Source organism: Segniliparus sp. (assembly GCF_051660745.1).
Taxonomy (GTDB): Bacteria; Actinomycetota; Actinomycetes; order Mycobacteriales; family Mycobacteriaceae; genus Segniliparus.
Window position 1 is genome coordinate 1 of the sequence record NZ_JBOFQF010000041.1, and the last position, 48,326, is coordinate 48,326.

46 protein-coding genes, 1 tRNA gene and 1 other RNA gene are annotated in these 48,326 nt (G+C 69.8%); 21 read left to right on the forward strand and 27 right to left on the reverse strand.

Annotated features, from left to right (window positions below):
* Positions 1-31: 31 nt before the first annotated feature.
* Positions 32-1,174 (reverse strand): acyl-CoA dehydrogenase family protein, encoded by a 1,143-nt coding sequence (locus tag ACRC20_RS14050; RefSeq protein WP_438687010.1) that lies wholly within the window; start codon positions 1,172-1,174, stop codon positions 32-34.
* 169 nt (positions 1,175-1,343) lie between these two features.
* Here ACRC20_RS14050 and ACRC20_RS14055 point away from each other — a divergent pair, with 169 nt between their 5' ends.
* Positions 1,344-3,656 carry a molybdopterin-dependent oxidoreductase gene (locus ACRC20_RS14055; protein ID WP_438687011.1) on the forward strand — a complete coding sequence of 771 codons (2,313 nt, stop codon included), beginning with the start codon at positions 1,344-1,346 and terminating at the stop codon, positions 3,654-3,656.
* Here the strand turns inward: ACRC20_RS14055 and ACRC20_RS14060 are convergent.
* From ACRC20_RS14060 to miaA, 4 genes are all read right to left on the reverse strand, one after another.
* Complete coding sequence (locus ACRC20_RS14060) at positions 3,631-4,773, reverse strand: acyl-CoA dehydrogenase family protein (protein WP_438687012.1); 1,143 nt, start codon at positions 4,771-4,773, stop codon at positions 3,631-3,633. The two genes, ACRC20_RS14055 and ACRC20_RS14060, sit on opposite strands and share 26 nt — an antisense overlap.
* Before the next feature lie 52 nt (positions 4,774-4,825).
* A complete protein-coding gene (hflX, locus tag ACRC20_RS14065; RefSeq protein WP_438687013.1) occupies positions 4,826-6,310 on the reverse strand; it encodes a GTPase HflX in 1,485 nt (494 codons plus the stop codon).
* 69 nt (positions 6,311-6,379) lie between these two features.
* On the reverse strand, positions 6,380-7,252 hold the full coding sequence (gene dapF, locus ACRC20_RS14070; protein ID WP_438687050.1) for a diaminopimelate epimerase: 873 nt from the start codon (positions 7,250-7,252) through the stop codon (positions 6,380-6,382).
* 35 nt (positions 7,253-7,287) lie between these two features.
* A complete protein-coding gene (gene miaA, locus ACRC20_RS14075) occupies positions 7,288-8,226 on the reverse strand; it encodes a tRNA (adenosine(37)-N6)-dimethylallyltransferase MiaA (RefSeq protein WP_438687014.1) in 939 nt (312 codons plus the stop codon).
* A 65-nt stretch (positions 8,227-8,291) separates the two neighbouring features.
* Here miaA and ACRC20_RS14080 point away from each other — a divergent pair, with 65 nt between their 5' ends.
* Both ACRC20_RS14080 and ACRC20_RS14085 read left to right on the forward strand, forming a co-directional pair.
* On the forward strand, positions 8,292-9,659 hold the full coding sequence (locus ACRC20_RS14080; protein WP_438687015.1) for a DUF349 domain-containing protein: 1,368 nt from the start codon (positions 8,292-8,294) through the stop codon (positions 9,657-9,659).
* Positions 9,660-9,704: 45 nt separating this feature from the next.
* A complete protein-coding gene (locus ACRC20_RS14085) occupies positions 9,705-10,967 on the forward strand; it encodes an oxygenase MpaB family protein (protein WP_438687016.1) in 1,263 nt (420 codons plus the stop codon).
* A 3-nt stretch (positions 10,968-10,970) separates the two neighbouring features.
* On the opposite strand, the gene ACRC20_RS14090 is transcribed toward ACRC20_RS14085, so the two are convergent.
* The 3 genes from ACRC20_RS14090 to miaB are packed head-to-tail and all read right to left on the reverse strand — an operon-like array spanning position 10,971 to position 13,775.
* Positions 10,971-11,495 (reverse strand): Rv2732c family membrane protein, encoded by a 525-nt coding sequence (locus ACRC20_RS14090; protein WP_438687017.1) that lies wholly within the window; start codon positions 11,493-11,495, stop codon positions 10,971-10,973.
* On the reverse strand, positions 11,492-12,244 hold the full coding sequence (locus ACRC20_RS14095) for a hypothetical protein (protein WP_438687018.1): 753 nt from the start codon (positions 12,242-12,244) through the stop codon (positions 11,492-11,494). The genes ACRC20_RS14090 and ACRC20_RS14095 overlap by 4 nt, the downstream gene beginning before the upstream one ends.
* A gap of 52 nt (positions 12,245-12,296) precedes the next feature.
* Positions 12,297-13,775 carry a tRNA (N6-isopentenyl adenosine(37)-C2)-methylthiotransferase MiaB gene (gene miaB / locus ACRC20_RS14100; RefSeq protein WP_438687051.1) on the reverse strand — a complete coding sequence of 493 codons (1,479 nt, stop codon included), beginning with the start codon at positions 13,773-13,775 and terminating at the stop codon, positions 12,297-12,299.
* Positions 13,776-13,982: 207 nt separating this feature from the next.
* Between miaB and ACRC20_RS14105 the strand changes: the two genes are divergently transcribed.
* The 4 genes from ACRC20_RS14105 to ACRC20_RS14120 are packed head-to-tail and all read left to right on the forward strand — an operon-like array spanning position 13,983 to position 17,225.
* Positions 13,983-14,711, forward strand: coding sequence for an amino acid ABC transporter ATP-binding protein (locus ACRC20_RS14105; RefSeq protein ID WP_438687052.1), 729 nt, complete (start codon positions 13,983-13,985; stop codon positions 14,709-14,711).
* Positions 14,711-16,267, forward strand: a complete 1,557-nt coding sequence (locus ACRC20_RS14110; protein ID WP_438687019.1) for a transporter substrate-binding domain-containing protein — start codon at positions 14,711-14,713, stop codon at positions 16,265-16,267. The genes ACRC20_RS14105 and ACRC20_RS14110 overlap by 1 nt, the downstream gene beginning before the upstream one ends.
* Positions 16,264-16,395, forward strand: a complete 132-nt coding sequence (locus tag ACRC20_RS14115; RefSeq protein WP_438687020.1) for a hypothetical protein — start codon at positions 16,264-16,266, stop codon at positions 16,393-16,395. Before ACRC20_RS14110 ends, ACRC20_RS14115 begins: the two co-directional genes overlap by 4 nt.
* Positions 16,392-17,225, forward strand: a complete 834-nt coding sequence (locus ACRC20_RS14120; RefSeq protein ID WP_438687021.1) for an amino acid ABC transporter permease — start codon at positions 16,392-16,394, stop codon at positions 17,223-17,225. The genes ACRC20_RS14115 and ACRC20_RS14120 overlap by 4 nt, the downstream gene beginning before the upstream one ends.
* A gap of 7 nt (positions 17,226-17,232) precedes the next feature.
* Here ACRC20_RS14120 and ACRC20_RS14125 read toward each other — a convergent pair whose 3' ends face one another.
* Positions 17,233-18,456 carry a family 20 glycosylhydrolase gene (locus ACRC20_RS14125; RefSeq protein WP_438687022.1) on the reverse strand — a complete coding sequence of 408 codons (1,224 nt, stop codon included), beginning with the start codon at positions 18,454-18,456 and terminating at the stop codon, positions 17,233-17,235.
* A gap of 62 nt (positions 18,457-18,518) precedes the next feature.
* Here ACRC20_RS14125 and ACRC20_RS14130 point away from each other — a divergent pair, with 62 nt between their 5' ends.
* Complete coding sequence (locus ACRC20_RS14130) at positions 18,519-19,559, forward strand: Rieske 2Fe-2S domain-containing protein (RefSeq protein WP_438687023.1); 1,041 nt, start codon at positions 18,519-18,521, stop codon at positions 19,557-19,559.
* Here the strand turns inward: ACRC20_RS14130 and ACRC20_RS14135 are convergent.
* From ACRC20_RS14135 to pgsA, 8 genes are all read right to left on the reverse strand, one after another.
* The gene (locus ACRC20_RS14135) at positions 19,496-20,002 is read right to left on the reverse strand and encodes a regulatory protein RecX (protein ID WP_438687024.1); all 507 of its coding nucleotides are present in this window, start codon (positions 20,000-20,002) and stop codon (positions 19,496-19,498) included. The genes ACRC20_RS14130 and ACRC20_RS14135 overlap by 64 nt on opposite strands.
* Positions 19,992-21,032: a recombinase RecA gene (recA, locus tag ACRC20_RS14140; protein WP_438687025.1), complete on the reverse strand. Its 1,041-nt coding sequence runs from the start codon at positions 21,030-21,032 to the stop codon at positions 19,992-19,994. Before recA ends, ACRC20_RS14135 begins: the two co-directional genes overlap by 11 nt.
* A gap of 247 nt (positions 21,033-21,279) precedes the next feature.
* Positions 21,280-21,474 carry a DUF3046 domain-containing protein gene (locus ACRC20_RS14145; protein WP_438687026.1) on the reverse strand — a complete coding sequence of 65 codons (195 nt, stop codon included), beginning with the start codon at positions 21,472-21,474 and terminating at the stop codon, positions 21,280-21,282.
* Positions 21,465-22,631: a glycosyltransferase gene (locus tag ACRC20_RS14150; RefSeq protein ID WP_438687027.1), complete on the reverse strand. Its 1,167-nt coding sequence runs from the start codon at positions 22,629-22,631 to the stop codon at positions 21,465-21,467. The genes ACRC20_RS14145 and ACRC20_RS14150 overlap by 10 nt, the downstream gene beginning before the upstream one ends.
* Positions 22,632-22,641: 10 nt before the next feature.
* Positions 22,642-23,442, reverse strand: coding sequence for a PspA/IM30 family protein (locus ACRC20_RS14155; protein WP_438687028.1), 801 nt, complete (start codon positions 23,440-23,442; stop codon positions 22,642-22,644).
* A 91-nt stretch (positions 23,443-23,533) separates the two neighbouring features.
* Entirely contained in the window at positions 23,534-23,848 is a 315-nt protein-coding gene (locus tag ACRC20_RS14160; RefSeq protein ID WP_438687029.1) for a helix-turn-helix domain-containing protein, read from the reverse strand.
* Between the two features lie 237 nt (positions 23,849-24,085).
* The gene (locus ACRC20_RS14165) at positions 24,086-24,595 is read right to left on the reverse strand and encodes a CinA family protein (protein WP_438687030.1); all 510 of its coding nucleotides are present in this window, start codon (positions 24,593-24,595) and stop codon (positions 24,086-24,088) included.
* Entirely contained in the window at positions 24,592-25,245 is a 654-nt protein-coding gene (gene pgsA / locus ACRC20_RS14170) for a CDP-diacylglycerol--glycerol-3-phosphate 3-phosphatidyltransferase (protein WP_438687031.1), read from the reverse strand. Before pgsA ends, ACRC20_RS14165 begins: the two co-directional genes overlap by 4 nt.
* A 39-nt stretch (positions 25,246-25,284) precedes the next feature.
* Between pgsA and ACRC20_RS14175 the strand changes: the two genes are divergently transcribed.
* A complete protein-coding gene (locus ACRC20_RS14175; RefSeq protein ID WP_438687032.1) occupies positions 25,285-25,794 on the forward strand; it encodes an amino-acid N-acetyltransferase in 510 nt (169 codons plus the stop codon).
* 126 nt (positions 25,795-25,920) lie between these two features.
* Positions 25,921-26,292 carry a cupin domain-containing protein gene (locus tag ACRC20_RS14180; protein ID WP_438687033.1) on the forward strand — a complete coding sequence of 124 codons (372 nt, stop codon included), beginning with the start codon at positions 25,921-25,923 and terminating at the stop codon, positions 26,290-26,292.
* Positions 26,293-26,307: 15 nt separating this feature from the next.
* On the opposite strand, the gene ACRC20_RS14185 is transcribed toward ACRC20_RS14180, so the two are convergent.
* The 3 genes from ACRC20_RS14185 to ACRC20_RS14195 form a co-directional block, all read right to left on the reverse strand.
* A complete protein-coding gene (locus ACRC20_RS14185) occupies positions 26,308-27,258 on the reverse strand; it encodes a TerC/Alx family metal homeostasis membrane protein (protein ID WP_438687034.1) in 951 nt (316 codons plus the stop codon).
* A gap of 379 nt (positions 27,259-27,637) precedes the next feature.
* Positions 27,638-30,310 (reverse strand): DNA translocase FtsK 4TM domain-containing protein, encoded by a 2,673-nt coding sequence (locus ACRC20_RS14190; RefSeq protein ID WP_438687035.1) that lies wholly within the window; start codon positions 30,308-30,310, stop codon positions 27,638-27,640.
* A gap of 170 nt (positions 30,311-30,480) precedes the next feature.
* Positions 30,481-30,566: transfer RNA gene (locus ACRC20_RS14195), tRNA-Ser, on the reverse strand.
* Between the two features lie 171 nt (positions 30,567-30,737).
* On the opposite strand from ACRC20_RS14195, the gene ffs reads away from it, so the two are divergent.
* The 8 genes from ffs to ACRC20_RS14235 all read left to right on the forward strand — a co-directional run bounded on the left by ffs (position 30,738) and on the right by ACRC20_RS14235 (position 40,264).
* Positions 30,738-30,834: signal recognition particle sRNA small type (gene ffs, locus ACRC20_RS14200), an RNA gene on the forward strand.
* A gap of 39 nt (positions 30,835-30,873) precedes the next feature.
* On the forward strand, positions 30,874-32,169 hold the full coding sequence (locus ACRC20_RS14205) for an aminotransferase class I/II-fold pyridoxal phosphate-dependent enzyme (RefSeq protein WP_438687053.1): 1,296 nt from the start codon (positions 30,874-30,876) through the stop codon (positions 32,167-32,169).
* 58 nt (positions 32,170-32,227) lie between these two features.
* The gene (locus tag ACRC20_RS14210) at positions 32,228-33,508 is read left to right on the forward strand and encodes a glycosyltransferase 87 family protein (RefSeq protein WP_438687036.1); all 1,281 of its coding nucleotides are present in this window, start codon (positions 32,228-32,230) and stop codon (positions 33,506-33,508) included.
* Positions 33,495-34,955: a glycosyltransferase 87 family protein gene (locus ACRC20_RS14215; RefSeq protein WP_438687054.1), complete on the forward strand. Its 1,461-nt coding sequence runs from the start codon at positions 33,495-33,497 to the stop codon at positions 34,953-34,955. The genes ACRC20_RS14210 and ACRC20_RS14215 overlap by 14 nt, the downstream gene beginning before the upstream one ends.
* Before the next feature lie 5 nt (positions 34,956-34,960).
* A complete protein-coding gene (locus ACRC20_RS14220; RefSeq protein ID WP_438687037.1) occupies positions 34,961-36,214 on the forward strand; it encodes a glycosyltransferase 87 family protein in 1,254 nt (417 codons plus the stop codon).
* Positions 36,211-37,593 (forward strand): glycosyltransferase 87 family protein, encoded by a 1,383-nt coding sequence (locus ACRC20_RS14225; protein ID WP_438687038.1) that lies wholly within the window; start codon positions 36,211-36,213, stop codon positions 37,591-37,593. The genes ACRC20_RS14220 and ACRC20_RS14225 overlap by 4 nt, the downstream gene beginning before the upstream one ends.
* A complete protein-coding gene (locus tag ACRC20_RS14230; RefSeq protein WP_438687039.1) occupies positions 37,518-39,506 on the forward strand; it encodes a DNA polymerase III subunit gamma and tau in 1,989 nt (662 codons plus the stop codon). The genes ACRC20_RS14225 and ACRC20_RS14230 overlap by 76 nt, the downstream gene beginning before the upstream one ends.
* A 62-nt stretch (positions 39,507-39,568) precedes the next feature.
* Positions 39,569-40,264 carry an AAA family ATPase gene (locus ACRC20_RS14235; RefSeq protein ID WP_438687040.1) on the forward strand — a complete coding sequence of 232 codons (696 nt, stop codon included), beginning with the start codon at positions 39,569-39,571 and terminating at the stop codon, positions 40,262-40,264.
* A gap of 140 nt (positions 40,265-40,404) precedes the next feature.
* On the opposite strand, the gene ACRC20_RS14240 is transcribed toward ACRC20_RS14235, so the two are convergent.
* From ACRC20_RS14240 to ACRC20_RS14255, 4 genes are all read right to left on the reverse strand, one after another.
* Positions 40,405-40,878: a DUF350 domain-containing protein gene (locus ACRC20_RS14240; protein ID WP_438687041.1), complete on the reverse strand. Its 474-nt coding sequence runs from the start codon at positions 40,876-40,878 to the stop codon at positions 40,405-40,407.
* Between the two features lie 82 nt (positions 40,879-40,960).
* A complete protein-coding gene (locus tag ACRC20_RS14245) occupies positions 40,961-42,124 on the reverse strand; it encodes a glutathionylspermidine synthase family protein (RefSeq protein WP_438687042.1) in 1,164 nt (387 codons plus the stop codon).
* 2 nt (positions 42,125-42,126) lie between these two features.
* Complete coding sequence (locus tag ACRC20_RS14250; RefSeq protein WP_438687043.1) at positions 42,127-43,017, reverse strand: tat pathway signal sequence; 891 nt, start codon at positions 43,015-43,017, stop codon at positions 42,127-42,129.
* An 11-nt stretch (positions 43,018-43,028) separates the two neighbouring features.
* Positions 43,029-43,451, reverse strand: a complete 423-nt coding sequence (locus ACRC20_RS14255; protein WP_438687044.1) for an OsmC family protein — start codon at positions 43,449-43,451, stop codon at positions 43,029-43,031.
* Positions 43,452-43,660: 209 nt separating this feature from the next.
* Between ACRC20_RS14255 and ACRC20_RS14260 the strand changes: the two genes are divergently transcribed.
* The 3 genes from ACRC20_RS14260 to ACRC20_RS14270 are packed head-to-tail and all read left to right on the forward strand — an operon-like array spanning position 43,661 to position 46,300.
* Positions 43,661-44,470, forward strand: a complete 810-nt coding sequence (locus ACRC20_RS14260) for an ABC transporter permease (RefSeq protein ID WP_438687045.1) — start codon at positions 43,661-43,663, stop codon at positions 44,468-44,470.
* The gene (locus tag ACRC20_RS14265) at positions 44,467-45,501 is read left to right on the forward strand and encodes a taurine ABC transporter substrate-binding protein (protein ID WP_438687046.1); all 1,035 of its coding nucleotides are present in this window, start codon (positions 44,467-44,469) and stop codon (positions 45,499-45,501) included. Before ACRC20_RS14260 ends, ACRC20_RS14265 begins: the two co-directional genes overlap by 4 nt.
* Positions 45,485-46,300 carry an ABC transporter ATP-binding protein gene (locus ACRC20_RS14270; protein ID WP_438687055.1) on the forward strand — a complete coding sequence of 272 codons (816 nt, stop codon included), beginning with the start codon at positions 45,485-45,487 and terminating at the stop codon, positions 46,298-46,300. The genes ACRC20_RS14265 and ACRC20_RS14270 overlap by 17 nt, the downstream gene beginning before the upstream one ends.
* Positions 46,301-46,449: 149 nt before the next feature.
* Here the strand turns inward: ACRC20_RS14270 and ACRC20_RS14275 are convergent, their stop codons facing one another.
* The 3 genes from ACRC20_RS14275 to ACRC20_RS14285 form a co-directional block, all read right to left on the reverse strand.
* Entirely contained in the window at positions 46,450-46,728 is a 279-nt protein-coding gene (locus tag ACRC20_RS14275; protein ID WP_438687047.1) for a hypothetical protein, read from the reverse strand.
* 51 nt (positions 46,729-46,779) lie between these two features.
* Positions 46,780-47,460 carry a response regulator gene (locus tag ACRC20_RS14280; protein WP_438687048.1) on the reverse strand — a complete coding sequence of 227 codons (681 nt, stop codon included), beginning with the start codon at positions 47,458-47,460 and terminating at the stop codon, positions 46,780-46,782.
* Positions 47,457-48,326: sensor histidine kinase (locus ACRC20_RS14285; protein ID WP_438687049.1), on the reverse strand; the 870-nt coding region annotated here is incomplete at its 5' end. The genes ACRC20_RS14280 and ACRC20_RS14285, both read right to left, overlap by 4 nt.

Below are 48,326 nucleotides of genomic sequence, written 5' to 3' on the forward strand. Positions count from 1 at the left end.
GGCGGGGCCCCCACAGCTCTTCACGCGGCGATCAGAGCCCGAGGGACCGGCCGATGATCTCTTTCATGATCTCCGACGTCCCGCCGTAGATGGTCTGGATCCGAGAGTCGACGTACGCCTGGGCGATCGGGTACTCCAGCATGTAGCCGTAGCCGCCGTGCAGCTGCAGGCAGCGGTCCACCACGTGCAGCTGTTTCTCGGTGGCGTAGAGCTTCGCGATCGCGGCGTCCGGGATCGACAGCTCGCCCCGCACGTGGAACTCGATGCTGCGGTCGACCAGGGCCCGCACGGCGGCGGACTCCGCCGAGAGCTCGGCGAGCTGGAACCGGGTGTTCTGGAACTTCCCGATCGGCTTGCCGAACGCCTTGCGGTTCTGCACGTAGTCGAGCGTCGTCTTGATGGCGAACTCGATCACCGAGGCCGCCCCCGCCGCGATGCTCAGCCGCTCCTGCGCAAGGTTCTGCATGAGGTAGGTGAAGCCCTTGCCGATCTCGCCGAGCACGTTCTCCTTGGGCACCACGACGTTCTCGAAGAACAGCTCGGCGGTGTCCTGGCCGCGCAGACCGATCTTCTCCAGCTTGCGGCCCCGTTCGAAGCCAGGCATCCCGCGCTCGACCACGAACAGGCTCAGCCCCTTCGCGCCGGAGCCCGGCTCCGTCTGCGCGACCACGATCACCAGGTCGGCGTTGATGCCCGACGAGATGAAGGTCTTGGCCCCGTTGATCACCCACTCGTCGCCTTTTTGGACCGCAGCGGTCTGGATGCCCTGCAGGTCGCTGCCGGTGCCCGGCTCGGTCATCGCGATGGCGAGGATCGTCTCCCCCGAGCAGGCGCCGGGGAGCCAGCGCTGCTTCTGCTCCTCGTTCGCGGTCTCCAGGAGGTAGGGCAGGACGATGTCGTTGTGCAGCGCGATGGTGAGCGAGGAGATCTGCGCGGCGACCAGCTCCTCGGTGAGGATCACGTTGAACCGGAAGTCGTCCACGTCGCCGCCGCCGTATTCGGCGGGGACCGCCATCCCGAGGAAGCCGCCCTTGCCCGCTTCGAGCCAGGTCTCACGGTCCACGAGGCCCTTCTCGAGCCACTCCTCCCGCTTCGGGATGGCGTGCTGGCGCAAAAAGCTCCGGAACGACTCCCGGAACAGCTCGTGTTCTTCCTCGAAAAGAGTTCGCTTCATTGTGTCTCCAGTCGGCTTCGAGACCGTGTAACCGGCCTCACGCATTAGTTTCCAGCTGCTCAAATCCACGAAATCCCTGCGTTATGTGAATCGTGGTTAGCATGCTGCAGGCAGAAGTGTACTCCTGCGCCGAGGTGGGGTGCGTCGCGCCCGCACTAGGATGTGAGCTGTGCGCCGCCAACACCTCTCGCATTGGGGAACGTTCCAAGTCGAGACGGACGGGCGCGACGTCTCGCGCGTGCATCCCTACCCGCTCGACCCCGACCCTTCTCCCCTGCTCGGCAATATCCCCGGCTCGATCACGCACCGGTCCAGAATCCGGGGGCCCGCCGTCCGGCGCGGCTGGCTCGAACACGGCCCGGGGCCGAGCGACCGGCGCGGAGCCGACGAGTTCGTGTCTGTCACCTGGGACGAGGCGACCGAGCTGTTGGCCGCGGAGGTGCGCAGAGTCATCGACGCGCATGGCAACGGGGCGATCTACGGCGGCTCCTACGGATGGGCCAGCGCGGGCCGCTTCCACCACGCCCAGAGCCAAGTCCACCGTTTCCTGAACTGCGCGGGCGGATACACCGCGTCGCGCAACACCTATTCGACCGGCGCGGCGGAGGTGATCATGCCGCACGTCCTCGGCTTGGACGACGAGGTGTACCGGGAGGCCACGAGCTGGAGCGTCATCGCCGAGCACACCGAGCTCCTCGTCGCGTTCGGCGGGATCGCCCTCAAGAACTCCAGCGTCAACCCCGGCGGCTCCTCCGTGCACCCGGCCCGGCAGTCCGCAGGCAGGCTGGTCGACCGGGGAGGGCAGATCGTCTCGGCGAGCCCGCTGCGCGCAGATCTGCCCGACTCGCGCGCGCGGTGGCTCTCCCTCCTCCCCGGCTCCGATGTCGCGGTGATGCTCGCGCTCGCGTATGCGCTGGCCGAGGAGGGGCTGCACGACACGTCCTTCTTGGAGCGCTATTGCGTCGGCTGGCCGGAATTCGAGCGCTACCTCCTCGGCGAGACGGACGGGAGGCCGAAGACTCCGGGCTGGGCCGAGACGATCAGCGGCGTCCCCTCCGGCGAGATCGCCCTGCTCGCCAGGGAGATGGCGCGCAAGCGCACCCTGGTCGCGGTCAGCTGGTCGCTCCAGCGGACCAAGCACGGCGAGCAGGCGCCCTGGGCCGGGATGGCCCTCGCCGCCATGCTGGGCCAGGTGGGCCTGCCTGGCGGGGGTTTTGTCCACGGGCTCGGCGCGACGAACGGCATCGGCGTCCCGAAAGCCCCCTTCGCCATGCCGAGGTTCCCCCAGGGCCGAAACCCGGTGCGGTCCTTCATCCCCGTCGCCGCCGTCGCCGAGCTGCTGCTGCGCCCCGGCGAAGAGCTGGACTACGACGGGTCGCGCCTGCGCCTGCCGGATGTCAAGCTCGTCTGGTGGGCGGGCGGCAACCCCTTCCACCACCAGCAGAACCTGCCCCGCCTGCGCCGGGCCTTCCGCCGCCCGGACACCATCGTGGTGAACGACCCGTACTGGACGGCGACGGCCAAGCACGCGGACATCGTGCTCGCCTCGACGACCTCGTACGAGCGAGACGACATCTCCGGGGCGAACAACGAGCCGCTGCTCGTGGCGATGCAGCAGGCGGCGGAGCCGTTCGCCGACTCCCGCGACGACTACGAGACGTTCGCCGCGCTCGCCGGGGCGCTCGGGTTCGGCGGGGCCTTCACCGAGGGGCGCACGGCGCGGCAGTGGCTGGTCCACATGTACGAGACGTGGCGCGCCGAGCGGGTCCTGGACACGGTCGCGCTCAGCGGGCTGCCGGACTTCGAGGAGTTCTGGGCTCGCGGACACATCGAGCTGCCTCTCCCGGACGGGCAGACCTTCCTCTCGGCGTTCCGGGCGGACCCCGGCGGCCGCCCCTTGCCCACGCCCTCGGGGCGGATCGAGATCTTCTCGAAGACCGTCGACTCCTTCGGCTACCCCGACTGCGTCGGGCACCCGGCCTGGTACGAGCCCACGGAGTGGCTCCGGGGGGCAAGGGCGGACCGGTTCCCGCTGCACCTGATCGCCAATCAGCCCCGAACCAGGCTGCACAGCCAGCTCGACCACGGCGCGACGAGCCAGGAGTCCAAAATCCAAGGACGCGAGCCGATCCGGATCCACCCGGCGGACGCCGCCGAGCGAGGCCTCCGGACGGGCGACGTCGCACGGGTCTTCAACGACCGGGGATCCTTGCTCGCGGGCGTCGTCGTCGACGACGGGCTGCGCGAACGCGTGGCGCAGCTGTCGACCGGTGCCTGGTTCGACCCGGTGGACCCCGCCGACCCGGACTCCCCGTGCGGGCATGGCAATCCGAACGTCCTGACGAGCGACGAGCTCAGCTCCTCGCTGGCGCAGGGCTGCACCGGCCAGCATGTGCTCGTCCAGATCGAGCGCTATGACGGGGAGCTGCCCCCCATCCGCGCCTACGACCCGCCAGTCATAACTGCAAGGAACGGGCGATGATCTCTTTCATGATCTCCGAGGCACCGCCATATATGGTCTGCACCCTGGCGTCCAGGTAGAGCTGGGCGACCGGGCACTCGCGCAAGGAGCCCTCCCCGCCGTGCAGCCGCAGGCACCGGTCCACGACATACAGCTGCTTCTCGGTCGCGTAGAGCTTCGCGGCCGAGGCCTCGGCGGCGGTCAGCCCGCCGCCGAGGTGGACCTCCACGCAACGGTCCACCAGCGCTCGCACGGCCGCCTGCTCGGCCACGAGGTCCGCGAGGACGAACCTGGTGCTCTGGGACTTCCCGACCGGCTTGCCGAGCGCCGTGCGGCCACGCACGTGGTCGATGGTCGTCTCGACCGCGAGATCGATGGCCGCAGCCGCCGCGACCGCGATGGCGAGCCGCTCTTGGGGCAGGTTCTGCATGAGGTAGGCGAAGCCCTTGCCCACCTCGCCGATCACGTTCTCCTTGGGCACCAGGACGTCTTCGAAGAAGAGCTCGGCGGTGTCCTGCGCGCGCAGGCCGACCTTCTCCAGCTTGCGCCCGCGCTCGAACCCCGGCATGCCGCGCTCCAGCGCGAAAAGGGTGATCCCCTTGGCCCCCGAGCCCGGCTCCGTCTGCGCCGTGACGACGACGAGGTCCGCGTTCATGCCGTTCGAGATGAAGATCTTCGACCCGTTGACCAGCCAGTCGTCGCCTTCGCGCGCCGCGCTCGTCGTGATGCCCTGCAAATCGCTGCCCGCGCCGGGCTCGGTCATCGCGACCGCGAGGATCCGCTCCCCCGACGCCACCCCCGGCAGCCAGCGCCGCTTCTGCTCCTCGGTGCCGAGCGAGAGCAGGTAGGGCAGGGTCATGTCCTCTTGGTAGGTGACTCCTGCCCCGCTCACCCGCGCCCGGACGATCTCCTCGACAAGGACGGCGTTGAACCGGAAGTCGTCCAAGCCGCCCCCGCCGAGCTCGACGGGGATCGCCGTGCCGAGAAAACCGCGCTCGCCCATCGCCAGCCAGAAGTCCCGGTCCACGGCGCCCCGTTCGAGCCAGGCTTCCCGGTTCGGGACGGCGCGGCGGCGCAGGAACGACCGGAACGACTCGCGGAACAGGTCGTGCTCTTCCCGGAAAAGTGTGCGGCGCATCACATTATCAGCCTACGCGCCCCGGCCTGCGGCGCAGACCGCCGGAGCCTGGCTACGGAGCCGCTTCGGCGAGGAGCTGGTCGGCGAGCTCCTGCGGCACCACGGCGCGCACGAAGGTCCCGCCATCGCTCTCGCGCGATTCGAGCACCTGGCCTGCGGCGCAGATCTGGGCGAGGAGCTCGGGGCGGCCCTCGGGGACGACGCCCGAGGCCTCGACCCGCGCCTGTTCCCCCGACCTGGCGGCGAGTATCTCCCCGATCTTGCCCTTGAGCTCCGCGATGCCGGTCCCGGTTCGGGCGGAGACCAGGATCGCGGCGGGGAAAGCGTTGCGCAGCGCGGCGAGTTCGACCGCGTCGACGAGGTCGGCCTTGTTGAGCACCACGATCTCCGGCGGCCACGGAGCCTCCGCCTTCGCGAAGACGTCGCCCAGAATCTCCCGCACGACTCGGACCTGGTCCGACGGCCGTGCGTCCGAGGCGTCCACGACATGCACGAGCACGTCCGCGTCGGTCGCCTCCTCCAGGGTGGAGGCGAACGCCTCCACCAGCTGCGTCGGGAGGTGGCGGACGAAGCCGACGGTGTCGGTGATGGTGAACGAGCCGCTGGTCTCGCCCCAGCTCTTCCGGGTGGTCGGGTCCAGCGTGGCGAAGAGCTCGTCGCGGATGATGACCGAAGCCCCGGTGAGCGCGCCGAGCAGGCTCGACTTCCCTGCGTTGGTGTAGCCGACGATGACCACAGACGGGATCTGGTTGCGCTCGCGCAGCGAGCGCTTCGTCCCCCGGACCTTGCGCATCCCCTTCAGCTCGCCGCGCAAGCGGGAGATCCGCTCGCGGATCCTGCGGCGGTCGGTCTCGATCTTCGTCTCGCCGGGACCGCGAAGGCCGACGCCGCCGTTCGCGCTGCCCGCGCGACCGCCCGCCTGTCGGGACAGCGTCTGGCCCCAGCCCCGCAGCCTGGGCAGGAGGTACTGCAGCTGCGCCAGCTGCACCTGCGCCTTGCCCTCTTTGGACGTGGCGTGCTGGGCGAAGATATCGAGGATGAGCGCGGTCCGGTCGATGACCTTCACCCCGACCTGCTGCTCCAAGGTCCGCAGCTGCGCGGGGGTGAGCTCGCCGTCGCAGATGACCGTGTCCGCCCCCGTCTCGGCGACCACCGCCTTGAGCGAGGCGACTTTGCCCGAGCCGATGTAGGTGGCGGCGTCGGGTTTGTCCCGACGCTGCACGATGCCTTCGAGCACCTCCGAACCAGCCGTTCGAGCGAGGGCGGCGAGCTCTCGGATGCTCGCGTCCGCCTCGGCCGATTCCCGTTTCGGCCACACGCCGACCAGGACGACCCGCTCCAGGCGCAGCTGGCGGTACTCGACCTCGGTGACGTCGGAGAGCTCCGTGGACAGGCCAGGCACCCGGCGCATCGAGTCGCGCTCTTCCCAGAGCCACTCCGCTTCCTCTTGGACCGTCTCCCAGCCGGACGTGGACGCAGACGCGGACCAGCCGGAGGGGGACTCGGCGCGGCGGGGTTTGGATTCAGGGTGCGACATAGCAGGTTTCATCTTGCCCGAGGAACATCGCGCCGCGCATCCCCTTATTGCGAGCCAGCGCCGTTCCGATCAACACCGTTTCCACTGCCTCTGATCGAATTCGCCGCGCGCGACGAGGACGGATGGGCCGCGCAGCACTGCGGAGCCGTCCGAACCGACCCGCACGTTGACCTCGCCCCCCGGGGAGGCGACGACGGCTTCGCCGGTCCCCGACCCGAGCTCGGCGAGCAGCACGGCGGCGACGGCGACCGACCCGGTCCCGCACGCCTTGGTCTCCCCAACCCCGCGCTCGTGCACGCGCAACGTGGCCTTCTCGGGCGAGTGCGGGACGACGAACTCGATGTTCACCCCTTCCGGGAACACGTTCGTGTCGTACTCGGGCTGGCGGGCGAGGTCGAGCTCGGCCAGCCCGGCGAGCCCGAGATCGGGTGCGAGGCACACCAGATGCGGGTTCCCGACATCCACAGCGGTCCCCGAGAACACCTCGCCGGACGGCAAGGCCGCGGCGGAGGCTCCGCCGAGGCGCACCCGGCCCATCTCCACCGAGACTTCGGCGCTGCCTTCGTCGAAAGCGACCAGCCGGACCCGCTTCGCGCCCGCCCGCGTCCCGATCACATGCTCGTCGCGCAGGTCGAGGCCGCTCGCGCGGAGGAAATGGGCGAAGACCCTCGCCCCGTTGCCGCACATCTGGACCGCGCCGCCGTCGGCGTTGCGGTAGTCCATGAACCAGTCCTCTTCGCCGATCCCCTCGGGCAGCTCCGCGATCTCTCCCGCGGCCAGCAGCGCGCCCGCCCGAGCCGCCCGCAGCAGGCCGTCGCCGCCGATCCCCGCACGGCGGTCGCAGATGCGCGCGACGCGCTCGGCGCTCAAGCTCAGCTCCGCGTCGGGGTCGGCGAGCAGCACGAAGTCGTTCTGCGTGCCGTGGCCCTTGGCGAACGGCACCGCCGCGTCGAACGAGATCGCGAGAGCGGAGACCATCAGCCCAGTCTACTCTCGCCGCCCTGCTCGTCGAGCACGGCGAGCGTCTGGCCGACAAGGTCGTCCGCCCCCGCGTCGAGCCACCGGACGCGGCTGTCCCGCCGGAACCACGAGCGCTGGCGGCGCACGTGGCGGCGGGTCCGCATGGTCGTGTCCGCGACAGCCTCGGCCTCGCTCGTCCGACCGTCGAGGACCGCGAGGACCTGGGCGTAGCCGATCAGCTTCGGCGCGGTGACCCCCTCGCGCAAACCCCGTGCCACCAGCTCCTCCACCTCGGCCACGAGCCCGGCCTCGAACATCGCCTCGGTGCGCAGCGCGATCCGCCCGTCCAGCTCCTCGGTCTCCCGGTCCAGCCCGATGATCCGCGCGCCCCACCGCGCCGGGCCGCCGCGCTGGGGCATCGTGGCCGCGTAGGGCTCGCCGGTGAGCGTCACGACCTCCAGCGCCCGGACCACTCTGCGCTCGTCGTTCGGCTCGATCGCCGAGGCGGCCGCCGGGTCGAGCGCCGCGAGGCGCCGGTGCAGCGCCTGCGCGCCGACCTCGCCGAGCTCCTGCTCCAGCCGGGCGCGCAGCTGCGGGTCGGTGGCCGGGATCCGCCATTGGTCGAAGAGGGCTTGCACGTACATCATCGAGCCGCCCACCACGACCGGGACGCGGCCTCGTCCGATGATCGCCGCCACGTCTGCCGAGGCCGCCTCCTGGTATCGCGCGACAGTGGCCGTCTCCACGACGTCGAGCACGTCGATCTGGTGGTGCGGCACGCCCCGGCGCTCCTCGGCGGAGGGTTTCGCGGTCCCGATGTCCATCCCCCGGTACTGGGCGGCCGAGTCGATGTTCACCACTTCGCCGCCGAGTCGCAGGGCGAGCTCAACGCCGAGCTGAGACTTGCCCGTCGCGGTCGGCCCGATCACCGCTATCGGAGCAAGATTCCCAGTCACAAGCAGTACCCTATGCCAGAGTTGTAGAAACCTGGTTGAATAGGCTCAACGAGAGAACCGGTCGCGTGCGATCCGAACACGGCCGGGAGGAGAACGAAGGACTGATGAACGCCGAAGCCCCGACCCAAACTGCCCCGAAACCCAGCCCGGCGGCGATTGGGAGGCCACGCCCCGCGCCGAGGCCCGGCTCGCCCGCAGCGGCGAAGACCGGCGGGACGGTGCGCTCGAACCCCGCACGTTACGGACGAATCGACGAGGACGGCGCGGTCTGGCTCACCACGCCGGACGGCGAGCGCCAGATCGGCGTGTGGGAGGCGGGCACCACCGAAGAGGGCCTCGCGCATTTCGGCCGCCGGTTCGAAGACCTCGCGACCGAGGCCGAGCTCTTGCGCTCCCGGCTGGAGAAGGGCGGCGACGCGCGCAAGACGAAAGCAGCCGCGGAAGAGCTGCTGCGCGGTCTGCCGGACGCCGCCGCGCTCGGCGACTTCGCCGCGCTGCACGAACAACTCGCCGCGCTCGTGGCACGAGCCGAGGAGGCGCAGGCCGGAGACCGGGAGCGCCGAGCCGCCCACAAGCAGGAGGCCGCCGCCGAGCGGGAACGGCTCGCCCAGGAGGCCGAGCAGATCGCGCGCAGCTCCACCGATTGGAAAGCGGCAGGCCAACGGCTGCGCGACATCCTGGAGCAGTGGAAGACCATCAAGGGCCTCGACCGTGACACGGACGAGGCCCTGTGGGCCAGGTACAAAGCGGCCAGAGAGCAGTTCAACAACCGCCGCCAGACCCATTTCGCCGAGCTCGACCGAACCCGCGCCCAGGCCAAGCAGCGCAAGGAGGAGCTCGTCGCGAAAGCCGAGGAGCTCGCCAAGACCGTCGACGGCGAGTCCTCCCCGGCAGGCTTCCGGGAGATCCGCGCGGCGTGGAAGAAGCTCGGGCCCGCCTCGCGCGAGGACGAGAACCAGCTCTGGGCGCGGCTCAACGCCGCGCAAGACGCGTTCTCCGCCGCGCAGGACGAGAAGGAGACGGAGCATCTCGCCGAGTACGAGGCGAACGCCACCGCGAAAGAGGCGCTGATCGCCCGGCTCGAACGCATCGACCCGAAGGACAAGCTCGCCGAGGCGCGCAGCGTGCTGCGCGAAGTCCGCGACCGGTGGGAGAAGATCGGCCAGGTCCCCAAGGACCGCGTGAAAGAGCTCTCCCGACGGCTGCAGGAGGCCGCCGCGCGGGTCGAAGAGGCCGATCGGCGCAGCTGGACGAAATCCGACCCGGAGCTCAAGGCCCGCGCGCAGCAATTCGTCGAGCGCGCCGAGCAGTTCGAGGCGCAGGCCGCGAAAGCCAAGGCCAAAGGCAAGCTCAAAGACGAGCAGAAGCTGCTCGAGCAGGCGCAGCAATGGCGCCAGTGGGCCGAGCAGGCACAGACCGCCGTCGACAACTGATCTCTGCCGAGCGCAGGCAGGGTGAGAGTCTTGCTACACTCGGGCATGCCTGATGTGACTGGAAGCACTGCTCCCCCGACCGCGTTCCGCTGGCCGGAGCGACGCGACCATGGAGTCCGGTCCCGTGTGCGCGGCGCCGTGAAACGGCTCACGGGGTTCGACCTCTACCCCGACGAGGAGACCGCGCGCCGGTTCGGCGAGCTGCTGCGCGCGGGCGATCCGACAGCGGAGCGTTTCGTCGCCGAGACCTACCACGGCGAGCTCGGCCCGACCCGCTCGCGCGAGCTGCTCGAACGCGCCCTCGCGCTGGGCGTCGACCACGTGCCCGAGGCCCCCGAGTCCATGCGGGCGCTCTTCGAGGAGTTCGAGCGCGTCCCCGACTGGGTGGACCCCGGACTGGTCGAGCGCGGCGCGGCGGTGTGGCGGCGGTGGGGATACGCGATGGGGGCCATGGCCAACGCCGCGACCATGGACACCTACACCGAGGGCTCCCTGGCCATCCCCCTGTCGCTTTCCGGCGGATACGCGGGCGAGCGGGCGCTCAACCGCTATCTGGAGACCAGCCGCTGGTGGGTGGAAGTCTGCCGTCCCGGCGCCGTCCTCACGCCGGGCTCGCCCGGCCGGAGCATCTCGCTCAAAGTCCGGGTCATGCACGTCTCCGTCCGCCAAAGGGTGGCCGAGCACCCGGAGTGGGACGAGGCGCGCTGGGGGCTGCCGATCAGCCAAGTGGAGATGATGCTCACCCTGATCGGCGGCACGGTCGCCCCTGGGATCGGGCTCACCGCGCTCGGCTATCTCACCTCGAAATCGGAGATCGAGGCGGCGCTGCACTTCAACCGCTATCTCGGACACCTCGTGGGGCTGCGCTGCGACGACATCTTCCCCCGCACTGTCGGCGAAGGCCTGCGTCTGCTCTACCTCTTCGACAACGCCCGGTCCTACGACTCCGGCGAGCACGGGCGCGAGCTCGTCGAGTCGTTCGTGCCCGCCTTCGCGCCGGGCCCGCAGCACCGCGGCCTCACCCGGCTTCGCAGGCTCTTGCACCTGAACATCATGGCGGCGCACGCCCGGTTGTTCATGATGCCGTGGAACCACCGCCGCTACCGGCTGCCCGCGCCGTGGCTCGGACTCACGATCCTGTTCGGGCGAGCGCCGTTCGTCGTTGTCGCGGAACTGGCCAGACGGCTGCATCCGGCGGTCGACCGCTTCTGGCAGCGCCAGTCGTTCCGGTCCTGGGAGCGCTGGCTGCGCTGGCAGTCCGAAGGCTCGGCCGAGGCGTTCGAGGCGGCCCGCACGCTCAGGCGGTGACCATCACTGCGCGCCGAGGCGGGCCGTCGTCAACCGCACCCAGTTGAACGCGATCACGACGATCAGCACGACCGCGAGGTACAGGCCCGTCGCCGCCCCCGCGTGCGTGCCATGGCCCGCCAGGCTGGTCTGGCTGTGCCACACCGCGAGGACCCCGAGCGCCGACGACACGCACGAAGCCGCCGCCGCGAGGAACGCCGCGCCCCAACGGCGCAGCACGAGCGCGAGCACCGAGACCACGAGGTCCGCCACGACGAAGAAGACGAAAAGCCGCGCGATCTTCGAGACCTGGCCGATCTGCTGCGGCCAGCCTCCGGCGACGAGCTCGCGGCCGAGCGCGTGCGCTCCGTTCGCCCCGACGAACGGGACGACGAGCAAATCCGCGACCAGGAGGAACACGGCCACGGCCACGACGAACAGCCGAGCCGACGGCTCGATCTCGGCGAGGATCCGGCGCTCGCTGGCCCGCAGCTCCGACTCGAGCTCGGCGAGCGCGTCGGGCACGGGCTCTTTGCCGTCGGTGCTCATTGGGCCGCGATCAGGAGCGAGACGACCGGGATGACGCAGGCGAGGAGCATGACCACCGCGAGAAGCACGACCGTGAGGACCAGGCCCGGAGCCTTTTGCGGCGCATGGCCGATCGCGCCCTTGAGCCAGGCAATCGTCGGAGCCTGGTAGAAGACGGGCACGGTTTGGCCGGGCTGCACGAACACCGGCAGGCTCGCCCGCCCCATCGGCCACAAATACCGGGTGTGGATCTCCACGAGATGCTGGCCTGGAGCGACGGGCAGCAGTTGTTTGCCCCACTTGCGGACCAGTTCGACGCCGTCGACGCTCGCCGAAGGCCCGGTGAGGAAAAGCACCAGCGCGAGCCAGAAAAAGCCCGTGTCCAACGCGATGGCGCCGGAGCCTTCGGGCGAGCCTGCGGCATACAGATCTGGAGCCTGCTGCCCGTAGGGGCTGGGCGCTTGGGGCGCGAAACCCTGCGGCGCGTAAGGGTTCGGGGACGCGTACGGGTTCGGAGCAGGAGCCTGCGGCGCATACGGGCTCGGAGCCTGCGACGGGGGCGGAAAACCCTGCTGCGCGTAGGGGTTCGGGGCAGGAGCCTGCGCGAAACCCTGCGGCTGCGGGGGGAAGGTTTGCGGCGGGGTCGCGGCGGGCGAACCGTACAGGCCCTGCCCGCCGTCCTCGTCCTCCCGGTCGGGCCGGGGCGCGGGGCGAATCCTCATCTTCTCGAACGGGTCGTCGCTGCCAGGGCCGATTGACGGTGTGGACACGATGCTGTTTTCCTTCCTCAGCGCTCAGTTCTCATCGCTCGGCCCTCATCGGTCACCGAACGGGCATCAACGGCAGCCCGAGCGAAACCCCTGCCTCTTTGCCCGGCGACGCCCCCTCGACCGCCTGCGGGGCAGCGTACCTGTCGCCTGCCTTCGTCGGCCGATGCGTCCCCGGCACTGCTGTCCCGATGAGATGGTGCGGGGCAGCGTGGGAGATCTGGGCGCGGACGAAGTCCCCCGGCCGCAGCTCGACACCGTCGAGCCGCGAGAAGTGCACGAGCCTGCCGTCGCGGGCCCGCCCCGAGATCCTCGCGGTCTGCGCGTTCTTCTTGCCCTCGTGCGGCGCCGCCACGAGCAGCTCGACCTCGCGGCCCAGCTGCTTCTCGTTCTCCTCCAGGCAGATCTTCTCCTGCAAGTCCACGAGGCGCTGGTAGCGCTCCGTGACGACTTCTTTGGCCACTTGGTCGGGCAGCTCCGCCGCAGGAGTCCCCGGACGCTTGGAGTATTGGAAGGTGTAGGCGCTCGCGAACCTCGCCTCGGCGACCACGTCGAGGGTCGCCTGGAAGTCCTCTTCGGTCTCGCCGGGGAACCCGACGATGATGTCTGTGGTGATCGCCGCGTCGGGCAGCATCTCGCGGACCCGGCGCACGATCGAGAGGTACTTGGCGGACCGGTACGAGCGGCGCATCGCCTTGAGGACCTGGTCGGAGCCGGACTGCAACGGCATGTGCAGGTGCGGGCAGACATTCGGGGTCTCCGCCATCGCGAGCACGACGTCCTCGGTGAACTCGGCCGGGTGCGGCGAGGTGAAACGCACTCGTTCGAGGCCGTCGACCTCGCCCATCGAGCGCAAGAGCTTCGCGAACGCGCCCCGGTCCCTCGCCAGCGCCGGGTCGGCGAAGGAGGACCCGTACGCGTTCACGTTCTGGCCGAGAAGCGTCACTTCGAGCACGCCCTCGGCGACCAGGGCGCGCACCTCGGCGACGATCTCTTCCGGCGCGCGGTCGAGCTGCTTGCCGCGCAGCGACGGGACGATGCAGAACGTGCAGGTGTTGTTGCAGCCGACGGCGATGGAGACCCAGCCCGCGTGCAGCGAGTCCCGTTTGCTCGGCAACGCGGACGGGAAGGCCTGGAGCGAGTCGACGATCTCGACCTGCGCGGCCTTGTTATGCGCCGCGCGGCGCAAAAGCGCGGGCAAGGAGCCGATGTTGTGGGTCCCGAACACCACGTCCACCCACGGCGCCTTGCGCAGCACCGTGTCCCCGTCTTTCTGCGCGAGGCAGCCGCCGACGGCGATCTGCATCCCCGGATTCGCGTCTTTGACCGGCCGCAGATGCCCGAGCGTCCCGTACAGGCGGTCGTCGGCGTTCTCCCGCACCGCGCAGGTGTTGAACACGACAACATCGGCTGTCTGGCCCGCCTCGGCCTTGACGTGCCCGTCCTCCTCCAAGAGCCCCGCGAGGCGCTCCGAGTCGTGCACGTTCATCTGGCAGCCGAACGTGCGCAACTCGTATGTGCGGGACGAAGCCATGCGTTCACCGACAACGGGCGGGGCGGAGTCGTCAGGCACGCGACAAGGTTACTCCCGGTCGGACCTTTCGGCCAAAAAGACGGTAGAGTGCGGCCATGAACACGACGGGGCCTCCCATGATCGAGATCACCGGGGTCAACACAAGCAGTTCAGCGGCGAGCACCACGCGCGCAGACAGGACACAGCATGCCTGACGCCTCCCCTCCCATGATCGAGATCACCGGGGTCAACAAGTATTTCGGTGAGCACCACGCGCTCAAAGACGTGGACCTCGCCGTGCCATCGGGCCAAGTGGTCGTCGTGCTCGGCCCGTCCGGGTCGGGGAAGTCCACCCTGTGCCGGACCATCAACCGGCTCGAACCGATCAACTCCGGGTCCATCTCCATCGACGGGGTCCCGCTGCCCGAGGAGGGCAAGGCGCTCACCAAGCTGCGCGCGGAAGTCGGCATGGTCTTCCAGTCGTTCAACCTCTTCGCGCACCTGACCATCCTGGAGAACGTCATGCTGGCCCCGGTCAAGGTGCGGGGCCTCGCCAAATCCGCCGCGAAGGAGCTCGCCGAGAAGCTGCTCAACCGGGTCGGCATCGGCGAGCAGGCGAACAAGCACCCCGCGCAGCTCTCCGGCGGGCAGCAGCAGCGCGTCGCGATCGCCCGCGCCCTCGCGATGAGCCCGAAGGTGATGCTCTTCGACGAGCCGACTTCGGCGCTCGACCCGGAGATGGTGGGGGAAGTCCTCGATGTGATGACCTCGCTCGCCAAAGACGGCATGACCATGGTGGTGGTGACCCACGAGATGGGCTTCGCGCGCAAAGCCGCCGACCGGGTCGTCTTCATGGCCGACGGCAGAATTGTCGAAGACTCCGATCCGCAGTCCTTCTTCACCGCGCCGAAATCGGACCGCGCGAAAGATTTCCTGAGCAAGATCCTTCCCCACTGATGAACCGGCCCCCTTGGCGAAACCGCGCCGCGCTCGCCGTCCTCGCCGCAGCGCTGGCGCTGGTGGGCGCTGGCTGCGGATCGGGCGGCGGGACCCGCGATGTGCTGGCCGACGCGAAAGCGGGCCATCTGGTCATCGGGGTGAAATTCGACCAGCCGGGCGTCGGGGAGCGCAGGCCGGACGGCTCCATGCACGGGCTCGACATCGATGTCGCCACCTACGTCGCGGGCGAGCTCGGCGTGCCGAAGGACCGCATCTCCTGGCGCGAGGCCCCGTCCCCGAACCGCGAGAACCTTTTGCGCAACGGCGAGGTGGACTTCATCGTCGCCTCGTATTCCATCAGCGGGGCCCGGCTCAACGTCGTGGACTTCGCGGGCCCGTACTTCCACGCCGGGCAGTCCCTCCTCGTGCGCGCGGACGAGGACTCCATCGCCGACGTGGCCTCGCTGAACTCCGGCAAGAGGCTCTGCTCGGTGACGGGCTCGACCCCGGCGCAGAACATCCAGAAGAACTACCCGGGGGTGCAGCTGCAGCAGTACGACAGCTACTCGGCCTGCGTCGAGGCGCTGCACCGGCACAAGATCGACGCCCTGACCACCGACGACGTGATCCTCGCCGGGTACGCGGCGCAGTCCCCCGGCGAGTTCAAGCTGGTCGGGCAGCCGTTCACCGACGAGCTGTACGGCATCGGGCTCGCACGGGGCCAGACTCCGGCCAAAGCCAGGATCAACGCCGCGCTGCAGAAGATGTTCGACTCCGCCGCCTGGGACGCGGCGGTGCTCAAGGCGCTCGGCCCCTCGGGGATGCAAGCGCCCGCGCGCCCGGCCATCGGCGGCCTCAGCTCCGTCAAACCGGTCAAGCCCGCCGCGCCGGAAGGGCTGTGGCACAAATACGGCAAGCGGCTCGAGCAAGCCTTCGCGACCACGGCCGAGCTGACCGCGGCTGCGGCGGCCATCGCCCTCGGCTGGGGCGTGCTGCTCGTCGCCGCGCAGCTGTGCCCGGTGCCGATCCTGCGCAGGGCGTCCTCGGCATTCGTCGATGTGCTGCGAAACTCCCCGCTCACCCTGGTGATCGTCTTCTGCTCCACCGGCCTGTACCAGAACCTCGGGCTCACGCTCGCCGCCGAGAGCTCGCGGACCTTCATCGCCGACAACAACTTCTGGCTCGCGGTGCTCGGCCTCGCCGCCTACACGTCGGCGTTCGTCGCGGACTCGCTGCGCTCCGGGGTGAACACCGTGCCGATCGGCCAGGTGGAAGCGGCCCGCTCGCTCGGCTTCGGCTTCCTGAAAGTCCTTCGCCTTGTCGTCTTGCCCCAGGCGTTCCGCGCCGTCATCCGGCCGCTCGGGAGCCAATTCATCGCACTGGCCCGCAACACCACCGTCGCGTCGGCGATCGGCGTCGCCGAGGCGGCGCTGCTGATGAAGGCGATGATCGAGAACGAGTCGGACCGGCTCTTCGAGGTCTTCGGGATCTTCGCCCTCGTCTTCGGCGCGTTCAGCGTCGCGTTCGGGTTCTTGTTCAATGTGTTGGGCCGGAAGCTGGAGGTGCGGCGATGAGCGACCACAGACCCAGCGCGCGCAGGTCCGGGGCGCATGACGCGGGCCCGCCGCCCCAGGCGAGAGGACCGGAGCGCGCCGACCAGCACCGCAACGTGTTGGGCCGGAAGCTGGAGGTGCGGCGATGAGCACAGGACAAGCCGGGCTCCTCTACGACGTGCCAGGGCCGAGGGCCAGGGCGCGCATCGCGATTCTCACCTGGGCCGCCGTCCTGGCGCTCTTGGGCGCGGGTTTCTGGGTCTGGCGGGCGCTCACGGCCAACGGGCAGTTCGAGGCGGGCAAGTGGACCCCGTTCCTCGACCACCGGCTGTGGACCACCTACCTGCTCCCCGGCCTCTTCGGCACCCTGCTGTCCGCCGCGATCTCCATCGTCATCTCGCTCGTCCTCGGCACAGCCCTCGCCGTCGGCATGATTTCGGACCGACGGCCCGTCCGGGCGGGCTCCACGGTGGTGGTCGAGGCGTTCCGCTCGGTCCCCGTGCTCATCCTCATGATCTTCGCCTACCAGCTCTTCGCGAAGTACACGGTCTTCCCCTCGGCACAGGTGCCGCTCGCCGCCGTGGTGTTCGGGCTGTCCGTGTACAACGGCGCGCTCATCGGAGAGATCCTGCGGGCGGGCCTGGCCGCGCTGCCGAAAGGCCAGTCCGAGGCGGCGCTCGCGCTCGGCCTCGCCAAGGGCCAGACCGTGCGGCTCGTCCTCCTGCCGCAGGCGGTCGCCGCGATGCTCCCCGCGCTCATCTCCCAGATGGTCGTGGTCCTCAAAGACGCGGCGCTCGGCTACCAGATCGGGTACATCGAGCTCATCCGCTCCGGACAACAGGCCGCGTCGTTCTACCGGAACTTCTTCGCGTCCCTCGTGGTGGTCGGCGTCATCATGATCGCCATCAACATGGCGCTCACCCGCGTCGCGACGTGGGCGGAGCGCCGGTTGCGCGAGCGCGGGGGACGACGGCCGTGAGCGCCCCTCAGCCCGAGCCTGCCTGGGCGGCGATCTCCCGCACGCGCCCCGCCGTCGGCTTCGCGCCGGGGTTCCAGGACTGCAACGCGAACGCCGCGAGCGGCTCTTTCACCGAGGCGAAGATCTGGTCCTCGCCCTCCCGCTCGGGATAGTCCGCCCAGATCGAGAACGCGGCCCCCTCGATGGCCGCGCCGGGGCCGACGACCTGGAACTGCGGGTCTGGGAACAGCCCCTGCACCGAAGCCCCTCCCTCGGCGATCTGTCCGATCCGCCCCGGGGCGATCCCAAGGCTCGGGCTGAACACTTCTGGCCGCCATCTGCCGAGCACGTTCTCGACTGTCGGATGCGCGTACCACGGGGCGAGCGCGTAGTAGAGGAAGTAGTCGTTGTAGTTCATAACCGAGTAGCCTGCGGCGAGGATGTCCGCGACTGGCCGGTAGCCGTCGTTCCACCGAGTCCAGTAGTTGACCGTCACCTGCTGGTCCAACCTCGTCACGGCGCCTTTGAGCAGCGTGTCGTTCCAGACTCCGACGCGAAAGCCTCGGTCCGCCAGCCGACGCGCGTACCGGTTCGCCGTGTCGGTGACCAGGTCGTGCTCGTTCGCCTCCGGGCCGAACCGGTCGCGCGCGGCGGACGCGAGCCGCGCCGCGCCGTCGCCAGGGGCTTCCGGCCGGAAGATCTCGTCGAAGCCGAGGTTCCAATGCGCGCAGCCCGCGAACAGCTCCGCGTACTCGTCGACCACGTCGTCGAGGAAGCGGAGCGCCGCGTCGCTGGCGATGTCGATCGCGGAGTTCGTGTTCTTGAGCTCGAACTCCGGGCGCTTCGCCAACAGCCATCCCATATGCCCCGGCATGTCCAGCTCCGGCGTGACCGCGACACCGTGCCCGTTCGCGAACGAGACGATGTCCCGAACGGTCTGCTTCGTCCACTGCTGCGCCCCGCTGCCGCCCTGGTCGTACTCCCGATGGCGCTCGCTCGCGATCCCAAGCCGGTTGTTCTCGGCGAAGTGCAGCTGCAGCTCGTTCAGCCCGATCGCGGACATGTAGGCGACGAGCCTCTCCACCCATCCGACGCTGAACGATTTGCGCCCGCAGTCGAGCAAGAGCGCACGTCGCCCCAGCGCCGGGGCTCCGCTCAGCTCCGGCATATCGGCAGAAGCCTCGGGCACGCCGAGCGAGGCGGCAAGAGCCGTCGCGGCAACTGTTTTCACAAAACCGCGCCTGTCGATCACTCGGCCATCCTATCCGGCCATCGAGAAGTGATCCACGTCTCTTCCTCTGCTACAGTGGCGCCATGCTGGCCCGACCTCGTGTCATTCGAGACTCCAAAGCACCAGTCCGCGACCCGAGGGCGGACGAATACCCGATGCCGTTCGTCCCGTTCGGCTGGTACGCCGTGCTGCGCAGCAAGGAGCTCCCCGTCGGGAAACTGGTCAGCCTGTATTACTTCGGGAGGGCGCTCATCGCGTTCCGGGGGCCGGACGGCAATGCCGCCGTCCGCGACGCGTACTGCCCGCATTACGGGGCGCACCTCGGCGGGGGGAAACTCGTCGGCGGAGCCGTCGAATGCCCCTTCCACGGCTGGCGGTTCGACGCCCAGGGCGCATGCGTGCACGCCCCGTTCGCCGAGCGGGTCCCGAAAGTGGCCATCGGCGGGCTGCCGGTCCTCGAGCACAGCGGACTGGTCTTCGTCTACGTCGGGCCCGACGAGCCCTCCTGGGAGCCCGGCCCCATCCCCGAGACCACCTCGCCCCAGTTCGCCGAGCCCATCGACGACCGAGTCCGAGTCCGGGTGCATATCCAAGAGATGCGCGAGAACATCGTGGACGAGTCGCATTTCCACTACATCCACAGGCAGGCCGAGCCGCCCGCGCAGAACCTGCAGACAGACGGAGGGCCGTTCGCCGAGATCAAAGGCCGCATCCGCCGCCGCGTGCTCGGCCGGGACTTGGACAACACCTTCGACTGCTCCATGTCCGGACCGGGAGTGATGGTCGTGCGCACCCACGGCCCCGCGCTGTCTGTCACCGCGATCGCGCTCACCACCCCGGTCGACGACACGACCAGCGAGATCAGGATGCTGTACCTGCTCCGCAAACCCGCCAAAGCGCCATTTCTCGTGCCGTTCTACAAACTCGTCTTCAAACGGCTCGCATTCCCCGAAGTGCGCCACGAAATGCGGATCTGGGACTCGAAAATCCACCAGGCCAGGCCGGTGATGCTGCCGCACGAGCAAGGCATCAAAGCGTTGCGCCGCTGGTACAAGCAGTTCTACCCGGCCGAGAGCACAGCCAGTTCCGACCGCACCACGCGAAGCGCCAGCCCCGAGTCGTAGCCGCGCCGGGCGAGCATGCCGACAAGCCTGCCGACCAATCGCTGGTCCGAAGGATCGACCGAGTCGGAACTACGCCCAAGCTTGCGCTGGACGAGCTCTCGGGCGCGCCCTTCTCGCTGTTCTGGGTCGAGCTGCTCCATCGCCGCTTGCGCGTCTTCCTCCGCCACGCCGTGCGCGCGCAAGCCGTGGGCCAACGCCGCTCCGACTTTCCCGGAGCGGCTGTGCTGCTGGCGCACCCAGTCATGCGCGAACTGCTGGTCGTTGAGCAAACCGACAGCGACGAGCCTGTCCAGCACCTCGGTCCGGACTGCCTCGTCGTAGCCCTTGTCGGCAAGCTTGCGCTCAAGCTCGGCCCGGCTGCGCGCCCGCGCGGCCAGCAGGCGCAGGCACACGTCCCGCGCCTGCGCCACATGGCGGTCCTCGCGGATCAGATCAGAACTCAACGGGGATCGGGGCCAGGTCGTCGTCGCTCACGCTCGCGCCGATCTGCAGCTTGTCCCGCAGCAGCATCTCGATCTCGTCCGCCTTGTCGGGGTTGGAGATCAAGAACTTCCGCGCGTTCTCCTTGCCCTGCCCGAGCTGCTCGTCGCCGTAGGTGTACCAGGCTCCGGACTTGCGGATCAGGCCGTGCTCGACGCCGAGGTCGATGATCGAGCCCTCGCGGCTGATCCCCAGGCCGTAGATGATGTCGAACTCGGCCTGCTTGAACGGCGGTGCCACCTTGTTCTTGACGATCTTGACCCTGGTGCGGTTCGCCACCGCCTCGGTGCCGTCTTTCAGCGTCTCGATCCGGCGCACGTCCAAGCGCACCGACGCGTAGAACTTGAGCGCCTTGCCACCTGTGGTGGTCTCCGTCGGGCCGAACATCACGCCGATCTTCTCGCGCAGCTGGTTGATGAAGATCGCGGTCGTGCCGGAATTGTTCAACGCGCCGGTCATCTTCCGCAGCGCCTGGCTCATGAGACGGGCCTGCAGGCCGACGTGGCTGTCGCCCATCTCGCCCTCGATCTCGGCCTTCGGCACGAGCGCGGCCACCGAGTCGATGACGATGATGTCGAGGGCGCCCGAGCGGATCAGCATATCGGCGATCTCAAGGGCCTGCTCGCCGGTGTCCGGCTGCGACACCAGGAGGTTCTCGGTGTCCACCCCGAGCTTCTTCGCGTACTCCGGGTCAAGGGCGTGCTCCGCGTCGATGAACGCGGCCACGCCGCCAGCGGCCTGCGCGTTGGCGACCGCATGCAGCGCGACCGTCGTCTTGCCGGACGACTCGGGACCGTAGATCTCGATGACCCGGCCCCTCGGCAGGCCGCCGATGCCCAGAGCGACGTCCAGCGCGATCGATCCGGTCGGGATCACCGCGATGGGCTGGATGGCCTGCTCGCCGAGGCGCATCACCGAGCCTTTGCCGAAATTCTTGTCAATCTGGGCCATGGCGAGCTCTAGCGCCTTGTTCCGATCGAATGCCTGGGCCATAGCGTTCCTTTCCTCAACCAGCCGGCTCCCCGGCTCTCTCAGCTGTCCTCGCAACCATACGAAAGGGCACTGACAATTTCCGGGCCCAAGCCTCGCGACTGGGGCGAACCTGTGCAAATCTGTGGACAACTCCTCGGTTGTCCACATCCCGCGAGCCGAGGCTTGTGGGGACGAAAACCAGTCTAACGAAACGAATGTTCGAATGACGGAAGACACGCCGCGCCCATGGACGGACACGACGGAATGCCTACCAACGGACGCGCGGGACGTCGAAGTCCGCGCACAACGCCCGCCACACAAGTTTGGGCTCGGCGCCTTTTTCGATGGCCGCGCGAGCTGTCGCGCCGCCGAACGCGAGCAAGGCGTGGTCGCGGAGCAAAGACTCGCCGAACTGCGGGCCGAACTCTTCGCGAACCCTCGCGTGGAACTCTCTCAGGCGCATGCGGCCGCCTTGCGGCACACCGCGACCGGGTCCGTCGCCAATCGCACCGAGTCCCCCGCCCGGCGCGCGGCTGCGCGGAAACTCGGACCGTCCATGAGCTCCACGACCGCGTCGCGGAGCGCGGCGGCTTCCAGCGGGCGGATCGTTTTGGCGCAGCCGAGGCGTTCGGCCCGTTTGGCGACCTCCCATTGGTCCCCGCCGCCCGGCACCACGACCGCCGGGACCCCGGCCATGAACGCTTTCGCGAGCACGCCGTGCCCTCCGCCGCAGATCACCACCGCAGCCTGGCCGAAGAGCAAGTCTTGCCTGCCGATCCCGGCTGTGGCCCACGCGGGCAACGGCGGGCCCGACCAGCGGAACGTGGAGACGGCGAGACGGACCTCCCTGCCGAGCACGGCGGGGTCGAGCGCCTCGAGCGCCGCCTCGCACAGCCCTGGGACCGCCTGTGCTGCGGTGGAAGGCGCGAGCACCACGAGCGGAGCTTCTCCCGGCGGGATTTCGAGCTCCTCCTCCGAGACCTCGGCGAGGACCGGGCCGACGAGGACCGCCTCGGCGGGCCAGTCGGGACGCGGGACCTCCAACGCGGGAAGGGCGGCGACGAGCCGGGCAGCGGGTTTGCCGCCCTCCGGGGGCAGCCCGATGCCTTCCCGCGCCGCACGGCGCTGCGCGAGCCCGCGCCGCACGGACCGGGCGGAGAGCGCGCGCAGGGCCGCGTCTCGGAGCCTGCCCCGGACGCCGTGCCCTGGGACGAGGCCGCTGCCGATCGGCGGCAGGCCCTTCGACGGCAGGTACAGCGGATGCGGGGAGAGCTCTGCCCATGGCAGGCCCAGAAGTTCGGCGGCGAGCGCGCCGCCCGCCGTCAGCACGTCGGAGACGACAAGGTCCGGAGCGAAATCGGCGACGAGCGGGGCGAGCAGCGCCGCCATCCGCGCCGCGCGCTCGTGGATACGCCTGCCCGCGTCGAGGTCCTGCTCCCCCGGCGCGAGATCCAAGCCCACCAACTCGCGCACGGGCACGCCGCGCCTGCGCGCGAGGTCGAACCAACGCTCGCCGGTGAAAAAAACGACTTCCTCGCCCGAGTCGCGGAGCCGTTCGCCGAGCGCTAGCGCGGGCAGCGCATGGCCCGCGTCCGGGCCTGCGACGACGGCGACACGCACAGCGCCTGGACTACGCCGTCTGCCCGGGCTCGGCCGTGGGGACCGACGGCGCGGCGGGCGCCGCCTCCGCAGATCCTGCGGGCAGGGCGTCGCCTCGGATGGAGGCGCGCAGCTGTTCGAGCCTGCTATGCCCCGCCATCTGGATGGTGGCCTGCTGGACCTCCATCATCTTGCCCTGGACGGAGTTCTGCTGCAGCTCGGTCGCGCCGAGCGCGTTGGCATAGCGCTGCTCGATCTTGTCGCGCACCTCGTTGAGGTTCGGCGTGTTGCCGGGCGCGGCGAGCTCGTTCATCTGGTTGAGCGACGCGGCGACGCGCTCCTGCATCTTCGCCTGCTCAAGCTGGCTGAGCAGCTTGGAGCGCTCGGAGAGGAAGCCCTGCAGGCGCTGGGCGCTCTGCTCGACCGCCTGTTTCGCCTTCCCGGCGGCCTGCAGCGCCTGGTCGTGCATCGCCTTCGTGTTCTCGACGTTCTGCTCGGCGGTGACCAGCTGCGTGGCGATCGCCTCGGCCGCAGAGGTGTACTGCTGCGCGGCGGCCGCGTCGCCCTTCGCCGTGGCCTGGTCCGCCATGACGAGCGCCTGACGTGCCTGGGCCTGGTACTTCTCCACGTCGGCGAGCTGCCGGTTCAGCTGCATCTCAAGCTGGCGCTGGTTGCCGATCACCGCGGCGGCCTGCTGCGCGAGCGCTTGATGGTTGCGCTGCTCGTGCTCCACCGCCTGCTGCAGCTGGATCTTCGGATCCGCTTTCTCGTCGATTTTGGCGTTGAACAGCGCGATGCAGTAATTCCACGCTTTCACGAACGGGTTCGCCATAGCCTGTTTTTGCCTCCGTGTCGAAGTTCCGGGTCCTCGCCCTAAGGGTACTCTAACCGCCCGACATCCCAGTTCGCGCGGGCGCTCGCGCTCATGCGACGGCGAGCGAAGCCTTCCCAGGGGCAGGGATGACCATTTTGATCGCGGGGCCGGACCCGACCGAGTCCGCCGCGAGGGGCCTCATCATGTCCCCGGCGTGGCGCAGCACCTCCGGGATCGGCACCGCGAGCGCGCCGCAAATGGCGGCGAGCAATTCGCTCGAAGCCTCTTTCTGCCCCCGCTCGATCTCCGAGAGGTACCCCAGGCTCATACTCGCCGCGTTCGACACCTCGCGAAGCGTCCGGCGCTGGCCGAGGCGCAGCTGGCGCAGGCTCGCGCCCAGCGCCTCTCGCAACAGCATCGCCATTTGACCTCCTCAACAATGGGCCCAGTTCTATTCTACTGCCGGGTTCTCCTCTTTAACGCACGAACAGCCCCCGCTGTTCCCGAAACGGAACGACAGCTCCGGCAGGCTCGCTCCCCGGGGAACCCGTGTGGATGCATCGCAAGGCGGCAGACGACGACGTGTGCGTGGAACAGCGAGGCACGAGCCCGGTACACGAGGAGCCGACAACGCAGCGCGGCGCCGCGCGGACCTCGGGGATCAGTTCTTGCCGGAGATCCAGGCTAACCGCTGCAACAGGCCGTCGATAGCCGCGTTCACGGAGCCGATCCTGATGTCCCAGCGGTCGCCGGAGAGCTGCGGCGTCAGCACCTCCACCGGCCCCATCACCCCCCTGGTGATCGCGATGTACACGGTCCCCGGCTCCTTGCCCTCCTGCGGCTCCGGGCCCGCCACCCCGGTGATCCCGATCCCCCAGGTGGCCTGGCAGGTCCGGGCGGCGCCGATCGCGAGCTCGGTCGCCGTGCGGACCGACACCGCGCCGAGGTCTTCGAGGACGGCGGGGGTCACGCCCGCGAGCGAGGCCTTCAGGTCGGTCGCGTAGACGACGAGGCCGCCGCGCAGCACCGAGGACGCGCCGGGGATCCCCGCGAGCGTCGCAGACAAGAGCCCCGCGGTGAGCGACTCGGCCGTCGCCACCGTCTGCCCGTGCGCCGCGAGCAAGGAGACCAACTGCCACGCTTTCGTCGACGCGACCAGTGGGTCACTCATCCGCTCGTCTCCTCTTCCTTGGCCGCATCTCTTCCGCGATCTTCCTTGGCCGCATCTCTTCCGCCGCCGTCCGCGCCGTGCCGCTTCCGCGACGTGCCCCGGCCAATGCGCCAAGCGTAGTCGAGGCCGGTCCCGATGGTCGCGGCGACAGCGACCCAGACGAGCGCGATCAAGAACGGGTGGAGCGTCTGCGGCAGCGGGGCGATGAGCGCGCCGATGGCCACTGCTTGCAGCAAAGTCTTGATCTTGCCGCCGATGCTGGCCGCGACAACGCCGTCCTTGAGCGCCCACACGCGCAGCGCCGTCACGCCTGCCTCGCGGAAAATGATCACCCCGGTCGCCCACCACGACAGCTCGCCGAGCAGGGAGAGCCCGACGAGCGCCGACCCGATCAGCGCCTTGTCCGCCACCGGGTCCGCGAACTTCCCGAGCTCGGTGACCATGTCGAGCCTGCGCGCGAGATACCCGTCGAGCTGGTCGGTGACGCAGGCCGCCACGAAGACGCCGAACGCGGCCCACCGCCAAAGCGGGTCGTGCCCCCCGTTCGCGAAGAGCAGGACGAGGAACACCGGCACCGCCGCGAGGCGCAGCCCGGTCAAGGCGTTGGCGAGGTTCAGCGAACTCGGCGGGGCTGCGCGCTCGGATACCACAGGCTCAAGGATAGGCCGTGCCTGCGTTACTGTGCTCAGATGCACCCCCCTGCCCCGACAGTCCGCCGCGCCAGAGTCTCCGACGTGCCCGTGATCAAAGACCTCGTCGACGCGTACGCGGGCCGCATCCTCCTGGAGAAAAACCTCGTCACCCTCTACGAATCGGCGCAGGAGTTCTGGGTCGCGGAGCTCGACCGGGTGGTCGTCGGGTGCGGGGCGCTGCACGTCCTGTGGTCGGATTTGGGCGAGCTGCGCACCGTCGCGGTGCGGCCGGACTGCCACGGGAAGGGGATCGGGCACGCGCTGGTGCGCCGCCTGGTCGAGCACGCGCGCGAGCTCGAGCTCACGAAGCTCTTCGTGCTGACCTTCGAGACGGTGTTCTTCGGCAAGCACGGGTTCGTCCCCATCGAGGGCACGCCCGTCACTCCCGAGGTGTACGAGGAGATGCTCAAGTCCTACGACAAGGGCGTCGCAGAGTTCCTCGACCTCAGCTCGATCAAGCCGAACACGCTGGGCAACACCCGCATGCTCTTGCAGCTAGCCCGCTGACCCGGCGGCGCGCGAGCACCGCCGCCCCAGCAATCGCCCGCACGGCCCGGCCCGAAGCCGGGTAGGCTTCCAACAGGAGGGCCGCTGCCGGGAGCCAGCGGCCAGACCAGCGAGAGGGAGGCCACAGTGGCGGAGAAGAAGCCGATCGATATCGCAGAGCGATTGACCCATGTGCACGAGCTGTGGTCGCCGAAGGTCATCGCCAGGCTCAACGACTACGAGATCAAAGCGGTCAAATTGAGCGGCGAGTTCGTCTGGCACGACCACGCGGAGACGGACGAGCTCTTCCTCGTGTTCAGCGGCAGGCTGCGCATCCAGTTCCGCGACGGGGACGTCACCCTGGGCCCGGGACAGCTCTACGTCGTGCCCCGAGGGGTCGAGCACTGCCCCTTCGCCGAAGGCGAGGTCCACGCCCTGCTCGTCGAGCCTGTCGGCGTGGCCAACACCGGCCAGGCGGGCGGGCCGCTCACCGCGAAACACGACGACTCCCTCGCGTGACGGCCCGGCCCCGCGTCACGTCCGATCGGCGGAGCGGGTCCTGACGAGGCTCGCGGCCACCACGACGACCAGCACCGAGGCGATCACCGCGAGCGAGAGCGGCGTGGAGATCTCCGGCACGTGCAGCCCGCTCTCATGCGCGGCGTGCAGAACGAGCTTCGCCCCGATGAACGCGAGGATCACCGCAAGCCCGTAGGACAGGTACACGAGGCGGTCCAGCAGCCCGCCGATGAGGAAGTACAGCTGCCGCAGGCCCATCAGGGCGAACGCGTTGGCGGTGAGCACGATGTACGCCTGGTCGGTGAGCCCGTAGATGGCGGGGATGGAGTCGAGGGCGAAGAGCACGTCGGTGAGCCCGAGGGTCACCAAGGCCAAGAGGATCGGCGTGACCACCCGTTTGCCGTCCTCCCGCGCCACGAGCGCGCCGCTGTGGAACTGCCGCGTCACCGGCAGCCACCGGGAGAGGAGCTGGGCCATGCGGCTCTCGGTCTCCGGCTCCACGTCGTGGGACTCCTCCTTCTGGAAGGCGAGCCGGAGGGCGACGAACACGAGATACGCCCCGAAAATGTAGAACGTCCAGCTGAACGCGCCGATCACCGCCGCGCCGAGGAAGATGAACACCGCGCGGGCGGCCAGCGCGATGGCGATCCCGAGCAGGAGCACCTTCTGCTGGTGCTCTTTCGGGATGCGGTTGCGGGCCATGATGAGCAGGAAGACGAAGAGGTTGTCCACCGACAGCGATAGCTCGGTCACATAGCCCGCCACGAACTCAGTCGCCCGCCCGCCGTCCCACCAAACGGCCATCGCGGCCCCGAAGAGCAGCGCGAGAGCGAGATATCCGCCGCACCACAGCGCCGCCTCGCGGGGAGACGGCTCGTGGGGTTTGCGGGCCTGCACGAAGAAATCGAACGCGAAGAGCGCGAGGAGCAGGACGACCGTGACGGTCCAGACGAGCGGTGATGGCATAGCGTACCTCCGGTGGCAGGGCCCGCGATCTCAGAAAGGCCGCGGGCACGGTGAAACCACCGGAGGTCTCTTCCGCCGGGCCCAGTCCTTCAAAAGAACCGCGTCCGACCGACAGTCCCGGGTTCGCGAGAACCGTGCTGACGAGACTGTCGCGGGAGGAATACTCCCCTCCGACCGCCCTGCGAGAGCAGGGCTCCTACAGTCTACCGCACGGCTTCGCCCGACCCTCAGTCGAGCGCCTCCGGCGGCAAAGAGCCCAGCTGCGCCAGCAGGTCCTCCAGCTCCTCCGGCTTATAAAGCACCTCCCGGGGCTTGGAGCCCTCCGACGGGCCAACCACGCCGTGGTTCTCCCATCAAGCGCCGCATCAGGCGGCCCGCCTCAGTCGAGCGCCTCCGGCGGCAAAGAGCCCAGCTGCGCCAGCAGGTCCTCCAGCTCCTCCGGCTTGTAGAGCACCTCCCGGGGCTTGGAGCCCTCCGACGGGCCAACCACGCCGTGGTTCTCCATCATGTCCATCAGGCGGCCCGCCTTGGCGAACCCGACCCGGAGCTTGCGCTGGAGCATGGAGGTGGAGCCGAGCTGGCTGCGCACCACGAGGTCCACCGCCTGGAGGAACGGGCCAAGGTCGCCGGACGGCTCCGCGTCCGCCTTGCCTGCGCCCGCAGTGACGCTCTGCGTGGTGGTCACGCCCTCGTTGTAGTCCGGCTCAGCCTGGTCCTTGACCGCCTGGACGGCGGCCGCGATCTCCTCGTCGGAGATGTACGCGCCCTGCAGACGCTGCGGCCGGTTCGCGCCCATCGGCAGGAACAGCCCGTCGCCCATGCCGATGAGCTTCTCGGCCCCCGGCTGGTCGAGGATGACCCTGGAGTCGGTGAGCGAGGAGGTCGCGAACGCGAGCCGGGACGGCACGTTCGTCTTGATCAGGCCGGTGACCACGTCCACCGAGGGGCGCTGCGTGGCGAGCACCAGGTGGATGCCTGCCGCGCGGGCCTTCTGGGTGATCCGCACAATGGCCTCTTCCACGTCCCGGGGCGCGGTCATCATGAGGTCGGCGAGCTCGTCGACGATGGCGAGGATGTACGGGTACGGGCGCATCTCGCGCTCGGAGCCGAGCGGGGTGACGATCCGGCCCTCGCGCACCCCGGCGTTGAAGTCGTCGATGTGGCGGACCTTGTTCATCTGCATGTCCTTGTACCGCTGCTCCATCTCCTCCACGAGCCAGGCCAGCGCGGCGGCGGCCTTCTTCGGCTCGGTGATGATGGGGGTGATCAGGTGCGGCACGCCCTCGTACGGGGTGAGCTCGACCATCTTGGGGTCCACGAGGATCAGGCGCACCTCCTCCGGCCTGGCCCGCATGAGCAGGGACACGAGCATCGAGTTCACGAAGCTGGACTTGCCGGAGCCGGTGGACCCGGCGACGAGCAAGTGCGGCATCTTGGCGAGGTTGGCGGTGACGAACTGGCCGTCGATGTCCTTGCCGAGGCCGATGACCAGCGGGTGGCGCTCCTGGCGCGCGGTCGGCGCGGCGAGCACGTCGCCGAGGCGGACCATCTCGCGGTCGGTGTTGGGCACCTCGATGCCGACGGCGGACTTGCCGGGGATGGGCGCGAGCAGGCGCACGCTGTCCGTTGCGACGGCGTAGGCGATGTTGCGGGTGAGGTTGGTGATCTTCTCGACCTTGACGGCGGGCCCGAGCTCCACCTCGTAGCGGGTGACGGTCGGCCCACGGGTGTACCCGGTGACTTTGGCGTTGACGTTGAACTCGGTGAACACCCCGTCGATCGCCTTGATCATCGCGTCGTTCGCTTCGCTGTGCTTCTTCGGCGGCTCGCCGAGCTTGAGGATGCGCGCGGAGGGCAGGATGTAGTCGCCGGGCGCGGGCTGGGCCTCGGGGAGCTCCAACTGATGGCCCGGCGTCTCGACCGCAGGCGGACGGACGGGTTCGGGAGCGGCCACCACGACAGGGGCAACGGGCTCCGGCGCGACCGGCACATACTCCGGCTCCGGCTCGGACTCCTGGACAGGCTCGGCTTTCGGCGCGGCTGGCTTGCGCTGGCGCACTCTGGGCGCGGGGATCGGCTCTTCCTCCTCCGGCTCCAGATCGGCTGCGGTCGCGCCGAAGAACGGGACGTCGAGGTCGTCCGCCTCGTTCGAACCCCGAACCTTCTGATCCGTAGTCAGCTGCCTCGCGCCTTCGCGCGACACCGCAGGGCTCGGCAGCTGCGACAGCCGCGACTGCGCGGTGGCGGTGAGCTCGCGAATGGTGGCCCCGCTGACGATGAGCGCGCCGAAAGCGCCGACGAGCAGGAGCAAGGCCCCCGCCACCCACGGCGAGAAGCCGTCGGCGAGCGGCCCGGCGAACGCGGAGCCGAGGAAGCCGCCCGCGACCGCCCGGCCCTCCGAGGTTTGCGGCGAGCCCGAGACCAGGTGCCACAGGCCCAAGACCGAAGCGACCAGCAGCGCGGAGCCGAACAGGATCCGCGGGCGGGTTTGCGGGTTGGGCTCGCGGCGCAGCAGCAGGAACGCGAGCACGCCGAGCAAGATCGGCAACAGGTTCGCGGCCGAGCCGACGACCGCGCGGACCCCGGAGGCGACCAACGCGCCAGCCGGGCCCCCGACGTGCGACCACAAACTGCCCGCGAGGATGACAGAGACCCCGAGGAGCGCGAGGGCCGCCCCGTCGCGCCGATGTCCTTCGTGGCGTTGCGGGTGGCGCTCGTCGCCGTACGCGTCGATGTCTCCGTAGCCGTCGTTGTCCCAGCCTGCCTGCTGTTGAGGACCGGAGCCGCCGGCGAACCGCGCCTGGCCCTGTCCCGCCTCGTCACGAGGGCCGATCGAACGGACGGCGGAGCCGAGGCCCCGCGCCAGCAGCGAAAACCCAGCGCCCACTCCCCTGCCCAGCCCGGCGGCGACCTTCGCCCCATTGCCTTGGCCCGCAGGCTTTCGCGCGGCAGCGGCCTTGCGGGTCGCGGGGGCGGCTTTGCGCCGCTGCGCAGTGCCTTTGCGGCTGGCAGCGGGAGCGCCCTTCGTCCGAGAGGTGGTCTTCGTCGTCACTCGACACAGCCTAATCCCAGCAGTCACATGGTGAACTCCAGCAACACACGGCTGTGATGGTTCAGTGACCCGGACGTTGCCGGGACGAGCTAGCTCGGCGGCGGGCCGCGAAGCCGGGGACGAGAAAAAGTTAAGAGCGGCTCCCCTCCGTTCGGAGGGGAGCCGCTCTGCGGAGGATAGGGGATTTGAACCCCTGAGGGCTGTTAACCCAACCCGCGTTCCAGGCGAGCGCCATAGGCCACTAGGCGAATCCTCCGCCGAGGAGTATAGCGGACATTGACAGAGAAGACGAAACGGCTTTTCCGGGGCGGTGAGGCGGAAAAGCCCGGCACGAGCTGGCGGGAGCGTCCGGGCCAGGCGGGGCAAAAGGCAGGCCCGGTCTTGCGAAGCGGTTTTCGCAATCGCGTCCCCATGCGTGTAAACTGCCCGCAGGACCCCGTGTGGCGACCATCCTGTGAACCCCCCCAGGGCCGGAAGGCAGCAAGGGTCAACGGGCTCTGGCGGGTGCACGGGGTCCCCTGCTCCTATATGCCACGGGGACACAAAAGAGGTGTGTGACAACGATGACTCCTGCGCTGCCCTACACCTCCCTCTCCCCCGCCGAGCTCGCCGCCGAGCTCGCGGCGCTCCGCTCGCAGTACGCCGATCTCGTCGCCAAAGGACTGTCGCTCGACATCACCCGTGGCGTGCCGTCCACCGCCCAGCTCGACCTGTCTGGCGACCTTTTGACCCTCCCCGCCGGGGAATACCGGGACGCGGACGGCGTCGACTGCCGCAACTACGGCGGCGTCCTCGGCCTTCGCGAGCTGCGGGAGATCTTCGCCGAGCTGCTCGAAGTCCCCGCCGAGAACCTCGTCGCGGGGAACAACTCCTCGCTCGAGCTCATGCACAACCTCATCGTCGAGTCGCTGCTGCACGCCCCGGTCGACGGGGCAGCGCCGTGGGCCGCCGATCCGAAGCGGAAGTTCCTCTGCCCCGCCCCCGGCTACGACCGCCATTTCGCCGTCGCCGACGACCTCGGCTTCGAGCTGGTCCCGGTGCGGATGCTGGCGGACGGCCCGGACGTCGACCAGGTCGCCGAGCTCATCGCGAACGACCCCTCGGTCAAGGGCATGTGGCTCGTGCCGACCTATTCGAACCCGACCGGCACGGTCGTGAGCGAGCAGACGATCCGCAGGCTCCTCGCCCTGCCCGCAGCCGCGCCCGACTTCCGCCTCGTCCTCGACAACGCGTACGCGCTGCACCCGATCATCGGCGACTCCCCGACCGGACGGCCCTTCCTCGCGTGGGCCGAGGAGGCTGGCCGCCCCAACCGCCCGTTGGTCTTCGCCTCCACCTCCAAGATCACCCTGGCGGGCGCGGGCGTGAGCTTCTTCGCCGCCTCCAAGGCGAACCTCGACTGGCACCTCGCGCACGCGGGGAAGCGCAGCATCGGCCCGGACAAGGTGAACCAGCTGCGCCACGTGCTCTTCTTCCGCGACGCGGAGGGAGTCCGGGCGCACATGCGGCGGCACCGGGCGCTGCTCGCGCCGAAGTTCGCCCTCGTCCTCAAGATCCTCGAGGACCGGCTCGGCTCGTCGAAGATCGCCTCGTGGACCGAGCCGCAGGGCGGCTACTTCGTGAGCCTCGACGTGCTCCCGGGCACGGCCCGAGAGGTGGTGCGCCTCGCGAAAGAGGCGGGGGTCGCCCTCACTCCGGCGGGCGCCACGTTCCCGCGCGGCGCGGATCCCCAGGACTCGAACATCCGGATCGCGCCGACTTTCTTGCCCGAGGCGAAACTCGCCGACGCGATCGAGGCCACGAGCACCTGCGCGCTGCTCGCCGCCGCGCAAAAACTCGCCGAGGGGCATGCCGGATAAACGGGCCGACGGCTCGGCCCGCGCCGACGCTCATCTTCGTCCGCTACCCTCGTCAGCCATGACTGACACCCCGGCAGGCTCAGCCCGCGTCTCATGGCGGCTCGTCGGAGCCGTCGCCGTCGTGGCGGTCCTCGCCCTGTGGGTCCAGCACGCGCTCATCCCCTTTCAAATGCCCTGGTGGGGGCTGACACAGAACGGCACCGACCTGGTCGCCTACCAGAACGGGGCCCAGATGGGCTGGCGCGGCCAGGCGTTGTACGACAGCCCCGCGACATGGGCGGGCCTCGCCCATCAAACGGCGCTCTGGTTCATCTACACCCCGTTCTCGGCCCCGCTGTTCCTGCCGATCAGCTGGATCCACCCCTGGGCGTTCTCCCAGCTCGTCTGGCTCGTCCTGTCGGTCGTGGTCCTCGCGCTCGTCCTCAGGCGCGCCATGCAGGCGGCGGGCGTGCGCGACAACCGCGCGTTGCTGGCGCTCAGCGTCATCCTCGCCGTCGCCGCCGCCGACCTCGAGCCGGTCCGGGCCACGCTCTGGTACGGCCAGGTCAACATCCTCCTCATGGGGCTGATCCTGCTCGACCTCGTCCGCCCGCAGGACGCGAAGCTGCGCGGCTTCGGAGTCGGCGTCGCCGCCGGGATCAAGCTCACCCCCCTCATCTTCCTGCCCTATCTGCTCGTCACCCGCCAATGGCGGGCCGCGAAGACCGCCGTGCTCGTCTTCGCCCTGACGGCTGCGATCGGCTGGGCGGCCTTCCCCTCCGACTCGCGGTTCTTCTGGGGCGCGGGCGGCCAGGTCGGCCCGATCCAGGCCTTCACCGCGCACTTGGACAACCAGTCCGCCGCAGGCGTGCTCGCCCGGATCTGGGAGCCCGCGCCCGCGCCGAGCGTCCTGGTCCATCTCGTCCAGCTGGCTGTCGCCGTGCTGGGGCTGGCATGCGCGCGCCGCGTCGACCTGGCGGGCGAGCGTTTCCTCGCCCTGCTGCTCGTCGGCCTCACCGGCTGCGCGGTCTCGCCGATCTCCTGGACGCACCACTGGGTGTGGTTCGCGCCCTTCGTCGTCTGGCTCGCGGCGAAGGCCGCCGTCGCCGACAAAGGGCGTGCTGCGGCTTTCGCGGCGGCGGGCCTCGTCCTCGCGCTGTTCATCTGGACCCAGAGCCACGTCGAGCCGCCCGGAGTCCTTCCGTCGATCCATCTCAACGTGGGCATTTGCTATTGGGACCGGCTGCCTGGCGCGCTCGGCCCCATCGCCCACTCCTGGTATCTGATCTTGTGCGTCGCGATCCTGATAGGCGCGAACCGGCTCCTGCGGTACCCTCCCTTGCGTGATCGCCACACCTGATCCCAGCGCACCCGGGGCTTCGGAAACACGTTGCCCGGCCGCGCTCCTGTGGACCTCGGTGGCGCTCGCCGCCTTCGCGCTGGCAGCGCAGAGCCTGCTGATCCCGTTCGACCTGTTGCACCAAGACCTCGTCACGAACAGCCGGGACTTCCTGATCTACTCGGACGGGGCCCGCACGGCGCTGGACGGGCGCCCCTTGTACACGGCGCCGGTCGGCGAGGACGGGTTTTTCACCTACCCGCCGTTCGCGGCGCTGTGCTTCGCCCCGTTCACCGTCCTCTCCGGCGAGGCTGGCGGGCTCACCTGGTCCATCCTCTGCTACCTCCTGCTCGCGCTCGTCGTCGGCCGGGCGCTGCGCCTCGCCGGGCTGCGGCCGGATCTGCGGCTCGGGCTGACCAGCCTCGCGCTGGCGGCCGCGGCGGCCGCGCTCGAACCGGTCCGGACCACGCTCTGGTACGGGCAGATCAACATCCTGCTCATGGCGCTGATCTTCTTGGACCTCACCCGTCCCGAGCGGTCGAAGCTGCGCGGAGTCGGCGTCGGGATCGCCGCCGGGATCAAGCTCATCCCGCTGATCTTCCTGCCCTACCTGGTCCTCACCCGCCAGTGGCGGGCGGCGGCGACCGCCGCCCTGACGTTCGCGGCCACGGTCGCGCTCTCCTGGGCCGTCCTGCCCGGCGACAGCGCCCAGTACTGGTTCCACGCCGTCCGGGACACCAGCCATATCGGCGAGCTCTTCCACCCGGCGAACCAGTCGGTCAACGGCTTCCTCGCCCGGATCTGGAAGCCGGACCACAGCCCCGGCTGGATCTGGCCCGTGCTCGCCGCCGCTGTGATCGCCGTCGGGCTCGGGCTCGCCCGGCTCGCCCACGACCGGGGCGAAGAGGCTCTCGGCCTGCTGCTCGTCGGGCTCACGTCCTGCGCGGCCTCGCCGTTCACCTGGGGCCACCACTGGGTCTGGTTCGCGCCGCTCATCGCGTGGTTCGTCGCCCAAGCAGTCCACGCGTCCCAGGCAATCGTCCCGGCAGATCAGGCGGACGAGTCCCCCGCAAGCGGGAGGTGCCCCCACCAAGGCGGCAGGCGACGACGCGTACAGGTAACAGCGAGGAACGAGCAAGGCACGCGAGGAGCCGACAACGCCGGAGATCGCCGTTTGAGCGCCGGGGCCCGGTGGGGCGCGGCAGCGGCGGCTCTGTACGCCTGGGCCTTCGTCTGGCCATGGCACAAGCCCCCCTCCACGCCGGAGGAGCCGCGCGTGGTCCCCGGCCTCTTCTATCATTACCTCGACACGGGCGACCCGTGGTACCGCCACGTCGCCAGCGGCTGGTACATGCTGGCCTACCTCGTGATCCTCGTCGGGATCGCGAGCTGGCTGCGCAGCCCCCGAGCACATGGCGCCCGTCCCCTCGCGGAGGCGGTCCCGACGCATCCCACGGCAGGAGCCTGACAAGCATGAACACCAGACCACTCCCCAAGGCCGTGCTCTACGCGTCGTTCGCCGCCGTCGCGCTCGCTTTCGCGGTCCAGCTGCTGCTGCCGCCGGGCACCGCGATCATCCACGGATGCGGCGGCGTCGACTACAACGTCTACCGCGCGGCGGCGCAGGTCGTCCTCGGCGGGGAGTCCCTCTACGACCGCGCGCTGACGCACAGTCCCGAACTCGGGTTCACCTATCCCCCGTTCGCCGTCCTCGCGTTCCTCCCGATGGCGGTGTTCCCCCGGCTGATCGGCGAAGGAACGCACCTGGTCATCTCGATCCTCGCCCTCGCGCTCGTCATCGGGCGCACGCTCGAATTCATGGGGTTCCGCAGGGACCGCGCGCTGGTCTTGTCGAGCATCGCCTTCTCGATCGGGGCCGTCAACCTCGAACCGGTCCAGTCCACCCTGTGGTTCGGGCAGCTCAACATCGTGCTCATGGCCTTGGTGTTCCTGGACTTGCTCGGCCCGCAGTCGAGCCGCTGGCGAGGCTTCGGGGTCGGCCTCGCCGCCGGGCTCAAGCTCACCCCGCTCGTCTTCGTCCCCTACCTGCTGCTCACCAAGCAGTGGCGCGCGGCGGCGACCGCCGCCCTGACGTTCCTCGGCACGATCGCGCTCGGCTTCCTCGTCGTCCCCCACGACTCCGTGAAGTTCTGGAGCAGCGTCGGGCAGACCACTAGGGTCGGGCCGCTCGCCTGGCCCTCGAACCAAGCTGTGGAGGGGACGCTCGCCCGGATCTGGGCTCCGCACGACGCGCCGAAGGCGTTGTTCTACGCGCTCGCCCTCGTCTTGGGGGGAGCCGGGCTCCTGCTCGGGGCATACGCCTACCGCCGGTCCGAGCGTCTGCTCGCCGTCGTCGTCGTCGGGCTCGTGGCCTGCGTCGTCTCGCCGATCGCCTGGAGCCACCACTGGGTCTGGGCCGCCCCGCTCGTGGTGTGGCTCGTGGTGAAGGCCGTGCCCGACGAGAACGCGGCGCCAGACGGGAAGAGCGGGCCGAAGACGGCCTGGGCACTCGCGGCGGCCGGGCTGTACCTCTGGGTCTTCGTGTGGCCGAACAACCAGTCCTCGCTCAGCTTCGACAGATCCATGGAGCCCGCGTCCATCGGCGTGTTCTGGCTGCAGCACGGCCCGCCCCTGCTGCGCGACGCGTTTGGGGCCTGGTACCTCTACGCCTACCTCGCGATCCTCTTCTTCAGCTGGCGGAGCCTGCGCCAGAAGACCCCGGCATGACCATGCCCCCGCCCGCTGGCGGCAAAGGCATCGCGGCCTCGGCGGTCGCCGTCGCGCTGCTCCTCGGCTTCCTCGCGGTGTGGGCGCAGAACCGTCTCATCCCGCTGGACGGGGAGTACTGGGGGCTCTTCGAGAACGGCGTCGACCTCGACGTGTACCGGGGCGGGGCGAAAGCGGTGCTCGAGTCGAGGCCGCTGTACGGCGCGACCGTGATGGACGATTTCTGGTTCACCTATCCGCCGTTCGCCGCCGTGGCGTTCATGCCGCTCTCCGGGCTCGCCTTCGAGTCCGCGCGGACCATCTGGCTCGAAGTCTCCTTCCTCGCGCTCGTCCTCGTCGTCTACCGCTGCCTGCGGCAGGCGCGCCCGCAGGCAGGCGCGGAGCCCCGAGGCCGCAGGGGCCGCCTCGGCCTCCTCGTCGCGAGCGCCTGCCTCGCCGCTGCGGCGACGGCGCTGGAGCCGGTGCGCTCCACGCTCTGGTACGGGCAGGTGAACCTCGTCCTCCTCGCCGTCGTGTTCCTCGACCTCGCCAGGCCCGAGGGGTCGAGAGGCAAGGGCTTCGGCGTCGGCCTCGCCGCCGGGATCAAGCTCACCTCGCTGATCTTCCTGCCCTACCTGCTCGTCACCCGGCAGTGGCGGGCCGCCGGATGGGCGTGCGGGACGTTCGCCGCGACGGTCGTCGCCGGGTTCGCCGTCGCGCCGTCGGAATCGAAGTACTACTGGGCCAAAGGCATCTCGGACGTCAGCAAGATCGCGCCTCGCCCGACTCCCGCGAACCAATCCATCGCAGGCGTGCTCGACCGGCTCTTCTCGCCAACGGCGACCCCGTCGCTGGCCGACCCCCCGTCGTACGCGCCGAACTGGGCATGGTTCGCGCTGGCCGCGCTCCTCGGCGCGGCAGGGCTGGCCCTCGCCCGGTCCGCCCGCCGCAAAGGCGACGAGGTGCTCGCGCTGGCGCTCGTCGGCCTCGTCGGCTGCGCCGTCTCCCCTTTCTCCTGGGGCCATCACTGGGTTTGGTTCGTCCCGCTCGCCGCGTGGCTCTTCGCGAGGGCGGCACGCACAGGCTCCGCTCTCGCGGCGCTCGGTTTCGTGGTCCTTGCGGCCTGGACCTTCATGTGGACCTCGGTCCAACCCGACCTGCCGAACGCCCCTGTGTTGCCGGGCTACGCCACCGGCGTGTTCATCCAGCCTGCCGATCCTCCGCTCGGTGCTGCCGGCCAGCTCAAAGCGGCCTGGTACCCGATCGCGTACGTGCTGGTCCTCCTGATCGGCGCGATGTCGGCGGCTCTAGGTAGACTCTCTGGGTGGCACTGTACCGAAGATATCGGCCGGAACGGCTCGACCAGGTCCTCGGACAAGAGCACGTCACCAAACCGCTGAGCATCGCGCTCGAGGCGGGCAGGCTCGGCCACGCGTACTTGTTCTCCGGCCCGAGGGGCTGCGGGAAGACATCCCTCGCCCGTATTCTCGCCCGTTCGGTGAACTGCGAGAAAGGCCCGACCGCGAACCCGTGCGGGGTCTGCGAGTCCTGCCGAGCCCTCGCCGAGGGCGGGCCGGGGTCGATCGACGTCATCGAGCTCGACGCCGCCAGCCACGGCGGGGTGGACGACACCAGAGACCTTCGCGATCGCGCCTTCTACGCCCCCGCGCGCTCGGCGAAGCGGGTGTTCATCATCGACGAGGCGCATATGGTCACCACAGCGGGGTTCAACGCGCTGCTCAAGATAGTCGAAGAGCCGCCCCCGCACCTCATTTTCGTGTTCGCCACCACCGAGCCGGAGAAGGTCTTGCCGACCATCCGCTCGCGGACCCACCATTACCCGTTCCGGCTCCTGCCCCCGAAAACACTGCGCGAGCTGCTGGTCAACGTCGTGGCGGCGGAGCGGGTAACCGTGGAGCCGGACGTCTACCCCCTCGTCATCCGTGCTTCTGGGGGATCGCCCCGCGACGCGCTCTCCATCCTCGACCAGCTCATGGCGGGCGCCGAGAACGAGACCGTCGCCTACACGAGCGCGGTGGGGCTTCTGGGGGTCACGAACGCGACCCTCATCGACAGCGCGGTCGCGGCGATCGCCGCTGGCGACGGCGCGACCTTGTTCACCGTTGTGGACCAATGCGTCAACGCGGGCGGCGACCCGAGGCGCTTCGCGGTCGACCTCCTCGACCGGCTCCGCGATCTCATCCTCGTCCAAAACGTCCCGAACGCGTTGGAACAAGGGCTCGTCGACGCGCCCGCAGACGCGTGGCCCCAGCGTCGAGAACAAGCGCATGGCTTCGGCCCTGGGACGCTCGCGCAATGCGCCGAGACGCTGCACACCGGCATCACGGAGATGCGCGGAGCCACGTCGCCGAGGCTCCTGCTCGAAGTGGTGTGCGCGAGGATGCTGCTGCCGCCGACGGATTCCGCCGCGCTCATCGCCCGGTTGGAGCGGCTCGAGCGGGGCGGCGGATGCGCCGCGGAGCCGACCGCTGCGCCGCAGCGGTCGGAGCGACCCGCGCCAATCGACCCTGCCCCGCCGCCGAAGTTCGAGCGTCCCGAACCGGTCGACCCTGCTCCGCCGCCGAGGTTCGAACCACCAGCGCCAAGGCCGGAACGCGCCGTTCCTGAGCCAGCAGCTCCTGAGCCCGTCGCATCAGAGCCGAGGCCCGTGGCCGAGGCTCCGCCCGCTCCAGAGTCCGGCAGGGCGCCCGCCGCCGGACCGGTGCAGGAGGTCTGGTCGAAAGCGCTCGGACAGATCCGCGACCGCTCCAGGGTCGCCTACGCGCTGCTCGAAGGCGCCCCGACGCCGGAGTTGCGCGGCGACGAACTGGTGATCCGCCTCGCCTCCGCCGCCCTCGCGGCCCGGCTCTCCGACCCCAAGGTGCTCGACATGGTGGCCTCGGCCCTCCGCGACACCGCCGGGGTGCAATGGCGGGTGGTCTGCGAGCGCGGCTCCGCGCCGAGCGCGCCCGCCCCGACCGCGGCAGCATCGGACCACGCCCCGCCGCCCGCCGCAGTCCCGCCCCCCCAACGGACAGCGGCACCCCAACAGGCAGCGGCCCCTCCCGCGAGCCCTGCCGCCGAGGCGGCCTCCCCGGAACCAGCGCCCGCGCCCGCGTCCCCGGAGCCGCCGTCCGCCGCCGCACGGCGCGCGCTCGCGCAGCGAAGGTCCGGGCCGGGCCCGCGCGAGCCGGAATTCGAGCCGGACCCCGGCCCGCAGGGCGAGCAGGCTCCACCGGAAGAGGAAGCCCCGCCCCAAGACGCGTTGGCCTTGTTGACCGCCAAGCTCGGCGCCACACCGCTGAAAAACTGAGCCGGTATGGACCAGAGCCGCGCAGTCGCCCGCCCAGCAATTGGCGGTAGGATGAACACGCTATGACCCAATGGTCCTCCCCTCGTCCTCCGGTAAGCATCGCCGCTGCTCCTGCGGCGTATCTCATTGTCGGCGTCCCGGGGAGCGGCAAGAGCACGGTGAGCCGGGCGCTCGCCCAGCGGTACCGGCTTGGAGCGCATATCGAGGTGGACAGGCTCCAGGAGATGGTGGTCTCCGGCGGACGCTGGCCTCGCTTCCGCTGGGACCCGGAAGCAGACCGGCAGACCTATGTCCGCGCGAAGAACGCCGCCGCGCTCGCGCACAACTTCTACCAAGCCGGAATCGTCCCGGTGATCGACGACGTCGTGGTGTGGCGCAACCACTTGGACTACTACCTCGCTAAACTCGCGGGCCTGCCACTGCGGTTCATCGTGCTCGCCCCGAGCCCGCACATAGCGGCGCACCGCAACGCGACCCGGCGCAAAGTGCTCACCACCGACTGGAACTTCCTCGACCGGACGATGCACGAGCAATTGCACGGCGTCGGCGCTTGGATCGACAGCTCGGGACTCGACGTGGCGGCCACCGTCAACACAGTGCTCGGCGTGCAGCAGAACGTCCTCCTGCCTAGCCCGGCCAACGGGCTGGCCCCCCATCCCCAGCCCCAGCCCGCGTGGGGCGCGGAGCAGACCTATCCGGGGACGCAGCCGCCGCCCGCGACTGGGTGGAACCCCCAGCCGCAGACCTGGGCGGGCTAGACTCTGATCGCTCCACAGTCCCCGGCAGATCAATCGGATGCATCGCCAGGCGGCAGGCGACGTGGCGTACGAAGACGGCGAGGGACGAGCCGGGTACGCGAGGAGCCGACAACGCAGCGAGGCGCCGATTGGGCGCCGGGCTACAAAATGGAGATGGCGACGATCAATCCAATCCCCAGGTGCGCGCCCGCGACGATGAGCGAGTCGAAGTCGAAGTCGTCCCGCAGCAAGGTCACATTCGTCTCCACTCCCGTCGCGATCTCCAGGAACCGCACGGCGACCACTTGCGCGGCGACGCCGACGACGCCGTAGACCACCGTGGTCACGATCCCGCCCCAGATGTCCCCGGAGAGCGTGCTGTAGATGGCCGTCACGACGATGAGGGCCATGCTGAACAGGCCGGCCGCAGTGATGAAGGAGGCGTTGGGCTTCTCGTCCCGCACGAGCTGGCGCAGTTTGCCGACCGTGGTGAGGTCGATGGCGAAGAACCCGAGGACCATGAGGCCGAGGCCGATGACCGCGTAGATCACGATGGCGGCGACGGACCTCGCCAAATGCCGCCAGAAATCGCTGTGCGCGACGATGGACTCCAAAGCGAGCTGGGAAACGGTCATATGGTCATGCTCCTCGTGTCGTGTGTCAATTCTGAGTGGATCAATTCGATGTCGGCCAGTGCGGCTGCGTTGGCCGATGCGGTCACTCGGCGATCCTATGCGGCACGAACGCCGCCCCGTCGTCGGTGATCAGTCCGGCGGTCTCTCGGATGCCCATGCCCGCGGCCTTGTCCCCGACGACCCACGCGCCGATCACCGGGCGCATGCTGTCGAACACGGGGAGCGGGTCGAAGAGCTGGTACACGTACCCTTCTTTCCCGTACACGCCGCCGGTGGAGGTCTCGTAGCCGGGGGCGACGATCGTCATATTCGCCCCCTCCCGACCGAGCTTGGGCTTTTTGATGTACTCGGTGAGGACGCCGGGGTCGTCGAGGTACGCGGGCAGCAGGTTCGGGTGGCCGGGGTTGTTCTCGTAGAGGATCGCGAGCAGCGCCTTGTTCGAGAGCAGGACTTTCCACAGCGGCTCGACCCACAGGGTGCCCGGCAGCTGCTCGACCGCGTGCTTGCCGAACGGGTCCTCGAGCAGCCACTCCCACGGGTACAGCTTGAAGACCGTGCGCATCGGGTCCTCGGCCAAGTCCACGAACCGTTTGAGCACATCGTCCCACCCGATGTCCTCGACGGCCAGCCCGACCGTGTCGAACCCCGCCTCGGCGGCGGTTTCCTGCATGTACGTGGTCGTGATATGGTCCTCGCCCGCGGTGTCCCCCCTCGCGAAGGCAAGGTGCAGCACGTTCTGCGGCAGCTGGGCCCGGACCTGGCCCCAGCGCTCCACCAGCTTCTCGTGCAGGCTGTTCCACTGGTCGCCGTCGGAGAACACGTCCTTGAACCAGAACCACTGCAGGATCGAGGCCTCCAGGAGCGAGGTCGGGGTGTCCCCGTTGTACTCCAAGAGCTTCGCCGGGCCGGTCGCGTCGTACCGCAGGTCGAAGCGGCCGTAGACGTGCGGGTCGCGCCGCCGCCACGACTGGTCGATATGCGGCCAGACCCATTCCGGGAGCCCGAAGTCTTTGTACCGCTCGGTCAGCACCACGTGCTCCACCGCGTCGAGGCACAACGCGTGCAGGCCCTCCACGTCGGCTTCGAGCGAGTCCACCTCGTCGATCGAGAACTCGTAGTACACCGATTCGTCCCAATACGGGCGTTCGGTGCCGTCCGCGTTGCGCGCCGGGACGCCGTAGACCAATCCTTGGGTCTCGACGGTCTGCTCCCAGCCCGGCCTGGGCGTTCTGCGAAGTCTGCGCATGATTAGCTCGACGAGCTCCCACCACCGCCGGGGTTGATCCCGCCCCTGGTGATACCGCCGCTGCTCGACGAGGACTTCCCGGTGGAGTCGCCGCCCGAGCTGTAGCCGCCGCCGCGCGAGTTGTAGCCGCCGCTGCCGCCGCCGCTGAGCCGGTTGCCGGAATACGGCGACGAGCCGAACCAGCCGCTGTTGTGGAAGATGTAGACCCCGCCCCCGCCGCCGAAACCACCGCCGCCGACGCCGCCCCCGCCGCTGTAGTAGCTGCTGGTGCAGTACGAGCTCGGCACCTCTTGCTGGTTGGCCTCGTCGTAGCACCGGCGTTCGGGGCTCGCGATGTAGACGAGCGCCACCACCCCGACGATGCCGACGACCGCGACCCCGCCGATGAGCCTGCGCCGCCATTTGCGCTGGTTCTCCTCGTGGAGCCTTTCGATTTCCCGCTGCCGCGCGGCGTCCTGCTCCGCCTGGTAGCGCGCCCGGGACTCGGCGAGGGTGGGCGGGCGGGCGGTGGTGGCCCCTGGCTCTTGGAAGGCGATGCTGCCGGCGCGGGGCGCGACGGGGGCCTCGGACGGCGGGACCGAGAACGGCGGGACCGGGTACAGCGGCGCGGAGCCCTCCTGCGCAGCCGCGCCGATCACCGGCGGCGGCGCGGCGAAACCAGATTCGGGGGCCGGGAACGGCGGCGGGGCTGAGAACGGCGGGACCGGGAATGCCTGAGCCGCCGACACTGGCTCGGCGGACTCGTCAGCGGAGCCGCGACCGCCGAAACCGCCCGTCTGCGGCGCGTCCTGCGCCGGATTGGAAGACTCGCCGCTGCCCTGCGCGGACAGCGGCTCCGACGGCTGGGCCGCTTCGAACGGAGGCTTCGGATAACTCTCCTGCTCCTGCGACACATCCATCCTTCCTACGAGGCGCCCACGGTGGTGTTCACAATATCGAGCGACACCGCAGCCCCCGCTTTCAGGGTGCGTCCCACGGTGCACACCCCGTCCACGGCCTTGGCCACGACGACGAGCAGCCGTTCGCGCTCCTCCTCGGAAAGCGCGGAGAGATCCACCCGCAGCTCCTCCCGCAACTCGGGGTACACCTCCCGCTCGCGGTCGGCTTCGCCGGACACGCCGACGACGGCGGCGTAGTCGTCGCCGAGCCTGCGGGCGAGCGGCGCGTCCGAGGACAGCCCCGTGCAGGCCGCGAGGGCGATCTTGAGCAGCTCGCCCGGTGTGAACGCCCCTTCGACCCCGTGCGAACCGATCTGGACCTCCGCGCCTCGGTCGTTGTGCCCCGTGTAGCGGCGCGTTCCGATCCTGCGCACGTGCAGCTCTGCCATGTCCTGCCCTTCTCTCTGCCTGTCGGCGATGTCGTCGACCAGGAGAACTCTGCCAGAGGGGCGCATTATTCCCCGCGCTCCCGCTCATTCGGCCACTCGTGATTTTGATCCGCCCGAGTGCGGCGCAGACCCGCCGACCTCGCCTGTTGCCCGGTCGGGCCCGGATCGCGGGCCTGACCGGCCTGCCCCGGGCGTTCTAGCCTTGGCGAGTGGATCCGACCGTCTCGCCGTGGCGACAGAGGCTGCGCCGGATCGGCCTTCCGGCGGTTTCGCTCCTCGTGTTCCTCCTTCTGTGGCAGCTCGCCGCCGCGAGCGGGGCGTGGAGCCAGACCTTCGTGCCGTTCCCGAAGACGGTCTGGGACAGCTTCGTCGCGCTGTCGACCACGCATGACGGCGTGCGCGGCTATCAGGGGTACCTGCTCTGGGAGCACCTGTACATGACGCTGCGCCGGGTGCTCTTCGGCGTGGTGGCGGGGGTCGCGACCGGGATCGCCGTCGGACTGGCGATGGGCACGGTCGGCTGGGTCCGGAGCCTGCTCGACCCGTGGCTGACCTTCCTGCGGACGTTGCCGCCGTTGGCCTACTTCCCGTTGCTGGTGATCTGGCTCGGCATCGACGAGGCGCCGAAAATCACCGTGCTGGCGCTGGCCGCGCTGCCGCCCGCAGCCGTGGCCACCACGGCTGCGGTGCTGTCCGCCCCGGTGAGCCTGGTCGAGGCGGCGCGCGCGCTTGGCGGGACGCGGGCGCAAGTGATCCGCGACGTCGTGCTCCCCGCCGCCCTGCCGGAGACCCTCACCGGAGTCCGGGTCGCGGTCGGCGTCGCGTACACCACCGTGGTCGCCGCCGAGCTGTTCAACGGCATCCCCGGTGTCGGCGGCATGGTCAAGGACGCCAGCAACTACAACAACACGGCAGTCGTGTTGGTCGGCATCATCGTGATCGGAGTGTGCGGATTCATCGTCGACGGTTTGCTCAAAGGCGCAGAGCGCGCCTTCATCCCCTGGCGTGGCAGAGCATGATCCGGACGGCCCTGGCCCGGGTCTTCTCGCTCGCGCTGCCTGTGGCGCTCGTTGGCGCCTGCGCCATCCACCCGCCGGGGCAGGGCTCGGGCAAGCCGGTGATCCGGATCGCCTACCAGACCTTCCCGAGCGGGGACCTGGTCGTGCGCCACCAGCATTGGCTAGAGGACGCGCTGCCCTCGTACACCGTCAAATGGACCAAGTTCGACTCCGGCGCGGATGTCAACACGGCGTTCCTCGCAGGCGAGATCGACTTCGCGGCCATCGGCTCCAGCCCGGTCGCACGAGGGCTCTCCGCCCCGCTGAACATCCCCTACCAGGTGGCGTTCGTGCTCGACGTCGCGGGCGACAACGAGGCGCTGGTGGCGCGCGACGGCTCGGGCGTCGCCTCGGTGGCGGGCCTGCGCGGCAAACGCGTCGGCACACCGTTCGCCTCCACCGCGCACTACAGCCTGCTGGCGGCCCTCGCGAAGGCCGGGGTCGCCCCCGAGGAGGTCCATTTGATCGACGTGCAGCCGCAGGCCGCGCTCGCCGCGTGGCAGCGCGGCGACCTCGACGCCGTCTACACCTGGCTGCCGACCCTCGACGAGCTGCGCAAATCGGGCAAAACCCTGCTCACCAGCCGTGAACTGGCGCAATCCGGCAAACCGACGCTCGACCTCGGCGTCGTCAGCCGCGCGTTCGCCGACCAGCACCCCGAGGTGGTGGACGTCTGGCGCAAAACCGAGGCCAAAGCGCTGCGGACCATCGCGGAGGATCCAGCAGCCGCCGCCCAAGCGGTCGCCGCCGAGATCGGGATCACCCCCGCAGCCGCGGCCGACCAGCTCAAGCAGGGAATCTTCCTCTCCCCCGCCGAGGAGGCCTCGGCGCAGTGGCTCGGCACAGCCGGGGCTCCCGGCGGCGTGGCCCTGAACCTGCTCGACGCGGCGAGGTTCCTCGTGGCGCAGAAACAGATCGCCGAAGCCCCCGGCGAAGCGTCGCTGCGCGGCGCGGTCTACACGAAAGGGCTCCCCGCTGTCCTCGACAATTGAACCGCTGCCTGCGGCCGAGCCCGCCATCCACGTCCAGGGCGTGACCCACCGCTACGGCAAAGGCGAGCGCGCGACGACCGCCCTCGGCCCGCTCTCCTTCGACGTGCCCCCGGGCGAGTTCCTCGTCCTGGTCGGAGCCTCGGGCTGCGGCAAGAGCACCCTCCTGCGGCTGATCGCGGGGTTCGAGAGGCCGAGCGAGGGCGTCGTGCGCCTTGCCGGGGCCGAGCCCCGGCCGGGCGCGAGCTCCGGCGTGGTCTTCCAACAGCCCCGGCTTTTCCCGTGGAAATCGGTCGGCGGCAACGTGGACCTCGCGCTGGAGTACGCCGGAACGCCCAAGCGCGAGCGAGCCGCCCGGCGAGAGGAGCTGCTGGCCAGGGTCGGGCTCGTCGGCGTGGCAGACCGTCGGACCTGGGAGGTCTCCGGCGGGCAGCAGCAGCGCGTCGCCATCGCCCGCGCCTTGGCCGCCGAGACCCCGCTGTTGCTGTTGGACGAGCCCTTCGCCGCGCTCGACGCGCTCACCCGCGAGCGCCTGCAGGAGGACCTTCGGATGCTCAGCGCGATATCGGGCAGGACCACCGCGCCGAACCAGACCAAGGTCTTCGTCACGCACAGCGCAGAGGAGGCCGCGTTCCTCGGCTCACGGATCCTCGTGCTGACCACCCGACCCGGCCGGGTGGCGCTGGACCTGCGCTCGACGCTGCCCCGCTCCGGCGTGGAAGCCGAGGACCTGCGCGGATCGCCCGAGTTCGCCGCGCTGCGCGCCGAGATCGGGCACGCGGTCAAGGAAGCGGCGGCGTGAAAATCGAAAACGGCGCCCTACCCGTCGTGCGCGCCCCATCCGGCGATGAGACTGCCAGCGAGCGAGCGAAGTTGGACGGCGGGCCCGTTGGCCGGGTAGAGACCGCCGAGCGCAAACGCGCCCACAATCGCTATGTGCAGTTGGTCTGCTCATAAGTCGCTGCCGGCGACACCAAGTCGCGCGGTCGAAGCGCGCAGCCTGCGCCGGAGCTCTTCCTCGTGCTCCAGGCAGCGCTCGTGGATCCCACCGGCCTGGGCGCTGTCGGACTCGGCTGCCGCGTTGACGAACGCGCAACCCCGGTAGCCATTCCTGGTCGCGAGCTCATGGACCCAGGCGAGCTGGGCTTCCAGCTCGCCTCGCGGATCGTCGTGCTGCGCGGCAGTCGCGTCCCAGCTCGCCCAGAAGTTCTCGTCCCGTCGTCCGAGCACAGCCAGGACCAGGTCGTCTTTGGTGGGGAACCAGCGGTAGAAGAGCCCGGCCTACGGCTCGAAGCGGTAGCCCATGCCCGCCTCGGTGATGAGGTGCCTTGGGTGCGCCGGGTCCGCCTCCAGCTTGCGCCGCAGCTGGGCGAGGTACACCCGCAGATAGTGCGTCTCGGTCTTGTACCCAGGCCCCCACACCTCGGACAGGATCTCTTTCTGCGAGACCAATTTGCCCTGGTTGCGGACCAGCAGTTCGAGCACGCCCCACTCGGTCGGGGTGAGGTGCGCGTCCCTGCCGTCCTTGACGACTTTCTTGGCGACGAGATCCACCACGAACGAGTCCGTGACCACCACCGGCTCGCCCTCGCCCTGGTTCCCCGCTCCTCGGCGCACCGCGGCGCGCAGCCTGGCGAGCAGCTCGTCCATGCCGAACGGCTTCGTGACGTAGTCGTCCGCGCCCGCGTCGAGCGCGTCCACCTTCTCGCTGGAGTCGGTCCGGGCGGAGAGCACGATCACCGGCACGTTCGTCCAGCCGCGCAGGCCCGCCAGCACCTCGAGGCCGTCCATGTCGGGCAGCCCGAGGTCGAGGACCACCACCTCTGGCTGGCGCTCCGCCGCGGCCCGCAACGCGCCCGCGCCGGTGGCAGCGGTGGTCACGTCGAAGCCGCGCGCGGTCAAGTTGATCCGCAGCGCCCGGAGGATCTGCGGCTCGTCGTCCACCACGAGCACCCGTGTCATGCTTCTCCTCTTTCACTCGCGCTCTGCCGTTTCGCCGCATTGGCGTCGGCCAGCCAGACTTGCAGCGTCGCGCCGCCGCCGGGGGTCTCGGCCACGATCACTTGCCCGCCCATCGCCTCGGCGAAGCCTCGCACCACCGACAGGCCGAGGCCGACTCCGACGGTGTTGTCCCGGTCCCCCAGCCGCCCGAACGCCTCGAACGCGCGCTCGCGCTGGTCCGAGCGTATCCCCGGCCCGTGGTCCACCACCGAGATCACCACCTCGCCGCCCTCTCGCTCCGAATGCACCGTCACCTGGGAGTCGGGCGCGTAGCGCAGCGCGTTGTCGATGAGGTTCGCGAGCACCCGCTCCAAGAGGCCGAGGTCGGCGACGACCGCGTTCACGTCCGGGGTCACCTGGACCCGTTTGCGCGCTGTCGCGGGCAGGCTCAAGATGGCGCGGTGGGCGACCTCGTCCACGTACACGCGCTTGCGCTGCGGCGTGATCACCCCGGCCGCCAGACGCGAGGAGTCCAACAAGTTCCCCACCAGAGCGGTGAGCTGGTCGGCGGACTCCTCGATGGTCGCGAGCAGCTCGGCGACGTCCTCCGGGGAGAACTCCACGTCTTGGCTGCGCAGGCTCGACACGGCGGCCTTCACCGCCGCCAGCGGGGTGCGCAAGTCGTGGCTGACCGCCGAGAGGAGCGCGCTGCGCAGCCGGTCCGCCTCGGCGAGCCCTTCGGCCCGCGCGGCCTCTTTCGACAGATCGCCCTGCCTGACCAGGGCAGCCGCTTGCGCGGCGACCGCTTCGAGGACGCGGCGGTCCCGTCCGGCAAAAGTTCTCGGCCCGTCAAGCAGGAGCGTGGACTCCCCGTCCGGGGAGTCCAC

Coding starts and splice junctions, on each gene's coding strand:
- ACRC20_RS14050 (WP_438687010.1), bottom strand. CDS start 1,174: ATGAAGCGAACTCTTTTCGAGGAAGAACACGAGCTGTTCCGGGAGTCG.
- ACRC20_RS14060 (WP_438687012.1), bottom strand. CDS start 4,773: ATGCGCCGCACACTTTTCCGGGAAGAGCACGACCTGTTCCGCGAGTCG.
- hflX (WP_438687013.1), bottom strand. CDS start 6,310: ATGTCGCACCCTGAATCCAAACCCCGCCGCGCCGAGTCCCCCTCCGGC.
- ACRC20_RS14085 (WP_438687016.1), top strand. CDS start 9,705: ATGCCTGATGTGACTGGAAGCACTGCTCCCCCGACCGCGTTCCGCTGG.
- ACRC20_RS14090 (WP_438687017.1), bottom strand. CDS start 11,495: ATGAGCACCGACGGCAAAGAGCCCGTGCCCGACGCGCTCGCCGAGCTC.
- miaB (WP_438687051.1), bottom strand. CDS start 13,775: ATGGCTTCGTCCCGCACATACGAGTTGCGCACGTTCGGCTGCCAGATG.
- ACRC20_RS14105 (WP_438687052.1), top strand. CDS start 13,983: ATGATCGAGATCACCGGGGTCAACAAGTATTTCGGTGAGCACCACGCG.
- ACRC20_RS14110 (WP_438687019.1), top strand. CDS start 14,711: ATGAACCGGCCCCCTTGGCGAAACCGCGCCGCGCTCGCCGTCCTCGCC.
- ACRC20_RS14115 (WP_438687020.1), top strand. CDS start 16,264: ATGAGCGACCACAGACCCAGCGCGCGCAGGTCCGGGGCGCATGACGCG.
- ACRC20_RS14120 (WP_438687021.1), top strand. CDS start 16,392: ATGAGCACAGGACAAGCCGGGCTCCTCTACGACGTGCCAGGGCCGAGG.
- ACRC20_RS14130 (WP_438687023.1), top strand. CDS start 18,519: ATGCTGGCCCGACCTCGTGTCATTCGAGACTCCAAAGCACCAGTCCGC.
- recA (WP_438687025.1), bottom strand. CDS start 21,032: ATGGCCCAGGCATTCGATCGGAACAAGGCGCTAGAGCTCGCCATGGCC.
- ACRC20_RS14145 (WP_438687026.1), bottom strand. CDS start 21,474: ATGCGCCTGAGAGAGTTCCACGCGAGGGTTCGCGAAGAGTTCGGCCCG.
- ACRC20_RS14155 (WP_438687028.1), bottom strand. CDS start 23,442: ATGGCGAACCCGTTCGTGAAAGCGTGGAATTACTGCATCGCGCTGTTC.
- ACRC20_RS14160 (WP_438687029.1), bottom strand. CDS start 23,848: ATGGCGATGCTGTTGCGAGAGGCGCTGGGCGCGAGCCTGCGCCAGCTG.
- ACRC20_RS14165 (WP_438687030.1), bottom strand. CDS start 24,595: ATGAGTGACCCACTGGTCGCGTCGACGAAAGCGTGGCAGTTGGTCTCC.
- ACRC20_RS14175 (WP_438687032.1), top strand. CDS start 25,285: ATGCACCCCCCTGCCCCGACAGTCCGCCGCGCCAGAGTCTCCGACGTG.
- ACRC20_RS14185 (WP_438687034.1), bottom strand. CDS start 27,258: ATGCCATCACCGCTCGTCTGGACCGTCACGGTCGTCCTGCTCCTCGCG.
- ACRC20_RS14205 (WP_438687053.1), top strand. CDS start 30,874: ATGACTCCTGCGCTGCCCTACACCTCCCTCTCCCCCGCCGAGCTCGCC.
- ACRC20_RS14210 (WP_438687036.1), top strand. CDS start 32,228: ATGACTGACACCCCGGCAGGCTCAGCCCGCGTCTCATGGCGGCTCGTC.
- ACRC20_RS14220 (WP_438687037.1), top strand. CDS start 34,961: ATGAACACCAGACCACTCCCCAAGGCCGTGCTCTACGCGTCGTTCGCC.
- ACRC20_RS14225 (WP_438687038.1), top strand. CDS start 36,211: ATGACCATGCCCCCGCCCGCTGGCGGCAAAGGCATCGCGGCCTCGGCG.
- ACRC20_RS14235 (WP_438687040.1), top strand. CDS start 39,569: ATGACCCAATGGTCCTCCCCTCGTCCTCCGGTAAGCATCGCCGCTGCT.
- ACRC20_RS14240 (WP_438687041.1), bottom strand. CDS start 40,878: ATGACCGTTTCCCAGCTCGCTTTGGAGTCCATCGTCGCGCACAGCGAT.
- ACRC20_RS14245 (WP_438687042.1), bottom strand. CDS start 42,124: ATGCGCAGACTTCGCAGAACGCCCAGGCCGGGCTGGGAGCAGACCGTC.
- ACRC20_RS14255 (WP_438687044.1), bottom strand. CDS start 43,451: ATGGCAGAGCTGCACGTGCGCAGGATCGGAACGCGCCGCTACACGGGG.
- ACRC20_RS14265 (WP_438687046.1), top strand. CDS start 44,467: ATGATCCGGACGGCCCTGGCCCGGGTCTTCTCGCTCGCGCTGCCTGTG.
- ACRC20_RS14280 (WP_438687048.1), bottom strand. CDS start 47,460: ATGACACGGGTGCTCGTGGTGGACGACGAGCCGCAGATCCTCCGGGCG.